The sequence below is a fragment of the Qipengyuania citrea genome (genome assembly GCF_009828015.1).
Lineage (GTDB): Bacteria > Pseudomonadota > Alphaproteobacteria > Sphingomonadales > Sphingomonadaceae > Qipengyuania > Qipengyuania citrea.
The window spans coordinates 111708-166596 of the sequence record NZ_WTYG01000002.1; the positions used below are offsets into that span (position 1 = coordinate 111708).

60 protein-coding genes (2 of these 60 only partly in view) are annotated in these 54889 nt (G+C 66.1%); 37 read left to right on the forward strand and 23 right to left on the reverse strand.

The features are described from left to right. The 6 genes from GRI55_RS05975 to GRI55_RS06000 form a co-directional block, all read left to right on the forward strand. A protein-coding gene (locus GRI55_RS05975) for a nitroreductase (RefSeq protein WP_160766553.1) crosses the window boundary here: on the forward strand, positions 1–432 show its 3' portion. The gene continues 240 nt to the left of window position 1, outside the view; 432 of the gene's 672 nt are visible here — the last part of the coding sequence; its start codon lies beyond the left edge, outside the window; it ends in the stop codon at positions 430–432. 159 nt (positions 433–591) lie between these two features. Further along, a complete protein-coding gene (cysS, locus tag GRI55_RS05980; protein ID WP_160766554.1) occupies positions 592–2037 on the forward strand; it encodes a cysteine--tRNA ligase in 1446 nt (481 codons plus the stop codon). Positions 2038–2039: 2 nt separating this feature from the next. Continuing rightward, a complete protein-coding gene (locus GRI55_RS05985; RefSeq protein ID WP_160766555.1) occupies positions 2040–2345 on the forward strand; it encodes a DUF559 domain-containing protein in 306 nt (101 codons plus the stop codon). A 37-nt stretch (positions 2346–2382) separates the two neighbouring features. Then, the gene (locus tag GRI55_RS05990; protein ID WP_160766556.1) at positions 2383–3321 is read left to right on the forward strand and encodes a D-2-hydroxyacid dehydrogenase; all 939 of its coding nucleotides are present in this window, start codon (positions 2383–2385) and stop codon (positions 3319–3321) included. Positions 3322–3396: 75 nt separating this feature from the next. Next, the gene (locus GRI55_RS05995) at positions 3397–4836 is read left to right on the forward strand and encodes an aldehyde dehydrogenase family protein (RefSeq protein WP_160766557.1); all 1440 of its coding nucleotides are present in this window, start codon (positions 3397–3399) and stop codon (positions 4834–4836) included. Positions 4837–4935: 99 nt separating this feature from the next. After that, positions 4936–5241, forward strand: a complete 306-nt coding sequence (locus tag GRI55_RS06000) for a hypothetical protein (RefSeq protein ID WP_160766558.1) — start codon at positions 4936–4938, stop codon at positions 5239–5241. Positions 5242–5756: 515 nt separating this feature from the next. Here the strand turns inward: GRI55_RS06000 and GRI55_RS06005 are convergent. Both GRI55_RS06005 and GRI55_RS06010 read right to left on the reverse strand, forming a co-directional pair. Next, positions 5757–6110: a hypothetical protein gene (locus tag GRI55_RS06005; RefSeq protein WP_202392391.1), complete on the reverse strand. Its 354-nt coding sequence runs from the start codon at positions 6108–6110 to the stop codon at positions 5757–5759. Then, a complete protein-coding gene (locus GRI55_RS06010) occupies positions 6100–6315 on the reverse strand; it encodes a hypothetical protein (RefSeq protein ID WP_160766559.1) in 216 nt (71 codons plus the stop codon). Before GRI55_RS06010 ends, GRI55_RS06005 begins: the two co-directional genes overlap by 11 nt. Before the next feature lie 171 nt (positions 6316–6486). Between GRI55_RS06010 and GRI55_RS06015 the strand changes: the two genes are divergently transcribed. Continuing rightward, entirely contained in the window at positions 6487–7128 is a 642-nt protein-coding gene (locus tag GRI55_RS06015) for a S24 family peptidase (RefSeq protein WP_160766560.1), read from the forward strand. 12 nt (positions 7129–7140) lie between these two features. Here the strand turns inward: GRI55_RS06015 and GRI55_RS06020 are convergent, their stop codons facing one another. Then, positions 7141–7512, reverse strand: coding sequence for a hypothetical protein (locus tag GRI55_RS06020; protein WP_050600293.1), 372 nt, complete (start codon positions 7510–7512; stop codon positions 7141–7143). Between the two features lie 121 nt (positions 7513–7633). Between GRI55_RS06020 and GRI55_RS06025 the strand changes: the two genes are divergently transcribed. After that, entirely contained in the window at positions 7634–8275 is a 642-nt protein-coding gene (locus GRI55_RS06025; protein ID WP_050600362.1) for an MBL fold metallo-hydrolase, read from the forward strand. An 89-nt stretch (positions 8276–8364) separates the two neighbouring features. Here GRI55_RS06025 and GRI55_RS06030 read toward each other — a convergent pair whose 3' ends face one another. After that, positions 8365–8763, reverse strand: coding sequence for an MAPEG family protein (locus GRI55_RS06030; RefSeq protein ID WP_197458076.1), 399 nt, complete (start codon positions 8761–8763; stop codon positions 8365–8367). 241 nt (positions 8764–9004) lie between these two features. Here GRI55_RS06030 and rpmF point away from each other — a divergent pair, with 241 nt between their 5' ends. The 5 genes from rpmF to GRI55_RS06055 all read left to right on the forward strand — a co-directional run bounded on the left by rpmF (position 9005) and on the right by GRI55_RS06055 (position 12026). Next, positions 9005–9184 (forward strand): 50S ribosomal protein L32, encoded by a 180-nt coding sequence (rpmF, locus tag GRI55_RS06035; protein ID WP_050600294.1) that lies wholly within the window; start codon positions 9005–9007, stop codon positions 9182–9184. A 27-nt stretch (positions 9185–9211) separates the two neighbouring features. After that, positions 9212–10249: a phosphate acyltransferase PlsX gene (gene plsX / locus GRI55_RS06040; protein WP_050600295.1), complete on the forward strand. Its 1038-nt coding sequence runs from the start codon at positions 9212–9214 to the stop codon at positions 10247–10249. After that, the gene (locus GRI55_RS06045) at positions 10246–11211 is read left to right on the forward strand and encodes a beta-ketoacyl-ACP synthase III (RefSeq protein ID WP_160766561.1); all 966 of its coding nucleotides are present in this window, start codon (positions 10246–10248) and stop codon (positions 11209–11211) included. The genes plsX and GRI55_RS06045 overlap by 4 nt, the downstream gene beginning before the upstream one ends. A gap of 126 nt (positions 11212–11337) precedes the next feature. Continuing rightward, positions 11338–11637, forward strand: a complete 300-nt coding sequence (locus GRI55_RS06050) for an integration host factor subunit alpha (RefSeq protein WP_197458094.1) — start codon at positions 11338–11340, stop codon at positions 11635–11637. 20 nt (positions 11638–11657) lie between these two features. After that, complete coding sequence (locus GRI55_RS06055; protein WP_160766562.1) at positions 11658–12026, forward strand: MerR family transcriptional regulator; 369 nt, start codon at positions 11658–11660, stop codon at positions 12024–12026. A gap of 7 nt (positions 12027–12033) precedes the next feature. Here the strand turns inward: GRI55_RS06055 and GRI55_RS06060 are convergent, their stop codons facing one another. The 5 genes from GRI55_RS06060 to GRI55_RS06080 all read right to left on the reverse strand — a co-directional run bounded on the left by GRI55_RS06060 (position 12034) and on the right by GRI55_RS06080 (position 19045). Next, positions 12034–13413, reverse strand: a complete 1380-nt coding sequence (locus GRI55_RS06060; RefSeq protein ID WP_237452437.1) for a M24 family metallopeptidase — start codon at positions 13411–13413, stop codon at positions 12034–12036. Positions 13414–13438: 25 nt separating this feature from the next. Further along, positions 13439–16870: an AAA family ATPase gene (locus tag GRI55_RS06065; RefSeq protein ID WP_160766563.1), complete on the reverse strand. Its 3432-nt coding sequence runs from the start codon at positions 16868–16870 to the stop codon at positions 13439–13441. Positions 16871–16898: 28 nt separating this feature from the next. Next, on the reverse strand, positions 16899–17639 hold the full coding sequence (locus GRI55_RS06070; protein ID WP_063512025.1) for a thioredoxin domain-containing protein: 741 nt from the start codon (positions 17637–17639) through the stop codon (positions 16899–16901). A 111-nt stretch (positions 17640–17750) separates the two neighbouring features. Then, entirely contained in the window at positions 17751–18458 is a 708-nt protein-coding gene (locus GRI55_RS06075) for a DsbA family protein (protein ID WP_160766564.1), read from the reverse strand. After that, positions 18455–19045 carry a DUF721 domain-containing protein gene (locus GRI55_RS06080; RefSeq protein ID WP_228135249.1) on the reverse strand — a complete coding sequence of 197 codons (591 nt, stop codon included), beginning with the start codon at positions 19043–19045 and terminating at the stop codon, positions 18455–18457. The genes GRI55_RS06075 and GRI55_RS06080 overlap by 4 nt, the downstream gene beginning before the upstream one ends. A gap of 14 nt (positions 19046–19059) precedes the next feature. On the opposite strand from GRI55_RS06080, the gene mutY reads away from it, so the two are divergent. Continuing rightward, complete coding sequence (gene mutY / locus GRI55_RS06085) at positions 19060–20082, forward strand: A/G-specific adenine glycosylase (RefSeq protein ID WP_160766565.1); 1023 nt, start codon at positions 19060–19062, stop codon at positions 20080–20082. Here the strand turns inward: mutY and GRI55_RS06090 are convergent. Next, entirely contained in the window at positions 20079–20300 is a 222-nt protein-coding gene (locus tag GRI55_RS06090) for a hypothetical protein (RefSeq protein ID WP_050600301.1), read from the reverse strand. The genes mutY and GRI55_RS06090 overlap by 4 nt on opposite strands. 109 nt (positions 20301–20409) lie before the next feature. On the opposite strand from GRI55_RS06090, the gene GRI55_RS06095 reads away from it, so the two are divergent. The 3 genes from GRI55_RS06095 to GRI55_RS06105 all read left to right on the forward strand — a co-directional run bounded on the left by GRI55_RS06095 (position 20410) and on the right by GRI55_RS06105 (position 23267). Beyond that, positions 20410–21726 carry a serine hydrolase domain-containing protein gene (locus GRI55_RS06095; protein WP_160766566.1) on the forward strand — a complete coding sequence of 439 codons (1317 nt, stop codon included), beginning with the start codon at positions 20410–20412 and terminating at the stop codon, positions 21724–21726. Between the two features lie 78 nt (positions 21727–21804). Continuing rightward, complete coding sequence (nudC, locus tag GRI55_RS06100; protein ID WP_230833813.1) at positions 21805–22587, forward strand: NAD(+) diphosphatase; 783 nt, start codon at positions 21805–21807, stop codon at positions 22585–22587. After that, positions 22584–23267, forward strand: a complete 684-nt coding sequence (locus GRI55_RS06105) for a DsbA family oxidoreductase (RefSeq protein WP_063506504.1) — start codon at positions 22584–22586, stop codon at positions 23265–23267. Before nudC ends, GRI55_RS06105 begins: the two co-directional genes overlap by 4 nt. Before the next feature lie 57 nt (positions 23268–23324). Here GRI55_RS06105 and GRI55_RS06110 read toward each other — a convergent pair whose 3' ends face one another. From GRI55_RS06110 to mgtE, 3 genes are all read right to left on the reverse strand, one after another. Further along, entirely contained in the window at positions 23325–23567 is a 243-nt protein-coding gene (locus GRI55_RS06110) for a hypothetical protein (RefSeq protein ID WP_050600305.1), read from the reverse strand. Between the two features lie 71 nt (positions 23568–23638). Next, positions 23639–24028, reverse strand: coding sequence for a DUF1489 family protein (locus GRI55_RS06115; RefSeq protein WP_063511729.1), 390 nt, complete (start codon positions 24026–24028; stop codon positions 23639–23641). Positions 24029–24363: 335 nt separating this feature from the next. Further along, positions 24364–25815: a magnesium transporter gene (gene mgtE / locus GRI55_RS06120; protein WP_160766567.1), complete on the reverse strand. Its 1452-nt coding sequence runs from the start codon at positions 25813–25815 to the stop codon at positions 24364–24366. A gap of 114 nt (positions 25816–25929) precedes the next feature. Here mgtE and GRI55_RS06125 point away from each other — a divergent pair, with 114 nt between their 5' ends. From GRI55_RS06125 to GRI55_RS06155, 7 genes are all read left to right on the forward strand, one after another. After that, complete coding sequence (locus tag GRI55_RS06125) at positions 25930–26391, forward strand: peptidylprolyl isomerase (RefSeq protein ID WP_050600307.1); 462 nt, start codon at positions 25930–25932, stop codon at positions 26389–26391. 89 nt (positions 26392–26480) lie between these two features. After that, positions 26481–27824, forward strand: coding sequence for a tRNA (N6-isopentenyl adenosine(37)-C2)-methylthiotransferase MiaB (gene miaB / locus GRI55_RS06130; RefSeq protein WP_160766568.1), 1344 nt, complete (start codon positions 26481–26483; stop codon positions 27822–27824). Between the two features lie 95 nt (positions 27825–27919). Then, positions 27920–28963, forward strand: coding sequence for a PhoH family protein (locus GRI55_RS06135; protein ID WP_202392392.1), 1044 nt, complete (start codon positions 27920–27922; stop codon positions 28961–28963). 58 nt (positions 28964–29021) lie between these two features. After that, the gene (locus GRI55_RS06140; RefSeq protein WP_307019527.1) at positions 29022–29321 is read left to right on the forward strand and encodes a GIY-YIG nuclease family protein; all 300 of its coding nucleotides are present in this window, start codon (positions 29022–29024) and stop codon (positions 29319–29321) included. A gap of 47 nt (positions 29322–29368) precedes the next feature. Further along, positions 29369–29857, forward strand: a complete 489-nt coding sequence (gene ybeY / locus GRI55_RS06145; RefSeq protein WP_050600311.1) for an rRNA maturation RNase YbeY — start codon at positions 29369–29371, stop codon at positions 29855–29857. A 21-nt stretch (positions 29858–29878) separates the two neighbouring features. Continuing rightward, the gene (locus tag GRI55_RS06150; RefSeq protein WP_050600312.1) at positions 29879–30796 is read left to right on the forward strand and encodes a hemolysin family protein; all 918 of its coding nucleotides are present in this window, start codon (positions 29879–29881) and stop codon (positions 30794–30796) included. 68 nt (positions 30797–30864) lie between these two features. Further along, positions 30865–31749, forward strand: coding sequence for a LysR substrate-binding domain-containing protein (locus GRI55_RS06155; RefSeq protein ID WP_082847573.1), 885 nt, complete (start codon positions 30865–30867; stop codon positions 31747–31749). A 15-nt stretch (positions 31750–31764) separates the two neighbouring features. On the opposite strand, the gene GRI55_RS06160 is transcribed toward GRI55_RS06155, so the two are convergent. The 7 genes from GRI55_RS06160 to GRI55_RS06190 form a co-directional block, all read right to left on the reverse strand. Next, positions 31765–32682 carry a lysophospholipid acyltransferase family protein gene (locus GRI55_RS06160; RefSeq protein ID WP_160766569.1) on the reverse strand — a complete coding sequence of 306 codons (918 nt, stop codon included), beginning with the start codon at positions 32680–32682 and terminating at the stop codon, positions 31765–31767. Continuing rightward, complete coding sequence (locus tag GRI55_RS06165; protein ID WP_050600369.1) at positions 32654–33076, reverse strand: Fur family transcriptional regulator; 423 nt, start codon at positions 33074–33076, stop codon at positions 32654–32656. The genes GRI55_RS06160 and GRI55_RS06165 overlap by 29 nt, the downstream gene beginning before the upstream one ends. A 71-nt stretch (positions 33077–33147) precedes the next feature. Next, positions 33148–33588, reverse strand: coding sequence for a Ros/MucR family transcriptional regulator (locus tag GRI55_RS06170; RefSeq protein ID WP_050600315.1), 441 nt, complete (start codon positions 33586–33588; stop codon positions 33148–33150). Positions 33589–33703: 115 nt separating this feature from the next. Beyond that, positions 33704–34156 carry a GNAT family N-acetyltransferase gene (locus GRI55_RS06175; RefSeq protein ID WP_050600316.1) on the reverse strand — a complete coding sequence of 151 codons (453 nt, stop codon included), beginning with the start codon at positions 34154–34156 and terminating at the stop codon, positions 33704–33706. Then, the gene (gene tsaB, locus GRI55_RS06180; protein ID WP_160766570.1) at positions 34156–34764 is read right to left on the reverse strand and encodes a tRNA (adenosine(37)-N6)-threonylcarbamoyltransferase complex dimerization subunit type 1 TsaB; all 609 of its coding nucleotides are present in this window, start codon (positions 34762–34764) and stop codon (positions 34156–34158) included. Before tsaB ends, GRI55_RS06175 begins: the two co-directional genes overlap by 1 nt. 36 nt (positions 34765–34800) lie before the next feature. Continuing rightward, positions 34801–35394 carry a malonic semialdehyde reductase gene (locus tag GRI55_RS06185; RefSeq protein ID WP_063506370.1) on the reverse strand — a complete coding sequence of 198 codons (594 nt, stop codon included), beginning with the start codon at positions 35392–35394 and terminating at the stop codon, positions 34801–34803. A gap of 26 nt (positions 35395–35420) precedes the next feature. Further along, positions 35421–36002, reverse strand: a complete 582-nt coding sequence (locus GRI55_RS06190; RefSeq protein WP_050600319.1) for a NifU family protein — start codon at positions 36000–36002, stop codon at positions 35421–35423. 99 nt (positions 36003–36101) lie between these two features. Here GRI55_RS06190 and GRI55_RS06195 point away from each other — a divergent pair, with 99 nt between their 5' ends. From GRI55_RS06195 to trxB, 10 genes are all read left to right on the forward strand, one after another. Further along, positions 36102–39041 (forward strand): M16 family metallopeptidase, encoded by a 2940-nt coding sequence (locus GRI55_RS06195; RefSeq protein ID WP_160766571.1) that lies wholly within the window; start codon positions 36102–36104, stop codon positions 39039–39041. Positions 39042–39164: 123 nt separating this feature from the next. Continuing rightward, a complete protein-coding gene (locus tag GRI55_RS06200) occupies positions 39165–40538 on the forward strand; it encodes a class II 3-deoxy-7-phosphoheptulonate synthase (RefSeq protein ID WP_050600370.1) in 1374 nt (457 codons plus the stop codon). A gap of 181 nt (positions 40539–40719) precedes the next feature. After that, positions 40720–41973 carry an ergothioneine biosynthesis protein EgtB gene (gene egtB / locus GRI55_RS06205; RefSeq protein WP_160766572.1) on the forward strand — a complete coding sequence of 418 codons (1254 nt, stop codon included), beginning with the start codon at positions 40720–40722 and terminating at the stop codon, positions 41971–41973. After that, positions 41973–42971: an L-histidine N(alpha)-methyltransferase gene (gene egtD, locus GRI55_RS06210; RefSeq protein ID WP_160766573.1), complete on the forward strand. Its 999-nt coding sequence runs from the start codon at positions 41973–41975 to the stop codon at positions 42969–42971. The genes egtB and egtD overlap by 1 nt, the downstream gene beginning before the upstream one ends. 12 nt (positions 42972–42983) lie before the next feature. Continuing rightward, a complete protein-coding gene (locus GRI55_RS06215) occupies positions 42984–43679 on the forward strand; it encodes a retropepsin-like aspartic protease family protein (RefSeq protein WP_233996488.1) in 696 nt (231 codons plus the stop codon). A 46-nt stretch (positions 43680–43725) separates the two neighbouring features. Further along, a complete protein-coding gene (gene otsB / locus GRI55_RS06220) occupies positions 43726–44469 on the forward strand; it encodes a trehalose-phosphatase (protein ID WP_050600324.1) in 744 nt (247 codons plus the stop codon). Beyond that, a complete protein-coding gene (locus GRI55_RS06225; protein WP_050600325.1) occupies positions 44466–46253 on the forward strand; it encodes a glycoside hydrolase family 15 protein in 1788 nt (595 codons plus the stop codon). Before otsB ends, GRI55_RS06225 begins: the two co-directional genes overlap by 4 nt. Then, positions 46235–47641, forward strand: a complete 1407-nt coding sequence (locus GRI55_RS06230; RefSeq protein ID WP_307019520.1) for an alpha,alpha-trehalose-phosphate synthase (UDP-forming) — start codon at positions 46235–46237, stop codon at positions 47639–47641. Before GRI55_RS06225 ends, GRI55_RS06230 begins: the two co-directional genes overlap by 19 nt. Positions 47642–47668: 27 nt before the next feature. Next, complete coding sequence (locus GRI55_RS06235) at positions 47669–48478, forward strand: tyrosine-protein phosphatase (RefSeq protein ID WP_237452438.1); 810 nt, start codon at positions 47669–47671, stop codon at positions 48476–48478. 63 nt (positions 48479–48541) lie between these two features. Next, positions 48542–49525: a thioredoxin-disulfide reductase gene (gene trxB / locus GRI55_RS06240; protein WP_160766575.1), complete on the forward strand. Its 984-nt coding sequence runs from the start codon at positions 48542–48544 to the stop codon at positions 49523–49525. Between the two features lie 43 nt (positions 49526–49568). Here the strand turns inward: trxB and GRI55_RS06245 are convergent, their stop codons facing one another. The 3 genes from GRI55_RS06245 to GRI55_RS06255 form a co-directional block, all read right to left on the reverse strand. After that, a complete protein-coding gene (locus GRI55_RS06245; RefSeq protein ID WP_063505083.1) occupies positions 49569–49997 on the reverse strand; it encodes an MAPEG family protein in 429 nt (142 codons plus the stop codon). 11 nt (positions 49998–50008) lie between these two features. Next, on the reverse strand, positions 50009–50458 hold the full coding sequence (locus GRI55_RS06250; RefSeq protein WP_050600328.1) for an MAPEG family protein: 450 nt from the start codon (positions 50456–50458) through the stop codon (positions 50009–50011). 84 nt (positions 50459–50542) lie between these two features. Further along, positions 50543–51484, reverse strand: a complete 942-nt coding sequence (locus tag GRI55_RS06255) for a threonine ammonia-lyase (RefSeq protein WP_237452439.1) — start codon at positions 51482–51484, stop codon at positions 50543–50545. An 82-nt stretch (positions 51485–51566) separates the two neighbouring features. On the opposite strand from GRI55_RS06255, the gene GRI55_RS06260 reads away from it, so the two are divergent. The 3 genes from GRI55_RS06260 to GRI55_RS06270 form a co-directional block, all read left to right on the forward strand. Further along, complete coding sequence (locus GRI55_RS06260; protein ID WP_160766577.1) at positions 51567–52778, forward strand: saccharopine dehydrogenase family protein; 1212 nt, start codon at positions 51567–51569, stop codon at positions 52776–52778. A 104-nt stretch (positions 52779–52882) separates the two neighbouring features. Next, positions 52883–54061, forward strand: a complete 1179-nt coding sequence (locus tag GRI55_RS06265) for a carboxynorspermidine decarboxylase (protein ID WP_160766578.1) — start codon at positions 52883–52885, stop codon at positions 54059–54061. A gap of 188 nt (positions 54062–54249) precedes the next feature. Next, positions 54250–54889 carry the 5' portion of a type III PLP-dependent enzyme gene (locus GRI55_RS06270; protein ID WP_160766579.1) on the forward strand. It continues 563 nt past the right edge of the window, so the window shows 640 of its 1203 coding nt (coding positions 1–640); the start codon lies at positions 54250–54252; its stop codon lies beyond the right edge, outside the window.

Below are 54889 nucleotides of genomic sequence, written 5' to 3' on the forward strand. Positions count from 1 at the left end.
CCGCCCGAACTCGACGGAGCCTACGAACAGCGCCGCCGCGGGGTGGGCGAGGACATGTACGGCGCGCTCGAAATCTCTCGCGAGGAGAAAGGCAAGCGGCTGATGTGGTTCGCCAACAATTTCCGCGCGTTCGGGGCGCCGGTGCTGATGCTGGTCCACACGCCCCGATACATGGGCCCGCCGCAGTGGAGCGATATCGGCATGTGGCTGCAGACCGTGGGCCTGCTCGCGCGCGAGGAAGGGCTCGACACCTGCTTCCAGGAAGCCTGGGCGGTCTATGCGCCGCAGATCCGCGAAATGGTCGACATTCCCGAGGATCACACCTTCTTCTGCGGCGTCGCGATCGGTTACCGCGACGAGGAAGCCGCGGTGAACAATTTCGCCGTGAAGCGCGCCGGGATCGAGGAAAGCGTGCGCTGGGAAGGGTGGTAGCTCCCTGCCCAGCAGTCATTGCGAGCCGCAAGGCGATGCAATCCATCACCCGACACTAGCGAAATACACCAGGTCGGAAGATGGATTGCCACGTCGCCTCCGGCTCCTCGCAATGACTGCTTGTTGACCGCCCCCCGCCTCCGCGCCATTGCGCTTCGCATGACCCAAACGCCGCTCAAGCTGTTCAATTCGCTGACCCGCGAGCTGGAGGAATTCACCCCCGTCCACGAGGGTGAAGCGCGCGTCTATTCCTGCGGGCCGACGGTCTACAACTACCCCCATATCGGCAATATGCGCGCCTATGTCTTCGCCGATGTGCTGGGACGCACGCTGAGCTGGAAGGGCTACGATCTCACCCACATCATCAACATCACCGATGTCGGGCACCTGACCGACGATGGCGATGCGGGCGAGGACAAGATGGAAAAGATGGCGGCGCAGAAGGCGCAGTCGATCTGGGACATCGCGAAGCACTACACCGAGGCCTATTGGGCCGATGTGAAGGCGCTCAACATTCGCGAGCCGGCGAAGTGGTCTGTGGCGACCGATTACATCGAGGAGATGGTCGACTTCGCCAAGGGCATTGCCGACCAGCATTGCTACGAGCTCGACAGCGGGCTCTATTTCGATGTCTCGACCGTGGCCGATTACGGCCGCCTCGCGCGTGCGGTGACCGAGGAAGGCGAGGGCCGGATCGACACCGTCGCGGGCAAGCGCAACGCCGCCGATTTCGCGATCTGGCGCAAGACCCCGGCGGGCGAGACGCGGCAGATGGAATGGGATTCCCCGTGGGGTAAAGGCGCGCCCGGCTGGCATCTCGAATGCTCGGTCATGGGCGAGAAGCTGCTCGGCTTCCCCTTCGACATCCATACCGGCGGGATCGACCACCGCGAGATCCACCATCCCAACGAGATCGCGCAGAACCAGGCCTTCTGCGGCTGCGGCGGATTGTCGGAAGCGACCAATTCGGGCGCGAAGATCTGGATGCACAACAACTTCCTCGTCGAGCGCAGCGGCAAGATGAGCAAGTCGTCGGGCGAATTTCTCCGGCTGCAATTGTTGATGGACCGGGGCTACCACCCGCTCGCCTACCGGATGATGTGCCTGCAGGCGCATTACCGCCGCGAGCTGGAGTTCTCGTGGGAGGGCCTCGGCGCCGCGCTGACGCGGTTGAAGCGGATCGTAATGGCGGTCGGACCACTGAAAGATGCCGCCTCGGGCGCCCCCGACCATCCCAAATTCGCCCCGATAGGCGAGAAATTCGCCGCCGCCATGGCCGACGATCTCAACACGCCGATTGCGCTGGTTGCGCTGGAGGAGGCGCTCGCGGTCAAGAAGGTCGATGCCGGAATCAAGCGCGCGGTCATCGCGGAAATGGACGCGGTGCTCGGGCTGGGCCTGTTCGATCTATCCCGCGCCGACTTGCGGCTGCGGCCGGAGGGCGCGACCATCACCGAAGAGGAAATCGAGGCCGAACTGATCCGCCGCAAGCAGGCGCGCATGACGAAAGATTTCGCCACTTCGGATGCGATCCGTGAAAGCCTTGGGGAAAAGGGTGTCGAGGTAATGGACGGCGACCCGCTGGGTTGGGATTGGAAGCTCTGACGATGGCCGACGCGCAGACCCTTCTCTGGCAACATCTCAAGGACGCGCCCAAGGGCCTTTCCTTCGTGCGCGATCACGATGCCGAAGGCTTCACCCTGCCGTTCTATTGCGCCGATGCGCATCTGGCGATCGAGGTCGATCATGATCCGTTCCGTCACAGGGAAGACGGCGCGCGCGAACGCTGGCAGGAACGCCACCGCGTCGACATCATGCAGGTTCCGCCCAGCCATGTGCAGCGCAATGCCAGCGAAGTGGCCGAAGCGATTCTCGACATCGCCGCGCGGCGCAAGGAACGGTTTGCGAAATAATCCCTGAACGGCAATGGAGGTCTCGAGGGAGAAATCGATGACCAAAGCCGTCCTGTCCGCCATGATCCGCCCGCTGGTCGAACCGCGCCTGCCCGAATGGGTCGAGCCGCTGTGGTTTGCCAGCAAGGAACAGGCGCTCGAATTCGCACCCCAGGCGGAAATCGGCTGGTTCGACCTCAACGAGAAGGAGCCGATGGTCGAGATCGCCACCGCTGCCACGCAGCTCAAGTGGATGAACTCGATCTATGCCGGGCTCGATTTCATGCCGCTCGACTTGCTCGCCGAACGCGGCGTGGTGGTCACCAATGGCGTCGGCATCAATGCGATCACCATCGCCGAATATGTCGTCATGCTGATGCTCGCGCATGCCAAGGGCTACCGCGAAGTGGTGCGCGCGCAGGACCGCCACGAATGGCTGCTCGACAGCCCGGGCAAGCGCGAGCTGGCGGGCGAGCGCGTGCTGTTGCTGGGCATGGGCGCGATCGGATCGCTCATCAAGACGCGGCTCGAAGCCTTCGACATGAAGGTCGTGCCCGTGCGCCGCTCGGGCGCCGATGGCGCGCTCAAGCCCGGCGAATGGCGCGGGCGGCTGGGCGAATTCGACTGGGTGGTGCTGGCGGTCCCCTCGACCCCCGAAACGCGCAATATGATCGGGGCGGTGGAACTGGCGGCGATGCGGCCCAACGGCGTCCTGGTGAACATCGCGCGCGGGGATGTTGTCGACCAGCCGGCACTGGTCGAAGCGCTTCGGGAGAACAAGATCGAGGGCGCGCTGCTCGACGTCACCGATCCCGAACCACTGCCCGAGGATCATCCGCTGTGGGGCCTCGAGAATGCGCAGGTCACCATGCACCTGTCTGGCCGCGCGCAGACCAAGATGTTCCAGCGCAGCGCGGATCGTTTCATCGAAAACCTCGCCCGCTGGCACCGCGGCGAAGCGGTGCAGCCGCAGCTCGATCTCGATCTGGGCTATTGACGGAACGCACCGCCCGCCCGGGCGGTTAAAGGGTCAGACCCACCCCCGGTCCCTCCCGCCCGCGGGAGGGTGGAGATGCCGATGCCCACGCTGAAGGATACCTACCCGCTCTATCTCAACAACAAGGCCGCGCAGCCGAACACCGATCTGGCGGTAACCGACAAGTTCACCGGCGAGGTGGCTTTTCGCACCGCGCTCGCCAGCCCCGAGATCATCGACGAGGCGATTGCGGGGGCGGTAAGGGCGGCCGAACCGATGGCGCGGCTTGCCAGCTATGAACGCCAGGCGGTGCTGCAGCATTGCGTCGGCCGCTTTACCGAGCGCTTCGACGAGCTTGCCTACGCGCTGTGCGTCGAAGCGGGCAAGCCGATCAAGGATAGCGAGGGCGAGGTCACGCGGCTGATCGATACCTTCCGCATCGCGGCGGAAGAATCGGTCCGCATGGTTGGCGAGGTCATGCCGCTCGACATTTCTGCGCGCGCCAGGGGCTACCAGTCGATCTGGAAACGCTATCCGATCGGGCCGTGCAGCTTCATCTCGCCGTTCAACTTCCCGCTCAATCTAGCCGCGCACAAGGTCGCGCCCGCGATCGCGGTGGGCTGTCCCTTCGTGATGAAGCCCGCCAGCAAGACCCCGCTGGGCGCGATCATCATGGGCGAGGTGCTGGCCGAAACCGACCTGCCCGAAGGCGCCTTCTCGATCCTGCCCGCCAGCCGTGACGGGGCGGACCTGTTCACCGTGGACGAACGGCTCAAGCTGCTGAGCTTTACGGGGTCACCGGCGGTCGGCTGGGATTTGAAGGCGCGCTGCGGCAAGAAGAAGGTGGTGCTCGAACTGGGCGGCAATGCGGCGGTGGTGGTCGACCACGATGCCGATCTCGATGATGCGCTCGAACGGATCATCTTCGGCGCCTTCTACCAGAGCGGGCAAAGCTGCATCGGCGTGCAGCGGATCATCGTGCATGAAGATGTCTACGACCGCTTCAGGGACATGCTGGTCGCCAAGACCAAGACGCTCGTCGCGGGCGATCCCAAGGACCGCGACACCTTCATCGGGCCGATGATCTCCGAGGGAGAGGCCAGCCGCCTCAAGGGCTGGATCGACGAGGCGGTCGCGGGCGGCGCGACCCTGCTCACCGGCGGCGGGTGCAAGGGCAATATGCTCGAAGCCACGCTGCTCGAAGACGTGCACAAGGATGCCAAGGCGCTTAACGAGGAAGCCTTCGGCCCGCTCGCAATCCTGCAGAAATTCAGCAGCTTCGACGAGGCGCTGGCCGAAGTGAACCGCTCCACCTTCGGGCTGCAGGCGGGCATATTCACCCGCGACCTGTTCAAGATGTTCGATGCCTGGGACCGGTTAGAGGTCGGCGGCGTGGTGATCAACGACGTCCCCAGCTACCGTGTCGACAACATGCCCTATGGCGGCGTGAAGGACTCAGGGTTGGGCCGCGAAGGCATCAAGTTCGCGATGGAGGACATGACCGAGATCCGGAACCTGGTGATCCGGCGCGGGTGATCAGGAGCGGGGAAGGGCAGGTTTCGGCTTTCGCCTGAAAGCGGTCGTTCGGCTGACGACCCGATTGCGGACATTGGGCAAGCGAGCTAGCCCGAGTAGATGTCGCTCAAACGCTATCTGACCGTCTGCTACGTTATTACCTTTGTCATGCTGCTGTTGGCAGGTGTCATTCTCTCAAGCAGCGACCCCGACGCGAGCTTTTTGGGCATGCTGATTATCGCCCCAATAATCGCGGCGGTGAACACTTTTATACAGATTTGGCCGTTTGCACGATTGGTCCCAGAGGATCAGCGGAATGTCTTTTGGTCCTACAAATGGACAAGCCTTATCTTCATTGCCTTACCTTCGTCGATTCTTTTGATAGCTATTTTGGCTTTCATTTGGGATGAGATTGTAGGGATTTAAGCCGTCCGCTAACCACCCCTAATCAGACCTTCGCGCATGGCGCGGCGATCGTTAGGAGCCGTCAGGCGGCTTCCGTGCTTTTTGGGCTGAAACCGGACTAGCCGGTAACGACCCCATTGCGGACTTTGGCAACAATTGCGACATGCGACTAAGCCACGCACTGATCGAAAATGGGTGAGATGGAACGTGATGCTTAAGTCATGGGAGCCAACACCCGGGAAGACCATACTCGCAATCGGTACGCCACCAGCCGACTGACAATGCAACTGCTATGATCGTAATTCCTGTCGATGGAATCGACGGCTCGCCATCGAAGTTCATTGCATACAGTAGCAGCGCACCGGCAGCGGCTAGCTTCACCGCGAAGTAAGCAGCAATATAGCGAAGCATCGAGGTTGGTTCCAAGTCGTGATCTTCCATACTTAGGCTATATCTTCGCGACGTCCGCTTTCCACCCAAATTCAGCCGTTCCGTGATACGCCTCGTGCGACAAAAGCTGACATTCGAGAGTTCAGTCAGCCCTCCTCCAACAGCAGCAATTCGCACCGGACCACCAGCCGTGGCTCGGGGGTGAGGCGGTGTTCGACTTCGACCACGCCCGCATCGGCGACCAGTTGGCCGGGGATGGCGAATTCGTGATCGGGCAGGGCGGCGACGAACTCTTCGCCGGCCTCCACAGCTTCCTCGCCTGCGAATAGGATCGTGAGGCTGTGCCGCGTGCCCGCAAAGGTGATGCTCGCCCACGCCTTCTCGGTATGCATCAGCACCTCACCATGGTGCGCGTGCAGCTCGACCAGTGCGGCGCGCAGGCGGTCGGCGGCGGTACGGCGTGCGCGCGGCGCGCGGGGCGGGGCTGTTTCATCCGACATGCGCGGTCTCCCGCGTGGTTGCGACATCGCGCGCCGCCTCGAACCCGGCCATGAAGCCGCGGATGCGCTGTTCGGTGCGGTCGCGCGGCTCGCGCCCCATGCGCAGGTCGAGCACGAAGCGCGGATCATGCGCGGCAAGGCGGCCGAACTTGGTGGCCGCCATCTCGTGCTGGCGGAGGAATTTCTCGACGGATCGGATCAGCATGGCGGGCTCCCCAAATGGCTGCCGGAAGTGGCGATTCGCTGGCTGTGTTCCGCATTTGTTCCAATCCAATTCCTACTTGTCTAGGAAAAATCCTATGCTATGGGAAATTTCTCGCATGCTCCGTCCTGCGCGACGCGGGTCGGATGACGGCGGGCTTGAGGACACGGTCTTATGAGTGAAGCGATGACGCCGGACCGCGCGAAGCTGGTCGAACTGGCCGAGGCCGGACGCACCAGCCTAGCCTCGCTTTCCGCCATGCTCGGCCGCAATCCCAGCTATCTGCAGCAATTCGTACGCAAGGGTTCGCCGCGCAAGCTGGAGGAGGCGGACCGGCGGCGGCTGGCCGAGTTCTTCGGCGTGTCCGAGGTCGCGCTGGGGGCCGATCCCGACCATGTGCGCGCTTCTGCCCCGGACGAGTTCATCACCGTGCCCCGCCTTCCGCTCGACGCCTCGGCGGGGCCGGGCGCGTTTTCGGCAGAGGAAATTTCCTTCGACAGCTTCCGCTTCAGCCGCCGCTGGCTGCGCGAAATGGGGCTGGAGGGCGCCGATCTCACCGCGATCCGCGTCGAGGGCGACAGCATGGAACCAACCCTGCGCAGCGGCGACGAGATCTTCGTCGACCGCAACAAGCGCTCAGGTGAGGGCATCCACGTCGTGCGCATCGGCGATGCGCTGCACGTCAAGCAGGTCCAGGCCAGCGCGCCGGGCCGCATTGCGCTGATCAGCGCCAACGACAGCTATGCCCCGATCGACCTCGCGCGCGAAGATGTCGAGGTAATCGGCCGGGTTGTCTGGAAAGGGGGGCGGGTGTGACCCGCCGCCCGATCACGACGGGCGCTTGACGTAATCGTCCGAGCGCAGCGTCAGCATGTAGTCGGCAACCAGTTCGATATCCTCTTCGACCAGGTCGACATCCATCTGCATCGGGTAATTGTGCGCATCCGACAGGAAGGTCACCAGCGTCGCGCGCGTCAGGCCCGGGCTGTTGGCGATGTCGGCAAAGCCGGGGGCCTGCGGGTCGAGCGACACCGTATCGCTCGTCACGGCATGGCATTCCCCGCACACGCCGGTAACGAAGTCGGGCGCGGGCGCTGCGGCGCTGGCCACGGCGCCGCCCGGCGGGGCGGGGCGATCGGGATAGGTCTGGCATGCTGCCAGCACCGCGCACCCCGCCGCGATGGTTGCGATATGCTTCATGAATCTGCTCCTCTACCGCGGTGTTAGCACTTTGCCGCAGATGCGGCTTGTTTTCGATCAAGAAGCCGACCATTTTTGCGGATATATGGAAACCGATACCCAAAAGCCCGCCACTCCGCCCATGAAAGCCGGTATCGTCCCGGTCACGCCGCTGCAGCAGAACTGCTCGCTGATCTGGTGCACCGCGACCAACAAGGGCGCGCTGGTCGATCCCGGCGGCGATCTCGACAAACTCAAGGCGGCGGTCGCCAAGTCGGGCGTGGAACTGGAGAAGATCCTCATCACGCATGGCCATATGGACCATTGCGGCGAGGCGGGCGTGCTGGCGAAGGAATTGGGCCTGCCGATCGAGGGCCCGCACGAGGCGGACCGTTTCTGGATCAGCCGGCTCGAGGAAGACGGCGCGAGATACGGCATGCAAGCCGAGGTGTTCGAACCCGATCGCTGGCTGGTCGATGGCGACACGGTCACCGTGGGCGAACTGACGCTCGAGGTGATCCATTGCCCCGGCCATACGCCGGGCCATGTCGTGTTCTTCAACCGGCCGAGCAAGTTTGCCATCGTCGGCGACGTCTTGTTCCAGGGCAGCATCGGGCGCACTGATTTCCCGATGGGCAACCACCAGGACCTGATCGACGCGATCACGCAGAAACTGTGGCCGCTCGGCAATGACGTGACCTTCATTCCCGGTCACGGGCCGACCAGCACCTTCGGCCAGGAACGCCAGACCAATGCCTTCGTGAGCGATTACGCGTTGAGTTGATATTTGTGGGGTGCGCTATCGACCTCCGTCGATAGCTTGCGCAAGGTCGGGACGGATGTCCCGACCGTACGCCGCAAAATTTCCTTCTCTTACATCACGCCAAGCGTGATCAGCACCGCAACCACCGCGAGGCCGAGCAGCGTCAGCATCGTCACCAGCGTGCCGATCATGCGCGGCTTGGTCGCGCCTTCGCCGTCCATGCCGAAGCCGTGCGCCACGCGGCCAAGCATGTAGATCGCCGCCACCCAGGCCAGCCAGGGATCGCCCTTGCCGGTCAGTTCGATGGCCGCAATCAGCACCAGGACGAACGGTGTGTTCTCGACGAAATTGAGCTGCGCGCGCATCCGCCGCGTCAGCGGACCGCCCGCATCGTCGCCGTGGATGGTCTTGGTCGCGCCGCGCATCTGCCCGACTCGGATCGCAAGCCACAGGTTGATGATCGCCGCTGCAGCCGCCGCGGTCAGTGTAACCGGCAGGATAATGCCCATGTTTCTCTCCCTTGCGTTCCCCGTGAACGCTACCCGCCTGCGTGCTAGGGCGAAGCCCGTCGCCGTGCAATCCCGCCGCGGCATGCGGAATCGGGTTGCATCGCCTGCAAATTTGGCTATTACGCGCGCCTTCACCGTCACGGTCGGGATTTTCGGGTTCACGCGCTCTTGCAGCGTGCCGGACCATCCCCTAGGGCGGCCACCGAAATTGATTGTAATTGTTTGAGGAACAGGTGCCGCCATGGCCGTCCCCAAGAGGAAAGTATCGCCCCACCGTCGCGGCAACCGCCGCTCGCATGATTCGCTCAAGGTCGAAGCTCATCACGAGTGCTCGAACTGCGGCGAACTCAAGCGGCCGCACAATCTGTGCCCGCACTGCGGATATTACAACGGCCGCGAAATCATCGCCGTCGGTCTGTAAGACCGTCAGCCAAGCCGGAGACAGCGCATGAGCCTGCCGCGTATCGCCGTCGATGCGATGGGCGGTGATGAAGGTGTGCGCGTCATGGTGGAAGGCGCCGCGCTTGCGCGTCGCCGCCACGACAAGTTCCAGTTCCTGCTGGTTGGCGACGAAACACGCATCAAGGCCGCGCTCGATACGCACCCCGGCATGGCAGGGGCGTCCGAGATCCTGCATTGCACCGACGTGGTCGGCGGCGACGAGCTGCCGAGCCGCGCCTTGCGGCGCGCCAAGACCACCAGCATGGGCCTTGCGGTCAATGCGGTGAAGCAGGGCGATGCCGGCGCCGCCGTGTCGGGCGGCAACACCGGCGCGCTGATGGCGATGAGCAAGCTCGCGCTGCGCACCATGCCCGGGCTTGACCGGCCGGCGCTGGCCGCGCTGCTGCCGACGCTGACCGACGACGATGTCGTCATGCTCGACCTCGGCGCCAATCGTGAATGCGACGCGCGCAACCTCATCCAGTTCGCCATCATGGGCGCGGCCTATTCGCGCATCGTGACCGGCCGCGAACGCCCGCGCACCCGGCTGCTCAACATCGGAACCGAGGAAACCAAGGGCACCGAAGATATCCAGGCCGCCGCCGAGGCGCTGCGCGCCGCCACCGGGCTGGCGATGGATTTCGAAGGCTATGTCGAAGCCGACAAGATCAACCGCGGCGAATGCGACGTGGTGGTCTGCGACGGGTTCTCGGGTAATATTGCACTGAAGGCGATCGAGGGCGCGGCGCGCTTCGTCACCGACCTGCTGCGCAATGCCTTCACCAGCTCGCTGCGCTCGAAGATCGGCTTCCTCGTCTCGCGTCCCGCGACCGACCTGCTGCGCCACCATCTCGACCCCAACAACCACAATGGCGCGGTCTTCCTCGGCCTCAACGGCGTGGTGGTGAAAAGCCACGGCAGCGCCAATGCCAAGGGCGTCGCCAATGCGGTGGAAGTCGCCGCGCGGCTGCTGGAGGACGACATCACCAACCGCATCAAACGCGATCTGGGCGAAATCGAAGCGGCGGGCGTTACCGCGAAATGATCCGTTCGGTGATCACCGGCACGGGTTCGGCATTGCCCGCCAAATGCGTCACCAATGCCGATCTCGCCGCCAGGGTGGACACCAGCGACGAATGGATCGTCGAGCGGACCGGCATCCGCCAGCGCTATATCGCGGACGATAGCGAGACGACCTCCACTCTCGCCACCGCGGCAGCGCGCAACGCGCTCGAAGCGGCGGGCGTCGATGCGCAGGAAATCGGCCTGATCGTCCTCGCTACCGCAACTCCCGACCATACCTTCCCCGCCACCGCCACGCAGGTGCAGGCGGCGCTGGGGTGCGGCGGCGGGGTGGCCTTCGACGTGCAGGCCGTGTGCTCGGGCTTTCTCTATGCGCTGGCCACTGCCGATTCGCTGCTGCGGACCGGGATGGCGACAAAGGCGCTGGTGATCGGTTCGGAAACCTTCAGCCGCATTCTCGACTGGGACGATCGCACCACCTGCGTATTGTTCGGCGATGGCGCGGGGGCGGTCGTGCTCGAGGCACAGGACGTCGCCGCGGACGGCCCCGGCATCCTCGCCAGCCGCCTGCATGCCGATGGGCAGCACAAGGACATGCTCTATGTCGACGGCGGGCCTTCGACCACGGGCACGGTCGGCAAATTGCGCATGAAGGGCCGCGAGGTGTTCCGCCACGCGGTCGTCAATCTCGCCAGCGTGCTCAAGGAAGTGCTCGAGGAATCGGGCACCAGCGCCGCCGATATCGACTGGGTGGTGCCGCACCAGGCCAATGCCCGCATCCTCGATGCCACCGCGCGCAAGCTCGACCTGCCGGCCGAAAAGGTCGTGGTGACAGTCGACCGGCACGCCAACACCTCGGCAGCCTCGGTCCCGCTCGCGCTCGATACCGCGATGCGCGATGGCCGGATCAAGCCCGGCGATCTGGTGATGTTCGAGGCGATGGGCGGCGGCTTCACCTGGGGCGCCTCGCTCGCGCGGATGTAAGGGCAGCCCCGTAGCCGCGGGAACCCGTTTGCCAGCGCGCTGCCAAACCTCTATATTGCTTGGTGAAGTTCGAGTTGGGGTCGCATTCCCGTTCAGGGTCGTTTCTGGGGGAAGGATAGAATGGATATGATGCGCTCCGTAGGCACGCTTACCCGGGCCGATCTGGCCGAGACGATCAACCGCAAGATGGGGCTGTCGCGCGCCGAGTCGCTCGACATGGTCGAAGCGATCCTCGGCAAGATGTGCGATGCGCTGGCCGACGGCGAGAACGTTAAGATTTCGGGCTTCGGCAGCTTCGTGCTGCGCGACAAGAAGGAACGTATCGGCCGCAACCCCAAGACTGGGGTCGAAGTGCCGATCACGCCCCGCCGGGTGATGACCTTTCGCGCCAGCCAGCTGCTCAAGGAGCGGATTGCAAACGGCTGAGGCCGGGACAAGGGTGCGCGATGGCTGAATTCGACGACGGCAAGGAAGAGGGCGCGCTGCGCACCATCGGCGAAGTTGCCCGCGCGACCGGGATCAAGGCGCATGTGCTGCGTTACTGGGAACAGCAGTTCCCCATGCTCAAGCCGCTCACCCGCAGCGGCGGCCGGCGGTACTACCGCCCCGAAGACGTGGCGCTGGTCGAACGCATCGACGCGCTGGTCAATCGCCAGGGCTACACGCTGAAAGGCGCCAAGGCGGCGCTCAAGGGCGCTCCCGATCCGCAGGCAGCCGCGCAGGCTGCCGATCCGCGCACCGCTCCGGTCGATGGCGACCTGGTCGCGCGCCTCAAGTCCATCCGCGCCGACCTGGCGGCTGCGCTGGCAGCCTGAACCCGGCTCAGTCGCTGGGGATCAGCGTCAGTTCGGTCTGGCGCCCGTCGAGGAAGCGCACCGTCTCGCCATCGAAGAACGCGTCTTCCTCCGAACGGAAATCGACCACCTGTCCGCCCCATTCGGGCACCGCGTTGTAGGACGTCAGTTCGATCGACCACGCGGTGTCGGGCTGGAGGATGTACTCGCCGCGCGGATCGCCGCCCTGATTGTCCCAGAACCCGATCGGCGTGCCCGCGCCGTGGCCGTGCAGCCCGATCGGGTGCGAATAGATCGAGGGATCGAGCCCCTCCGCAATCGCCCTGCGCCGCGCGCGGGCGAGGATTTCGTTGCCGCTCGATCCTGCCGCGAAGCTGCCGATCAGCGCCTCCTGCACGCGGTTGGTGGCTGCCAGCCCGGCGCGGAGGCCCGCGGGCGCCTCGCTCTCGCCCGGCTTGAGGACATAGGCGAGATGCTGCGTATCGGTGTTGAGCCGCAGGTAGGTGATGCCGAAATCGGTCCACAGCAGGTCGCCCGGGAGGATCACCGTATCGCCGCGGAGCATCCCCTCGGCGCCCTCGCGCTGGATGCCGACCGAGGGGTGGAACCACGGCGTCAGGCCGTGCGCGGCGAGCGTGTCGCGATACCACCACTGGACATCGGCGGCCGTGGTTTCCCCCGGCGTGATGACCGCGCGCGAGAAAGCCTGCGCGATCAGCGCATGCGCGATTCGCACGACCCCGGGGTAAAGCGCGATCTCGGCGGGTGTGCGCGTTTCGAGCCAGCGGGTCGCCAGTTGTTCGCCCGACACGATCCGCTCGCGGTACTCGGGCGCGAGCGCCTCCTTCATCATCCGGTACTGGCTCAGCGTCATCCCATCGCCGAAGGCTGACAGATCGGACGTGTTGATCGCGATGTTCGCCGGATCGCGCTGCGCGATGATGTCCGCCACCGCCTGCCACTGGTCGGGCTGCTGCTCGGGATCCCAAGCTGCCTCGAACAGGTCGCCAAGCCCATAACGGCTGACGGTCAGCCGCTCGATTTCCTGCCCTTCGCCGGGATCGTGGAAGATCAGGATCGTCCGCCGCCGCGCATGCATGCTTTGCGCATCCAGCATCGTCGCAATGACCGGCTCCTCGAAATATTCGCGCGCCATCAGCACCCACATGGCGATGCCCTGTTCGCGCATGATTGCGGGAACGACCGTCTCCAGCCGCTGTGCCAGCACCGCGTCGATCACCTCGGCGCGCGCGCGCATGGAAAGCAGCGGCGGCATGGCGGGGGCCGCCTGTTCGGTTTCGCTCATGCCGATCTGCGTCGGCGCGGCGGACGCGGCAGCGAGCGCGGCGGGGCAGTGGGCGGCGCAGCCCAGCAGCAGGGCGGCAAGTGGCAGGCGCAGCGACATCATCGAATTCTCCCCCGTGGCAGCGCGGCTATTCGGCCGCGAGCAGTTCTTCGGCCGCGCCCAGATCGACGCTGACCAGCCGGCTGACGCCCTTCTCGATCATGGTCACACCGAACAGCCGGTGCATCCGGCTCATCGTCACCGCATTGTGCGTCACGATCAGATAGCGGGTCTGCGTCTCGCGCGTCTCGCGCGTCATCGCGTCGAGCAGGTCGCAGAAGCGGTCGATATTGGCATCGTCCAGTGGCGCATCGACCTCGTCGAGCACGCAGATCGGCGCCGGATTGGTCAGGAACAGCGCGAAGATCAGTGCGGTCGCGGTCAGCGCCTGTTCGCCACCCGACAGCAGCGTGAGCGATTGCAGCTTCTTGCCCGGCGGCTGCGCGAAGATCTCGAGGCCCGCTTCGAGCGGATCGTCGCTGTCGATCAGCGCGAGATGCGCTTCACCGCCTTCGAACAGCCGCATGAACAAGCGCTTGAAGTGGTCGTTGACCTGTTCGAACGCGGCGCGCAGCCGTTCGCGCCCCTCGCGGTTGAGATTGCCGATCGACCCGCGCAGCCGGCTGACCGCCTCGCGCAGTTCCTCCTGCTCGGCGGCATTGCTGCCATGCTCGCTCTCGATCCGTTCGAGTTCTTCCGCGGCCACCAGATTGACCGGTCCGATCCGCTCGCGGCTGGCGGTGAGCCGGTCCATCTCCTCGCTCTCCGCCTCCGCTGCGGCAATCGCTTCCTCGTCGAATTCATAGCGCTGCGGCAGCAGCGGGGGCGGACACTGGAAACGCTCTCCCGACACCCGCGCCATCTCGATCCGGCGGCCGTCCTGGTTCTCGGCGCGTTCGGTCAGGCCGGCGCGGCTTTCGCGCGCCCTGGCCAGCGCTTCATTGGCTGCGGGAAAGTCCTTGTCGGCCTGCTGCGCCTGTGCACTGGCGGCGCTGACCGCCTGTTCGGCTTCCGAAAGCGCGCGCGTCAATCGCTCGCGGACCTGGTCGCCCTGTTCGATCTCGCGCATCAGCCCCTCGGGCTTGGCCGCGGTCACCGCGCGTTCCTGCTCTATTTCCTCGGCGCGGATTTCCATTTCGGACAGCCGCCGCGCGGCATCGCCGCTGCGCGCCTGCCAATTGGCCATGTCGCTGCGCTGCGCTGCGGCGCGCTCGCGTGCGACCGCCAGCGCCTGGTCGTGGCTGGCGAGTTCGGCGGCACGCGCCTGCAACGTCGCCCGCGCCGCCTCGTTCTTTGCGCGCGCGGCTTCGAGCGCGGCGCGCCCCGCTGCGGGATCGGGCAGCGCATCGCGCCGCGCCTGAGCGGCATCGAGTTCGGCGGCGGCCGCGGCGATCAGCTCGCCCTGTTCGTTTTCGCTGCGCGCGAGTTCCTCGAGCCGCGCGGCCAGCCGTTCGCGTGCCGCCTCGGCCTGGTCGAGCGTGCGCAGCGCCTGGCGTTCGGCATCCGCAGCGCCCGCCAGCTCGCGTTCGCGCGCGACGAGATCGCGCTGCAACTGCGCCAGTTCCTCGCCCGCGGTGTCGAGCGCGGCCTGTGCGCCGTCTGCAGCTTCGCGCAGCGCGGGCAGGTGTGCATCGAGCTCGGCAAAGCGGTTTTCCGCCTCCAGCCGCGCGGCTTCGGCCGAACCTTCGCCGCGCACCACCAGCCCGTCCCAGCGGCGCAATTGCCCGTCGGTGGTGACCAGCGCATGGCCCGGCGCGAGCGCGCGGCCGTCATCCTCGTCGGCAACCTGGACCAGCGCCAGCAGCGCGCGCAATTCCTGCGGCGCGCTCTCGACATGCGCGGACAGGCTGCCATCCACGGGCGCGGGTGGTTCGGCCCCGGTCCAGTAGCGCCCCTCGGCATCGCCATCGGGCGCGCCGAGCAAGGCCTTGCCATCGCGCCCCAGCGCCGCCGCCACCGCGCGTTCATAGCCCTTGGCCGCGCGCACGCCGTCGATCGCCTGCTGGCGCCCGCTGCGCTTGGCCGCGGCGCGTTCGCGTGCATCGCGGTCGCGCTTCAGCGCTTCCCATTCGCGCTGGACGCCCGACAGTTCGGCGCGGGCCTCGGCCAGCTGCGACGATGCCGTATCGCGCGCCGCCTGCAGTTCCGCCTTGCGCGCCTGCATCGTCTCGATCGTGCCGCGCAGGTCGCCGAGGCGCGTGCCTGCTTCTTCCGCTGCCGCACGTGCCGCGGCGACATCGGCATCGGGATCCTCGCCGGCCAGCGCGGCGCGTTGCTCGGCCATGCGCCGAGCCTCTGCCTCGACCCGGTCGAGCCGCGTGCGCGCCTGCGCGATCGCAGCTTCGGCGACGCGCCATTCGGCCTCCACCCCGGCATTGTCGGCAGTCGCGCGCGCCAGCGCGAGTTCGGCGGCGCGGCTGTCTCGCTCGGCCTGTTCGCGTCCGCGTTCCAGCGCCGGGCGGCGTTCCTCGTCGGCGGCCAGCGCCTGTTCGCTTTCGGAGAGCTCGCGTTCGAGCCGCGACAGCGCCTCGGCGGCGTCCCGCGTCAAGCGGTCGGCATCGCCGCGATCGGCCTCGAGCCGCGCCTTCTGGCGGTCGAGATCGGCCAGCCGCTGTTCGGCGGCCTCGAGCTGGCTGGTCAGCGCGGCCATGCGGTGGCCATGCGCGCTGGCATCGTCGCGGCGATCGGCCTGTTCCTCGCGCGCTTCGGCCAACGCTTCCGCGGCCCTGCGCTGCGCCTTCTGCGCCTCGTCGGCGGCCGTCTGCGCTTCGTTCACGCGCGCCTCGGCATCGGCGGCAGCGGCCTTGGCCTGTTCGGCTGCCGCGGCGGCATCGCGCCAGCGCGCGAAGACCAGCCGGGCCTCGGCGGTCTTTATCTCGTCGGACAGTTTCCGGTAGCGCTCGGCCTGCTTCGCCTGCCGGCGGAGCGAGGCGATCTGGCTGTCGAGCCCGGCCATGATGTCCTCGAGCCGTTCGAGATTGGTCTCGGTCTGGCGCAGCTTGCTTTCCGCATCGCGGCGACGGACATGCAGTCCGGCGATTCCCGCGGCTTCCTCGAGCATCTGGCGGCGTTCGGTCGGCTTGGCGGCGATCACCTGCGCGATCTTGCCCTGGCTGACCAGCGCGGGGCTGTGCGCCCCGGTGGCGGCATCGGCGAAGATCAGCGCCACGTCCTTGGCGCGCACATCGCGTCCGTTGAGGCGATAGGCGCTGCCCGCGCCGCGCTCGATCCGGCGGACGACTTCCATCTCGTCGCCGTCATCGTCCGCGCCGTGCAGCACCACTTCGGCGAAATCGCGCTGCGGGCGGCTCTGCGTACCCGCGAAGATGACATCTTCCATCCCGCCCGAGCGCATCGACTTGGGCGAGTTTTCGCCCATCACCCAGCGGATCGCCTCGAGCAGGTTGGACTTGCCGCAGCCATTGGGGCCGACGACCCCCGTCAGCCCCGGTTCGATATGCAAGGTGGCAGGTTCGACGAAGCTCTTGAAGCCGCTCAGCCGGAGCTTCGAGATCTTCATCCGCGCCTATGCCCCCCGCGTGCCGGACTTACCTGGCGCCGGCACGCTGGAGAATGGGTTCCAGTGCGCCCCAGGTGTTGGCATCGACCTTGTTGCCATTGAGTTCGAAGGTCGGGGTGCCGGTGATGTCGAATTCGCTGCTGTAGCGCTGCGTGTAATTGGCCATGTCCTCGAGCGCGCCGACATCGGCTAGGCACTGGCGGCCCTGGTCTTCGCTGATCCCGCGCGCGGCGAAGAAATCGAGATAGCCCATCTGTTCGGCGGCAACCACGAAGCGCTCTTCCATCGGGCGCTGCATCGCGGCCTCGAAGGCCGCCTGGTTGGCCTGGATCGGCTGCATGATGGTTTCGTAATTGGCCCAGACCTGGTCCGACAGCGGGATCACCGCCTCGACCGGGCCGCATTGCGTCATGCGCTGCAGCAGCAGGTCGAGCGGGCCGTGCACGGCGAACTGGCGCAATTCGAAGCTGACCACGCCGCTATCGACATATTCGAGCAGCGGTTCGCCGCCTTCCATCGAGAAGCGCGCGCAGGTGGGGCAGGTAAGCGAGCCGTATTCGACCAGCTTGAGCGGGGCGTCGGGATTGCCGACCAGCGTGCCGCCTTCTTCGGTCATCACCGCGGTGGTGCGCCATTCGCTGCCCGCGGGCGCGGGAATGGCGGCGATTGCGTCGCCTTGGATTTCGCCGCTCTGCTCGGCGCCCGATCCGCAGGCGGCAAGCGCCAGGGCGAGCGGGGCGGCAAGGGCGAAGCGCAGGGTCTTGGTCATCGGTTTCCTCGTGTCTGGATGGCGAAGGCTAGGCCGGAGGGCGGGGGCAGGGGAAGCCGCCGCGCGGCGTATCCACAGGGCTTTCCCCCGAAAAGGCGGTTCATTCGCCCGCTAGAGCGCGTCGGCGAGCTGGGGTTCGAGCGCGGACCAGTCATGCGTTCCCTCGAGCAGTTCGCCGTCGAGCACGAAGCTCGGCGTGCCGGTGATGCCGTAGCGTTCGGCATCGGCGGCCGAGCGGTCGGCCAGCGCGCTGGCCTTGGCTTCGTCGGTCAGGCATTGGTCGATCTCGGCACGTTCGTAGCCGCGCGTCTCCATGATGTCGTAGAAATCGAGATCGCTGGCGATTGCCTGGAAGCGCGCCGACAGGCTGCCGAACTGCCAGCGCGACCGCTGCGCCTGCGTGGTCTTGCGCGCCTTCTCGATCCATTCGTCATAGCGATACATGATCGCTTCGTGATTGCCGCCGAACTTCTTGGGATCGCCGCAATGCGTCAGCAGCGTTGCGGTAAGGTCGATCGGGTCGCGGATCAGGTGCCGGATTTCGTAGCTGAAGCGGCCGGTCGGAACCAGCGTCAGCTTGATCGCGCCATCGCCCTCGCGCGCGAAAGTGGCGCAGTGCGAGCAGGTGTAGCTCATGAATTCGACCAGCCTGGTTTTCGCTTCGGGATTGCCGAAGCGGTGCCCGCCATCGGTTTCGTCGAGCATTCCGGCCCAGTTGCCGCCGGGCAGCATCGGCCGGTCCTGCGCGCTGGCGGAAAGCGCCAGCGTTCCCGCGCCGGCCAGCGCCAGCGCAGCGATCATCGCGGTTTTCGTCTTCACCTGTTGTCGTTCCCATCCTCTTGCGATTCGAGGCTGCGCGCGAGCGATTCGAGCACGGTGCGCAGTTCCGGATCGCCGATATCGCGCAGACTGTCGCCCAATTCCATCGGAATGGGCTTGAGCGACGGCGGCGCCTTGGGCTTTTCCCTGTCGGGCGGCGGCTTAACCTCACCTTGCCGCAGCTTGATGCGGGCCACCGCGCGGTAGCCGAAGAAGCGGTTCACGCGGTCGATGATCTCGGGGATGACCTGCTGCACCAGCGGCGCATGTGCGGGTTTGACCACCAGGTGCATGATCCCTTCGGACTTCTCGCCGGGGGGAAAGCGGATCATCTCGGGGGTACAGGTCCGCGCATGCACGGTGCCGACGATTTCGGGCCACCGGCTGACGATCGAGCTCTGCACGAAACCGAAGCGGCGGAACGCGCTGCGGCCGATCTGCGGCATCAGGTCGCTGATCGGCTTGGCGCTGCCGCCGCGTGGGCGGCTGTACTGCTTCGCCGCGGGCTGCTTGCCGCCCGATCTCGCGCCGCGCGGGGGCTTTGCGCCGCCCTTGGTCTTGTCGCTTTCCATGATGGCGATGCTCATGCCATAGGCGCGCCGTGGCCGCCACCGTCTCCGAAACTTTGCTTGCCTGGTACGATCGCCATGCCCGCGACCTGCCGTGGCGCGCGCGGCCCGGCGCGGCGCCGCCCGATCCCTATCGCGTGTGGCTGTCCGAAGTGATGCTGCAGCAGACCACGGTGGCGGCGGTGAAGCCCTATTTCGCAGCGTTCACCGCGCGCTGGCCCGATGTCGAGGCGCTGGCCGCCGCGCCCGAGGATGACGTCATGGCGGCGTGGGCCGGGCTGGGCTATTACTCGCGGGCGCGCAATCTGGTGAAATGCGCGCGCGCCGTGGCGGAGCGCGGCGGGTTTCCCGCGACCGAGGCGGACTTGCGCGAATTGCCGGGGCTGGGCGCCTACACCGCTGCGGCGGTGGCGGCGATCGCCTTCGGTCAGCGCGCGGTGGTGGTCGATGCCAATGTCGAGCGGGTCGTCGCCCGGCTGTTCGCGATCGAGGACCCGCTGCCCGGCGCGCGCAAGGCGATCCGCAGCGCCGCGGACAGCATCACCCCCGATCGGCGCGCGGGCGATTTCGCGCAGGCGATGATGGATCTGGGTGCGACCGTCTGCACCGCGCGCGATCCCAGGTGCCTGCTGTGCCCGCTGGCGCAGGCGTGCGCGGCGCGCGCAGCGGGCGATCCTGCACGCCTCCCGGTCAAGGCGCCGCGCAAGCCCAAGCCGCTGCGCCAAGGCCGCGCATTCTGGATCGAGCGCGACGGGGCGGTGTGGCTGGTTCGCCGCGCGGGCACGGGGATGCTGGGCGGGATGCGCGCGCTGCCCGACGACGGCTGGAGCGCGCAGGGTGACGGCAGCGCGGATCCGCCGTTGGCGGGGGCGTGGGAATGTGCGGGCGTGGTGCGGCATGTCTTCACGCATGCCGCGCTCGAACTGTCGGTGCTGGTGCAGCGCGACGCGCCGCAGCCCGCGGGGCCGGGCGAATGGTGGCCGCTCGACCGGATCGAGGAGGCCGGGTTGCCGACGCTGTTCGCGAAGGCCGCGCGGCTGGTGCGCGCGTCCTAGATCAGCCCGCCGCCGATGCTCAGCCGGATTGCGGCGATCAGCAGCACGACGAGGCAGAAATTGCGTCCGCCATTGGTCGAGGACAGCTGGCCGACAACCACGCCGAGGACGATCAGCGGCAGCGCCAGCCAGTTCGCCCAGCCGAGCAGCGGGATGGTCGCGGGGATGACGATGACGAGCGAGAGCAGTCCGAGGAGGATCGAAAGGAGGTTCAGCATGTGTCCTATATGGATAGGACACTGCCCGAATGCAACCGTTTCAATTCGCAATTGACGCTCCGCCGCCGGTCCCGCAGAACCCCGTCAAAGAGCTTCCGGAGAGACGTCAATGGCCTATCGCGAATTCGACACCCCCAACCTGTCCCGCCGCGCGCTGCTGCGCGGGGGTGCCTGGCTGACCGCAGGGGCTGCGCTCGCCGGTGCGCCGCTGGGCCGGGTGGCGATGGCGCAGGCGCAGGCGGGTACCGCCAGCTGGCCCGCGGTCACCGCGCTGGCGGACAAATACGTGTCCGAACGCAAGGTCGCCAACATGGTCGCCACGCTCGGCTGGGGCCGGCAGGACCCGCTCACGATTGCCCGCGGCACGCTGGCGCTGGGCGGGGCGGCGCAAGCCGATGCCGACAGCCTGTACCGCATCTATTCGATGACCAAGCCGATCACCGGCATGGCCGCGATGATGCTGATCGACGAGGGCCGGCTCGGGCTCGACCAGCCGATCGCCGAATTGCTGCCCGCCTACGCCGACATGCAGGTGCAGAAGACCTATGACGGCTCGGTCACCGACGTGGTCCCCGCCGAACGGCCGATCACCGTCCGCCAGCTGCTCACGCACACTGCGGGGCTCGGCTATGGCATCGTCCAGAAGGGCCCGATTACCGAGGCCTATGCCGAGCAGGGCCTGATCCCGGGCCAGGTCAGCCGCATGCCGATCCCCGGGCTTGGCCGTGCCAAGGCGGTCGAGGGGCTCGATGTCTTCGCCGACCGGCTGGCCGAGCTGCCGCTGGTGCTGCAGCCGGGGACCAAGTGGAGCTATTCGGTCAGCCTCGACCTGCTCGGCCGCGTGATCGAGGTCGCCTCGGGCATGGCCTTCGACGAATTCCTGCGCACGCGGATCTTCGAACCCACGGGGATGACCAGCACCTGGTTCACCGTGCCCGACAGCGAAATCGGCCGCTTCACCACCAATTACGGCATCATGAACGGTACGCCGCTGCCGGTCGACCCGGCCAAGGCCTCGATCTATCTCGACCCGCCGCCGTTCCCCTTCGGCGGGGCGGGGCTGGTCTCCAGCCCGCGCGACTACGACCGCTTCCTCCAGATGCTGCTCGGCTACGGCGTGATCGAGGGCAGGCGCGTGATGGGCGAACTCGCCGTCCGCGTGGGCACGTCCAACCTGCTGCCCGAAACCGCCACCACCGAAGGCACCTGGGTCGAAGGCCAGGGCTTTGGCGCGGGCGGCCGCGTGAGCGACGGGTCCTATGGCTGGGGCGGCGCGGCAGGCACGATCGCCTTCGTCAATTACAAGGCGGGGCTGCGTGCCAATTTGATGACGCAGTTCATGCCGTCAGACAGCTACCCCATCCACGAAGGCTTCCCCGAAGCGGTGACCGCCGATCTGGCCGCGATGCAGGGGGCGAAGGCGTAAGCCGTGCTGTCGTTTACCGGGTCGCGGCTCGACCGCGCCGATCACGTCCGCGCCGACCCCGAACGGCTGGCGGGATACATGAACTGGAAGGCGCGGGTGCTCGCGCTCGACGGGCTGATCCCCGCGCTCGACGATAGCAACCGGCTGGTCTGGGGCACGCTGGCCGACGTGCCCGAAGATGCCGAGCTGTGCTTCCTCGGGCTGGACGAGGGCAAGGCCTGCTTCGCCGCGGTTCCGCCGCGCGGCGACGCCACCCCGCGCATGGCGAACCCGCAGCTGTGGTCGCTGATGGCGACGCTGCCGCCCGACGACCTGGCGCTGTATGGCGGTGCGCGCAGCCTGACCGACTGGCATGCGCGGCACCGGTTCTGTGCACAGTGCGGCGGCGATACCAAGCTTGCCAAGGGCGGCTGGCAGCGCAATTGCACCGCCTGCGAAGCGAGCCATTTCCCGCGCACCGACCCGGTCACGATCATGCTGGTGGAACACGAAGGCCGGCTGATGCTGGGCCGCGGGCTCGGCTGGCCCGAAGGGCGCTTCTCCGCGCTGGCGGGCTTTGTCGAACCGGGCGAAAGCATCGAGGAAGCCGTCGCGCGCGAAGTGCTGGAAGAAGCCGGCGTGCGGGTGCGCGACGTGACCTATGTCGCCAGCCAGCCGTGGCCGTTCCCCAGCCAGCTGATGATCGGCTGCCACAGCCATACCGATAGCGACGAACTGACGATCGACGAGACCGAGATGGCCGAAGTCGAATTCTTCACTCGCGCGCAGGTGCAGGCGGCGATGGCGGGCGATGGGCCCTTCGTCGCCCCGCCGCCGCACGCGATCGCGCATCACCTCATGCAATGGTGGATCGAGCAATGAGCGAAACAAGAACCCTGCGGATCGATATCTGGTCCGATGTCATGTGCCCGTGGTGCCTCGTCGGCTGGGGCAGCCTGCAGAAGGGCCTCGCGCAGCTCGAGGGCGAGATCGAGGCCGATATCCGCTGGCACGCTTTCGAACTCAATCCCGACATGGCCCCCGAAGGCGAGGAGCGCACCGCGCATATCGCGCGCAAGTACGGCACCACGACCGAACAGTCGAAAGCGGTGCAGGGGCGCATGCGCGAGGCCGCGGAAAATGCCGGTGTCTCGCTCGATTACGAGGGTGGCGACCCCGAACCCACGGGCATGATGTGGAACACTTTCGCGGCGCACAAGCTGCTGACCTGGGCGGGCGAGGAACATGGCCCGCAGCGCCAGACCGCGCTCAAGCTCGCGCTGTTCCGCGCGCACTTCAACCACCGCCGCGCGCTGGGCGATGACGCAGTGCTGCTCGACATCGCCGAGGAAGAGGGTTTCGACCGCACCGCTGCGCGCGCGGCTCTGGCCAGCGAGGAGCTGGCGCACAAGGTCCGCGCGGAAGAACGCGCGGCGTGGGACCTCAACATCACCGGCGTGCCCGCCATGGTGGTGGAGAACAAGTTCATGATCCCCGGCGCGCAGCCGGCCGAAGCCTATGCCGACGCGCTGCGCCGCGTGGCGGAGAAAACCGCGGCCTGAACGCAAACGCCCCGCCGGGAAGGGCGGGGCGCTGCATTATCGGTCATGGGCGAGGGGTTAACCGCGCGAGTCCTGCATGGCGGCCAGCGTCTTGTCGCCCTTTTGCGCATCCTGCGCGGGATTGTCCGAACCCGTTTCGGGTTCGCGATTGTCGGGATCGGTCGCGCTGTTCAGCTCGCCGCGTTTGCCGACCTGGCGGTTCACTTCGCCGCCGGAGGAACCCTGCTGCGACGGGGTCGCATTCTCGGTCATCTCGGCGATCAGTTCGTTGTCGGGGTGAAGCGATTGGCGTTCGGGCATAAGTTGTTTCTCCTTTGCCCTACCAACGGACTGCCCCGCCCGGATGTTCCATTCCGCGCCGCCGCGTGCGGTCAGATCAAGCCGAGCCGTTCGAGCTTGCCCGCCAGCTTGCCCGGCAGCGCATCGCCGATATCCTCGCCGGGGGCGAGGTCGCGCGGGGGTTCGCCTTTGAGATAGCGCCAGCCCTGGTGCGCACGCTTGGGGCGCGGATGGACGCGGACGAGTTCGGGCTTGAGGTCGATCGACCAGCGCCCGTCGCTGGTCTCGCTGAACCCGAGGATCTCGCTGCGTGCCACGATGCTGTGCTGGTGAATCCAGTAGAGCGACCCGCCGATGCATTCTTCCCACTTGGTCGGGCGATAGCGCGTGGTCAGATTGGGGCTGCGCCGCGCGGCGTACCAGTTCTCGATATCGCCATAGGTCTGCGCACCGAAAGCGATCTTGGTCAGGTTGAGCGGCATGGCGTGGATGTAGCGCTTCGCCCCCATATCTCAACCGCGATCCGGAGCCGGTCCTCAATCTCAATCGTCGCCCCGGATGTGATCCGGGGCTGGTGCTTCCTTTTCGCAAGGGCGCGCGGGGGGCAAGGCAGCCCCGACCCCGGAGCAAGTCCGGGGTGACGTGATGGGGACGGCGAAGTCACCACTTTCCTACATCGATCTATCCCGGGCAAGATGCACCAATGCGCGCATCTCTAACCCTCCAGCTCCCGCAATTCCGCGGTTTCGCAGCACAGCGACCACCCGCGGCGGTTTTCGCCCTGGACCGTGTAACAGGCGGTCCATGTGTAGGCTTGCTAGCCCACCGCGCCGCTGGCCACGGCCAGTCCGAGGAAGGCGAAGAAGCCCATCGAATCGGTGATCATCGTCACGAACACGCTGCTGGCCACTGCCGGGTCCTGGTCGAGCCGTTCGAAGGCAACCGGCACCATCACCCCGGCAAAACCCGCGGTGACGACGTTGATCACCATCGCCAGCGCGATCACCGCGCCCAGCGTGGGGGTGAAGATCACCCCCGTCGCCAGCCCCACCAACACCGCGATGGTCATGCCGTTGAGCACTGCCACGCGCATCTCGCGCAGCAGGATGCGGCGCGTGTTGCTGCGCGTCAGCTGGTTGGTGGCAATCGCGCGGACGGTCACCGCCATGGTCTGCGTGCCGGCATTGCCGCCAATGCTGGCGACGATCGGCATCAGCACCGCCAGCGCGACCAGCTTTTCGATCGCCGCGCCGAACAGCGCGATGATCACCGAGGCGACCAGCGCGGTGCCCAGATTGGCGACCAGCCAGCGCACGCGCGCCGAATAGGCTTCGCGGATCGGCTCGTTGATGTCGCCTTCGCCCGCGCCGCTCATCAGCAGCGCGTCCTCGCCCGCTTCCTCGGAGATGATGTGGACCACGTCGTCCACCGTCATCTGTCCGACCAGCCGGTCGTTCTCGTCGATTACCGCGGCGCTGATGAGGTTGTACTTCTGGAACATCAGCCCGACCTCTTCCTGGTCGAGCAGGACGGGGATCAGCGTCTGGTCGCGCTTCATCACGTCGGCCAGCGGGATCGTGCGCGGCGCGCGCAGCACCCAGCTCAGCGCGCAGGTGCCGACCGGGTGGTGCTTCTCGTCGACCACGAAGATCTCGTAGAAATCGTCGGGCAGGTCGCGCCCGTCGCGCAGGAAATCGATCAGATCGCCCACGGTCAGGTGCTCGGGCACGGCCACGAAATCGCGGCTCATCAGGCGGCCGGCGGTTTCCTCGGGATAGGAGAGCGCGGACTGGATCGCGATCCGGTCCTCCATCTCGACTTCGGCCAGGATCGCGCGCTGGTTGGCCTCGTCGAGATCCTCGATCAGCTGGACCGCATCGTCGGTCTCGAGCTGGTCGACGATCTGCGCCACCGCTTCGGGCGGCAGCGCTTCCATCATGTCTTCGCGGACGTAGTCGTTGAGTTCGGCGACCACTTCCGAGGTCATCAGGTCGGTGATCGCCGCGGCCAGCTGGTAGCGCTGTTCGCGCTCGAACAGTTCGAGCAGGTCGGCGATGTCGGCGGGGTGGAGCGGTTCGACCAGCTCGTACACCGCCTTGGTGTCGCCGTCCTCCAGTGCCTGCTCGACGGCTTCGACATACTCCTTCTTGAGCGTGTTTTCCTCGTCCATCCGCTCGTCGTCGATGCGGTCGTCGGGGCGCGCTTCGTCGGCCGACTCGCGCGCCAGCAGGAAACCGTCATCGTCGAGGGGGCGGTCGCTTTCGCTCATGGCAGCGGTCTAGGCAGACCCGGGGGGAATGCAAGCGGCCGGTGCCATTCGACTGGTGACTCTCGGCCCACAATCCCTATGTAGGCCGCCAATCACTCACAGGAGACACGATCCATGGCCGACAAGCTGACTTTGACCCTCGACACCGGCGACGGCGAAAACAAGGACGTAGTGATCAAGCTGCGCCCCGATCTCGCGCCCGGCCATGTCGAACGCATCACCACGCTGGCCGGCGAAGGCTTCTACGACGGGGTGGTCTTCCACCGCGTGATCCCCGGCTTCATGGCGCAGGGCGGCGATCCGACCGGCACCGGCATGAGCGGCAGCGACAAGCCCGATCTCAAGGCCGAATTCAACAGCGAACCGCACACCCGCGGGACCTGCTCGATGGCCCGCACGCAGGTGCCCGACAGCGCCAACAGCCAGTTCTTCATCTGCTTCGACGACGCCGAATTCCTCGATGGCCAGTACACCGTCTGGGGCCAGGTCGAGAGCGGCATGGAACACGTCGACGCGCTGCCCAAGGGCGAACCGCCCGCAAACCCGGGCAAGATCGTCAAGGCGACTGTCGGGTAAACTTCGCCGGGATCGAAAACGGGAAGGGCGGCCACGAGCCGCCCTTTTCGTTGAAAGGGCTGGTCCCATCGGGTAAAGGCGCGCCACTCATGAAACCGACCACCACCCCTCCCAAGACCTACCGGGTCAAGAGCTTCGGCTGCCAGATGAACGTCTATGACGGCGAACGCATGGCCGAGATGCTCGACGCGCAGGGCATTGCGCCCGCAGCCGAGGGCGAGGACGCCGATCTGGTGGTGCTCAACACCTGCCACATCCGCGAAAAGGCGGCGGAGAAGATCTATTCGGACATCGGCCGCCTGACCAAGGGCAAGACGCAGACCAAGCCGCCGATGATCGCGGTCGCGGGCTGCGTCGCGCAGGCCGAGGGCGAGGAGATCATGAAACGCTCGCCCGCGGTGAGCATGGTCGTCGGCCCGCAGGCCTACCACCGCCTGCCCGAAATGCTGGACCGCGCGGTGCAGGGCGAACGCGCGACCGATACCGACATGCCCGCGATCGCCAAGTTCGCCGCGCTGCCCGAACGCCGGCGGATCGGCCCGACCGCCTTCCTCACCGTGCAGGAAGGCTGCGACAAGTTCTGCACCTATTGCGTGGTGCCCTATACCCGAGGCGCCGAAATCTCGCGTCCTTACAGCGATCTGGTGACCGAAGCGCGCAAGCTGGTCGAAGCGGGCGCGAAGGAAATCACGCTGCTCGGCCAGAACGTGTCCGCGTGGAGCGGCGAGAACGGCAGGGGCCACGCGGTGGGCCTAGCGGGTCTGATCCGCGACATCGCCGCGATCGATGGCCTCGCGCGTATCCGCTACACGACCAGCCACCCGGCCGACATGGACGACGACCTGATCGCCGCGCATGGCGACACGCCCAAGCTCATGCCGTTCCTCCACCTGCCGGTGCAGGCGGGCAGCGACCGCGTGCTGAAAGCCATGAACCGCAGCCACAGCGTAGAGAGCTATCTCAAGCTGCTCGACCGCTTCCGCGCGGCGCGGCCCGATCTCGCGCTGTCGGGCGACTTCATCGTCGGCTTCCCCGGCGAGACCGATGCCGAGTTCGAGGAAACGCTGCAGCTGGTCGGCGAGGTTGCCTATGCGCAGGCCTTCAGCTTCAAATACTCGCCGCGCCCCGGCACGCCTGCCGCGACGATGGACGGGCAGGTGGCGAAAGAGGTCATGGACGAGCGTCTGCAGCGGCTCCAGGCCGCGCTCAACCGCGACCAGCTGGCGTTCAACCAGAACACCGTCGGCCGCACCTGCGAGGTGCTGGTCGAACGCAAGGGCAAGCTGCCCGGCCAGTGGCTCGGCAAGACGCCGTGGCTGCAGAGCGCGTGGTTCGAAGGCGACGTGCAGATCGGCGACCTCGTGCAGGTCGAACTGGTCGAGGCGGGGCCCAACTCGCTTGCCGGGATGCTGCGCGAAACCGTCGCCGCCTGATTACAGCGGGATGACTATCCACCGTCCCGCGCCGGGGACCAGCTTGCGCGTCATGCGTTGAAGCCTAAACTCCGACTCGCATTTGAAAGGAGCCTATGGCCCGCAAACCCATACAGAAGGACGCCCAGGCCTTCTCCCCGCCGCCTTCGCCGCAGCGCGAAGTGCGCCGCGCGCAAATCGATATCAGCTTCGAGAACCAGAGCTTGCTGGCCGCCCTGTTCGGCCAGTTCGATGCGAATCTGGTGCAGGTCGAGAACCGCCTCGGCGTGTTCATGTCGGCGCGCGGCAACCAGCTGCATATCGAAGGACCCGAAGATAGCGTGGCGCGCGCGCGCGATGTGCTCACCGCGATGTATGACAGGTTGGCGGTGGGGCAGGATCTCGACGCCGGGGCAATCGAAGCGCTGATCACCATGTCGGACGAACCCACTCTCGACGGGATCGTCGATGCCGATGCGGGCAATGGCAAGCGCGGTCCGCCGATCATGATCCGCACGCGGCGCAAGACCATCGTTCCTCGCAGCGCGATGCAGGCAACCTACATGCGCAGCCTGGTGCGCGACGACATCATCTTCGCGCTAGGTCCGGCGGGAACGGGCAAGACCTACCTCGCGGTGGCGCAGGCGGTGGCGCAGCTGATCACCGGCAGCGTGCAGCGCCTGATCCTTTCGCGTCCGGCGGTGGAAGCGGGCGAAAAGCTGGGCTTCCTACCCGGTGACATGAAGGAAAAGGTCGATCCCTACCTGCGCCCGCTGTACGACGCGCTCTACGATTGCATGCCGCCCGAACAGGTCGAGCGGCGGCTGGCCTCGGGCGAAATCGAGATCGCGCCGATCGCCTTCATGCGCGGCCGCACGCTGGCGGATGCCTTCGTCATCCTCGACGAAGCGCAGAACACCACGCGCGAGCAGATGAAGATGTTCCTCACCCGCTTCGGGCAGAACAGCCGGATGGTGATCTGCGGCGATCCGCGGCAGGTCGACATTCCCGGCGGCGATGGGATGAGCGGGCTGGCCGATGCGGTCGGCAAGCTGGAGGGCGTCGATGGTTTCGGCACCATCCGCTTCACCGCCGCCGACGTGGTCCGCCACCCGATCGTCGGGCGCATCGTCGAGGCCTACGAGGGGCCGAACGCATAATGACAAAAACCATTATGTCGTCACCCCCGCGCAGGCGGGGGTCCCGCTACCTTCGGGCGTGACTTTCGAGAAAGGCGGCTACGTTTACATCATGGCAGACCGCTACCGCGGTACCATCTATGTGGGCGTGACTGCCGATATTGCCGCGAGGGCAGTGCAGCACCGCGAAGGGAAGGGCGGGTCGTTTACCCACCGGTATGGGCTCACACGGCTCGTCTATCTCGAGCGCTACGATGACATTACCGATGCTATCGCGCGCGAGAAGGCGGTGAAGAAATGGAACCGCGCGTGGAAGATCAGGGCGATCGAGGAGCAGAATCCCGAGTGGCACGATCTGTTCGACACGCTGAACATGTAGCAGGAGCGCGATCCCCGCCTGCGCGGGGATGACGAAGGATTAGAACGGTGGATTTCGACATCGACATCGACGGCTGGCCCGCGGACGTGGAGTGGGATGCGCTGACCGTGCGCGCGCATGCAGCGCTGGGCACTGTCGAGCCCGCGCTGCACAATCCGCGGCTGACCGCTTCGGTGCTGTTCACCTCCGATGCGGACGTCCACGCGTTAAACAAGGAATGGCGCGGCAAGGACAAGCCGACCAATGTGCTGTCGTTCCCCATGCTCGAGCGTGAGGACCTGCTCGACCTTGCACCCGAGGGGCCGCCCGAAATGCTCGGTGATATTGCGCTGGCCGCCGGCACCTGCGCGCGCGAGGCAGCGGAGAAGGGGGTGCCGCTGGAAACGCATGCGACGCACCTGCTCATACACGGTTTGTTACACCTTGCCGGGCACGATCACGTCGATTCGGACGCGCAGGCCGAGGCAATGGAGGCGCTGGAAATCGCAGCGCTTGCAAAACTGGGTATCGGCGACCCATATGGGGACCGCAATTGACTGGAGTACACTGGTAGGGCCATGCCCGATTCTTCATCACCCGCGGGAGACGCGGAGAGTAGCAGCGGGCTGATCCTCGCTATCCGGAAATTCTTCGACCCCGATCACGGCGAACGCTCGCTGCGTGCGCAGCTCGAAGACGCGATCGACGAGCACGAGGACGAGAACGGCGAGGATACGCCCGAACACAGCGGCACGGGCGACCTGTCGCTGGTTGAACGCCAGATGCTGCGCAACCTGCTGCATTTTTCCGAGCACGACGCCGACGATGTCGCGGTGCCGCGCGGCCAGATCATCGCGATCGAGGCCACGGCGAGCTGGGACCAGCTCGTCGAGACCTTCGCCGAACACGGCCATTCGCGCATGCCGGTTTATCGCGAGCAGCTCGACGATGTGATCGGCATGATCCACATCAAGGATGTCTTCACCATCCTCGCGCGCGGCGAGACCCCGCCGGGCGACTGGACGGTGCTGCTGCGGCAGCCGCTCTACGTCCCGCAGACCCGCAACGCGCTCGACGTGCTGGCCGACATGCGCGCGCAGCGCATGCATCTGGCTATCGTGGTCGATGAATTCTCGGGCACCGACGGCCTCATCACGATCGAGGATCTGGTCGAGGAAATCGTCGGCGAAATCGAGGACGAGCATGACGATGCGCCCGAGCAGTGGATCGTCGATATCGGCGGCGGCATGTGGGATTGCGACGCGCGTGCCGAGCTCGAGGATGTCGCACGGCAGGTCTCGCCCGCGATCGTCGAAGTGGAAGAATCGGTCGATACGCTGGGCGGCGTGGCCTTCGTCCTGGCCGAGCAGGTGCCCGAAGTGGGCCGCGTGCTCGAACACCCCAGCGGCTGGCGGATCGAGGTAATCGACGGCGATGAAACGCATGTCACGCGCCTGCGGCTGCACGCGCCCGACCAGGCTGCCACGCCGGGGTGAGGTGAGTTGCAGATTTCTGCACATTCATGCTCGACAGGTGCGTTTGACGCTCATAGCATGCAACGGTCATGGCTACCCGGCGACTTCCCCCTCTTCGCGCCCTCGAGGCTTTCGTGCGCACTGTCCGACTGGGCTCCGCGCGTGCCGCGGCAGATGAACTGGGACTGAGCCCTTCGGCGCTGTCGCGCCGGATCGGCAATCTCGAGGACTTCGTCGGCAAGAAGCTGTTCACGCGGGCGCGGCAGTCGATGCAGCTGACCGATGACGGGCATGCCTTCTTCGAAGCGGTGAACCCGCAGCTCGAAGCGCTGGCGCGCGCAGTCGAAAGCCAGTCGGAAAACCTGTCGGTCCTGCGCCTGCATCTGGGCGTCCTGCCGCTGTTCGGCACGCAGCGCCTGTTTCCGCGGCTGGCCGAACTGCGCGAACGGCATCCGCTGCTGCATATCGACATCGATACCGGCGCGCATCTGGAGGACCGGGTGGGCGATGTGCTCGACGCGGCGATCATCCTGTCGCGGGGGCCCTCGCGCGGACTGCACGCGGTCCGGCTCGACTACAACAAGGTCCACGCGATTTGCAGCCAGGATCTGGCCGCCAAGATCGGGGATGAGCCCGATGCCGAAGTGCTCGGTCGCCAGACGTTCCTGATCCACAACGAGCTGCCCGAAAGCTTTACCGCGTGGCGCGCCGAGATCGGCCTGAACGATTTCGAGCCGGCGGCGATCGATCATTTCGATTCGGGCCAGATCATGCTCGAGGCGGCGGCGCAGGGGCTGGGCATCGCGATCATGCACGACGACCACATGCGCCGCGCTGCGGACAACCGCTTGGCGACGCTGTTCGGCGCGGATGTCGAAAGCCCGTACAGCTATTGGTTCGTGTGCAAGCCGACCGCGTTGGAAGAGCGCCCGGTGCGGCTGTTCCACGACTGGCTGGTCAAGGCCGGGCTCTAGCGCAGGCCCGCGCCTTCAGGTCTCGTCCAGCGCCGGCGCGGTGTAGCGGATCGCTGCGACCGTATGGCGGAAATCGCGCAAGGGTTCGTCCAGCGTCGCGCCCAGTTCCTGTTCGATTTCCAGGCGTGCCTGCGCCGCGATTGCCTTGCGCCCGCGATAGTCTTCGGGGCTGAACGGTTCGAGATAGGTGATGCGAAGCGGGAAGCTGCCCTTGCGGCCCATTACGCGCATGGCGTTGTTGACCCCGCCTTCCTCGCCGATCCAGCCAATGAATTCGGCCACGTCGCCGTAATCGAGCACCACGGGCTGGACGAGCACGCCGGCGGGCGGCGGTTCGAGCACCGACAGCATCGAGCTCTTGAAGGGCAGCAGCGACCGGCCGTCGGTGGTGGTGCCTTCGGGAAAGACGGTGACCGACCAATTGTCGGCCAGCGCCTCCTTCAGCGCGTTGATCTGCTGCGCCACGCCCATCCGGTTCTCACGCTTGACGAACACCGTGCGGTTGAGCCGGCACAGCCACCCGATCACGGGGACCTGCGACAGTTCGAACTTGGCCACGAAGGCGGTTCCGGTGGCACCGGCCAGCGCGAGTATGTCGACCCACGAGACATGGTTGGCAATGAAGAACACATCGCGCCGTAGCGGTGTCCCGTGGATTTTCACGCGCGCGCCGATGATCCAGGCGGTGTAGCGCAGGAACAGCATGGGGAAGGGCGACCCATAGGCGAACACGCGGTAGAGGTAGTGCAGCGGCACGCAGATCAGCAGCCCCAGCAGGATGCCCAGCGTCCGCAGGACGAAGCGCACCCATTCGCGCGGGGTCAACGGAGTGGTCTCGCCGCGCATCGCGGCAAGCCTGCGAGCGGATAGGGCGGCGAGGCGACGCTCGGCGTCGGCGCGATCGCTATCCTTCGCGGTCGAGACGGACGCCATAGAGTTCCAGCCGGTGGTCGACGAGGCGGTAGCCCAGCTTGGCCGCGATCTGCTTCTGCAGTGCCTCGATCTCGGGGTCGACGAATTCGACGACCTTGCCGGTTTCGACATCGATCAGGTGGTCGTGATGGGCTTCGGGTGCGGCTTCGTACCGTGCGCGGCCATCGCCGAAATCGTGGCGGTCGAGAATGCCCGCTTCTTCGAACAGCCGCACGGTCCGGTAGACCGTGGCGATCGAGATGCCCGAATCGATCTTGTTGGCGCGTTCGTGCAGCAGTTCGACATCCGGGTGGTCGTCGCTCTCGGACAGCACGCGCGCGATCACGCGGCGCTGTTCGGTGATCCGCAGGCCCTTGTCGGCGCACAATTGTTCGAGATCGATCTTCTGATGCACAGTCATTTCCAAATAAAACGCCCCGTACCCTTATCGGGCCGGGGCGTCTTGCTCAAGGCGAACCGGAAGCCTCAGGCTTCCTTCTTCTTGCGGCCGCGCTTCTGGCCTGGCTTGCGGCCCAGTCCAATCTTGACCGCAAGATCGCGGCGCGTGGCGGCATAGTCGGGAGCGACCATCGGATAGTCGGCGGAAAGGTTCCAGCGTGCACGATACTCTTCGGGCGAAAGACTGTGCTCGGTCGACAGGTGCCGTTTGAGCATTTTCATCTTCTTGCCGCACTCGAGACAGGCGAGATGGTCTTTCTTTACCGACGAACGGATAGAAACCGCGGGTTCGGGCATTTCCTCGGCCGCGCTATCGCCCGTATCGAGACCCGACAGCGCCGAATAGACATTCGAAATAAGCGTGGGCACGTCCTCGACGGAAACACTGTTGTTGCTCACGTGAGCGGCCACGATGTCCGACGTCAACGTGATGAGGGTTTCAGCCATGTCGGTATGGAATTCTTCCATCAGGGTACCTTCTATATTGTGGAAATCACTAGGTTGCGACCCCGTGTGGGTACCATTGTATAAAATGGACAAGAAATTGCAACAATTGTTGGCAATTCTGACTTTTGGCGCGTTTTTACAACTTTCGCGCGAAGGTAATGGCGTCCAGTTTCGCGCCATCAAGCGTCCGGTAATAGGCCGGTCGGCGGCCGATCGGCTCGAAACCGCAGGCCCGATACAGGCTTTCCGCCGGGTTGTTCGCGCGCATTTCGAGGAAGACCCGGTCTGCGCCGCCGTCACGCGCGCGCCTGGCGAAGGTCTCGATCAGGAACCGGCCGAGCCCTCTCCCGCGCATTTCCGGGCGGACGCCGATCAGCAGCAGTTCCTCTTCGCCCGGCGCCCGGCGAGCGAGGATGAAACCCGCCGCCGGATCGCTGCCGTTCGCGAGCTTCACGCTGGCGTCGGCGAGAATGGCGTAAGTGTGCGGCATGGCCAGCGAGTTGGCGACCTGCTGGCGGGTCCAGGCTTCGCGCCAGTGCGGGTCGAACGCCGCTTCCATCACGGCCATCAACTGGTCGAGCTGCTCCATTACCCCGGCAGCTTCGCATCGGGCGGGCGGCCGTAGAGCGGCGCCAGATTGTCGGTCAGCAACGCATCCGGCAGCGCGAGCGCATGGCGGGCGTCGGGCAGCTCGACCGCGCTGGGCTCGATCTGCGCCAGTTCGCCCAGCGCTGCTGCCTTCGACCCGGCGATCAGCGGATGCACCGCCCGCGCCGCCGCAGCCTCGGGTGCGAGCGAGGCGACCGCGCCTGCGGGGATGGCGCCGGCATCGAAATCCTGGACGAACCATTCGCCGTGCCCGCCGGTCATGCATACGGTAACCGGACCGCCCGCTTCGCCCCGCGCGATGGCCGCGACCAGTGCCAGCGTGGGATAGCCCCGCACTTGCGCGTGCCAGGCGATGCCCAGCGCCCGCGCGACTGCGAGACCGATCCGGACCCCGGTGAAACTGCCCGGGCCCAGCGACACGCGGATTTCCCCGGCGCAGCCCTTGCCCGGCAGTTCGGCGATCATCGGGACGAGTCGTTCGGCATGGCCGCGCCCCAGCACCTCGTGCCGGGCATCGAGCAGCGTGCCGTTATCGAACAGCGCGGTCGAACAGGCTTCGGTCGCGGTTTCTATCGCCAGAATGCGCATCAGCGCCCACTGCCCCAGCGCAAACCGGTCCGCAAGTCAGTCGATACGGTTGAACTTGTCGAAATCGGGCCGCGGGCTGCGATCGAAAATGCTTTTCGGATCGCCGTGCCCGATCGCGCAGATGAAATTGCTGCGATGGCGCGGCTGGTCGGCGAAGAACGCCTTGTCGACCGCCTCGCTGTCGAAGCCCGACATCGGTCCGCAGTCGAGCCCGAGCGCCCGTGCGGCGATCATCAGATAGGCGCCCTGCAGCGAGGAATTGCGGAACGCGCCTTCCTTGCGGCCGTCTTCATCGCCGTCGAACCAGCTCTTGGCGTCGGTATGCGGGAACAGCCAGGGCAGTTCCTCGTGGAAATCGATATCGTAGCCGATGATCGCAACCACCGGGGCCGAGGTGATCTTGTCCTTATTGCCGTCTGACGCGCAATCGGCCAGCTTGGCCTTGGCCTCGGGCGACTTGGCCCAGACGATGCGCGCGGGCTGCATATTGGCCGAGGTCGGCGCCATCTTGAGCAATTCGTAGATCGCGTGGATCTCGTCATCGCTCACCGGCTGGTCGAGCCAGTCGTTGTAGCTGCGGGCTTCGCGGAAGATGAGGTCGAGCGCGTCGGCGGAAAGGGTGTCGGCCAAGAGGTTTGTCCTTCGCTTCGTGGAATTCAGGCGGCGCGGACTTCAACGACCTCGGGGACGTAATGTTTCAGCAAACCTTCGATGCCGTGCTTGAGCGTGGCGGTCGAGGAGGGGCAGCCCGAACAGGCACCCTGCATCTGCAAGTGGACCACACCGTCGCGGTAGCCGCGGTACTGGATATCGCCGCCATCGCCCGCCACTGCGGGCCGGACACGCGTTTCGAGCAGTTCGTTGATCTGCGCGATGATGTCGCCGTCTTCCTCGCGTTCGTCGACAAGCATGCCTTCGTCTTCGGGCGGAACCGCAATGCCGCCGGCGGTGCCGGGCACGAACAGCGGTGCCTGCGCCACGAAATGGTCGAGCAGGATCGCGAGAACCTGTGGCTTGAGATCGCTCCAGCTGACGCCGGGCGCGGCGGTCACGGTGACGAAATCGCCGCCGAAGAACACGTTCACGACTTCGCCCGTATCGAAGATCGCCTGCGCCAGCGGGCTGGCCTCGGCGGCTTCGGGGGTGGCGAATTCGCGCGTGCCCTGCTGCATGACCGGCTGGCCGGGCAGGAACTTGAGGCTCGCGGGGTTGGGCGTGGTTTCGGTCTCGATGAACATGCCAGCGATGTAGGGAGGCGGGCGGTCCGGGGCAAGGAAGGAACGCTTGTCCGCGACATTCACCTAGCCTTCACGCATCGCCTGCCTATATGCTGAACCATGACCGATTTTACGCGCGCCTTGCGGCGTCTCGCGCTCATCCTTCCCGCCGTGTTGCTCGCTCCGCAGCCCTTGTTGGCGCAGGAGCCGGCCCCGCCGACCCCGCAGCATCTGACACCGGCCGGCGGGACGCCGTGGATCTATGAAGGCAGCGACGTCCCCCGGGACGAGGAATGGATTTTCGGCGAACTGCCCAACGGGTTGCGCTATGCAGTGCGCAGCAATGCCGTTCCGCCCGACCAGGTCTCGGTCCGCGTGCGGATCGATGCAGGTTCGCTGCACGAAGACGCAAGCGAGCTCGGCTATGCGCATCTGCTCGAACACCTGCTGTTCCGTGAAAGCAAATATCTCGGCCCCGCAGAGGCGATTCCGACCTGGCAGCGGCTGGGCGCCACCTTCGGCAGCGATACCAATGCCGAAACCAGCCCGACGCACACCGTCTTCAAGCTCGACCTGCCCAATGTCGACGCGGGGAAGCTGGCCGAAAGCATGAAGCTGTTGTCGGGCATGGTCCGCAGCCCGGTGCTGAGCGATGCCAATGTCCAGGCCGAAGTCCCGATCGTGCTGGCCGAGAAACGCGAGCGCGGCGGGCCCGCCGAACGCGCGGGCAACGCCAGCCGCGAAGTGCTGTTCGCTGGCCAGCGGCTGGCCACCCGCAGCCCCATCGGCACCGAGGCCACGCTGGGCGCGGCCACCGGCGCAAGCGTGTCGGCCTTCTATCGCCGCTGGTACCGGCCCGAAAACACCGTGGTGGTGGCCGCAGGCGATATCGACCCGCAGCAGCTGGCTGCCGAGATCGAAGCGTGGTTCGGCGACTGGGAAGGCGAGGGTGCCCTGGTGCCCGCACCCGATTTCGGCGATCCGGTCGCCCCCGCGGGCGCCGACCCGGCCAATCCGGTGGGCGAAATCGGCGTGGTGGTCGAACCCGACCTGCCGCGCAGCTTCACTTATGCAGTGATGCGGCCCTGGCGCCCGGTGCAGGACACCGTTGCCTACAATGAAGGCCTGCTGCGCGACGCGCTGGCGCAGGCGCTGATCAACCGGCGGCTCGAATCGCGCGCCCGGGCCGGTGGCAGCTATCTCTATGCCCAGGTGTCGCAGGACGATGTCAGCCGCTCCGCCGACATGACCTTCGTCAATTTCGCGCCGCTCACCGGCGACTGGAAATCCGCGCTCGACGATATACGCGGGGTCATTGCCGACGCGCTGGCGACCCCGCCGTCGCAGGAAGAGATCGACCGCGAGCTGGCCGAGTTCGAGATCGTCTTCACCAGCCAGGTCGAACAGCGCCGGGTGCTGCCGGGACCGCGGCTGGCCGACGACATCGTCAACGCGGTCGATATCCGCGAGGCGGTCGCCGCGCCAGAAACCGTGCTGATGGTGTTCAACTCGATGCGCGAGACGATCACCCCCGAACGCGTGCTCGAGCATACCCGCGCGCTGTTTGCGGGCGATGTGATCCGCGCCGCCTACGTCACGCCCGAAGCCGGCGAGGCGAGCGAAGCGGCGATCCGCGCCGCGCTGGGCGAAACCATTGCCGCCGATGCCGAGGCCCGTATCGCCGCGCAGGCAATCGCGTTCGACGACCTGCCCGCAGTGGGCGAACCGGGCGAAGTGGTGGCGCAGGCGCCGATCGGCGTGCTCGACATCGAGCAGGTCGAATTCGCCAATGGCGTCAAGGCGATCCTGTGGGCGAACGATGCCGAACCCGGCCGCGTTGCAGTGAAGGTGCGGTTCGGCACAGGCTATCGCGCCTTCGCGCCCGACGAGGCGGTCTATGCCAACCTCGGCTATGCCGCGCTGATCGGCTCGGGCATCGGCGATCTGGGGCAGGAAGAGCTCGACGTGCTCGCCACGGGGCGCAAGTTCGGCTTCGACTTCCAGACCGGCGACGGCGCCTTCAGTTTCTACGCGCAGACCCGCGAACAGGATCTGGAAGAACAGCTTTATCTTTTCGCTGCGAAGCTGGCGATGCCCGGCTGGGATCCCAACCCGGTGATCCGCGCGAAAGCGGCGGGCAAGCTCGCTTACGAAAGCTATGGCGCCAATCCGAACGGCGTGCTGCAGCGCGACCTCGAATATCTCCTTCGCGATCAGGACCCGCGTTTCCAGACCCCCACGCCCGCGATGTTCGATGCCGCGACACCTGCGGGATTCCGCGAAGTGTGGGAACCGCTGCTTGGGCAGGGGCCGGTCGAAGTGCTGCTGTTCGGCGAATTCGACAAGGCCGCCACGATCGAGGCGCTGCGCAAGACGTTCGGCGCGCTCGACCAGCGCGAGACCGCGCCCGCAGAGGTTCTCGAACGCGCGATCGACTTCCCCGACGCGGGCGAGACGGTCATCCGCCGCCATCGCGGCGATGCCAATCAGGCCGCCGCGGTCATCGCCTGGCCCAGCGGGGCCGGGGTCGACGGGCTGCGCGAATCGCGCCGTCTCGAAGTGCTGGTGTCGCTGTTCAACAACCGGCTGATGGAAGCGATGCGCGAACATGCCGGCGCCAGCTATTCGCCCGTCGTACGGTCCGACTGGCCCAGCGATGTCGACAGCGGTGGGCGCATCGCCGCGCTCGCGCAGCTGCGACCCGAGGACGTGCCGGTGTTCTTCGCCGAGGCCGAACGCATCGCACAGGAACTGGCCAGCACGCCGGTAGGCGAGGATGAATACAACCGCGTGGTCGAACCGCTGCGGCAGTATGTCAGCCGCGCATCGACCGGGAACCTGTTCTGGCTCTACCAGCTCGAAGGCGCGACCGTGGACCCGCGCAGCATTGCCGACCTGCGCTTCCTGCTGGCCGATTACACGCAGACCGATCCGGGGGTGTTGCAGGCGCTGGCGCAGAAATACTTCGGTTCGCGCGCGGGCTGGCGCCTCGCAGTGCTGCCCGAGGGACAGGAACTGGCCACCGCGAGCGGACCAGCCAGTGCCGGCGAAGGGCGCTGATTCCGCTTACTGCAATCGCCCTTTTACGCTGGCCAAGCAAATGCTGCTTGCGACATGATGGGCGCTCGTCTGCTACAGACGAGCAATCAGGCGCCATTCCCGGCGCCGCAACCGGAAGATACCATGGCGACCAATTGGGCACCCGATAGCTGGCAGGGATACGAGGCAAGGCATTTGCCCGACTATCTCGACAAGGCTGCGCTCGAGGCTGCGACCACCACCCTCGAAACGCATCCGCCGCTCGTGTTTGCGGGCGAAGCGCGCGCGCTCAAGGCCGATCTCGCCGAAGTCGCCGAGGGCCGCGCCTTCCTGCTGCAGGGCGGCGATTGCGCCGAAAGCTTCGCCGAATTTCACCCCAACAACATCCGCGACACCTTCCGGGTGCTGCTGCAGATGGCGGTGGTGATGACCTTTGCCAGCAAGAAGCCGGTGGTGAAGGTTGGGCGCATGGCGGGGCAGTTTGCCAAGCCGCGCAGCTCGAACACCGAAACGCAGGGCGATGTCACGCTGCCGAGCTATTTCGGCGACAACATCAACGGCATCGAATTCGACGCCGCGACGCGCACCAACGACCCGCAGCGCATGGTCCGCGCCTATTCGCAGGCGGCTGCCACGCTCAACCTGCTGCGCGCCTTCGCCACCGGCGGCTATGCCAATCTGCGGCAGGTGCACCAGTGGACGCTCGAATTCATGGGCCGCAGCCCGTGGGCGGACAAGTTTTCCGACATTGCCGACCGGATCGGCGAAGCGCTCGATTTCATGGAGGCCTGCGGGGTCGATCCGCAAGTGCTCCCGCAATTGCAGCGCACCAGCTTCTACACCAGCCACGAAGCGCTGCTCCTACCTTACGAGCAGGCGCTGACCCGCCGCGACAGCCTGACCGGCGACTGGTACGATTGCTCGGCGCATATGGTGTGGATCGGCGACCGCACCCGCTTCGAAAACAGCGCGCATATCGAATTCGCGCGCGGCATCGGCAATCCGCTCGGGATGAAGTGCGGGCCGAGCCTGGAAACCGATGCGCTGCTCAAGCTGCTCGACACGCTCAATCCGGCACGCGAACCCGGCCGTATCACGCTGATCAGCCGGTTCGGCCATGACAAGGTCGAGGACGGCCTGCCGCGGCTGGTGCGCGCGGTGAAGGCGGAAGGCCATCCCGTCGTGTGGAGCTGCGACCCGATGCACGGCAATGTCGTCAAGTCGGACAGCGGCTACAAGACGCGGCCCTTCGACCGGATCCTGTCCGAAGTGAAGGGCTTCTTCGCCGTGCACCGCGCCGAAGGGACGCATCCGGGCGGTATCCATATCGAGATGACCGGGCAGGACGTGACCGAATGCGTCGGCGGCGCGGTGGCTATCACCGACGAGGCGCTGAAGGACCGGTATCACACGCATTGCGATCCGCGCCTGAACGCCGCGCAGTCGCTCGAACTGGCCTTCCTGATCGCGGAAATGCTCAACGAGGAACACGGGATTCGGCAGGCCGACGCCGCCTGAAACCGCCGCTTCGCGCCGCCGGCGGGGAACCGCCCCGGCCGCGCGGCATTGTTCGGGAATGCGCGACAGGCGATTGTACGGACACGGTTTTATACCCACGGCCTTTAAACCGAAATGGATTTCGGCCATGATGGATCATGGTCGCCAGCGTCCGGTGACTGCTACCTAGGGGGGACCGGCGATGTCCCAGTTGCAGCCCAGTTCGCGCCCATCCACCGGGGAAAGCCTCGACGCACGCTACGATACCGTCCGCTCGCTCAGCGAAGCGCTCGCCGCGCCGCTGTCCGATGCCGATGCGACGATCCAGTCGATGGAAGACGCCAGCCCTGCCAAGTGGCACCTGGCGCATACCACATGGTTCTGGGAAACCTTCCTCCTGCGCGACCGGCTGGAAGGGTACACGCTGTTCGACGAACGCTGGCCGTTCGTGTTCAATTCCTATTACGAAGCCGAAGGCGAACGCATCCACCGTTTTTCGCGCGGGATGCTGTCGCGGCCGACGCTGGAGGAAATCCTTGCCTGGCGCGCGCATGTCGATGCCGCGATGGAGCCGCTGTTCGCGCGCGAGGACCTGGCGCCGCTGATCGAGCTGGGCCTCAGCCACGAACAGCAACACCAGGAACTGCTGCTCACCGATATCAAGCACGGCCTGTTCCAGAACCCGCTGGGCGCCGCGATGTGGGACGCACCCGCAGCCGCTGCCCAAGCGCAGCCGCAGGAGTGGCACGAACATCCCGGCGGGATCGCGCGCATCGGCCACCAGGCGGACGGGTTTTCCTTCGACAACGAAGGTCCCGCGCACCGCGTTCTGCTCGAACCCTTCGCGCTGTCGTCGCGGCTGGTGACCAACGGCGAATGGGATGCCTTCATCGCCGATGGCGGCTACGACACCGCCAGCCTGTGGCTGTCCGACGGCTGGGCGTGGGTGCGCGAACACGCCGTCGGGGCGCCGCTCTACTGGCGCGAAGGCGAGCATTTCACCCATTCCGGCTGGCAGCCGCGCGACCCTGATGCACCGGTCACGCATATCTCCTATTTCGAGGCCGATGCCTTCGCCAGCTGGGCGGGGCAGCGGCTGCCCACCGAATTCGAATGGGAAGCGATCGCGCGCGGGCAGGAAGGGCAGGCGCAGGCGCACGATCCGTGCGGCGGGAACCAACTCGACGACGCCGCCCCGCCGCTGCCCCGCGGCAGCGAAGGCCTGTTCGGCGATTGCTGGCAGTTCACCCGCTCGGCCTATCTGCCCTATCCGCGCTTCAAGCCGGCTGCAGGCGCCGTGGGCGAATACAACGGTAAGTTCATGAGCGGGCAGTTCGTGCTCAAGGGCGCCAGCTGCGCCACGGCGCGCGGCCATTCGCGTTCCAGCTACCGCAATTTCTTCTACCCGCATCAGCGCTGGCAGTTCACCGGACTGCGGCTGGCAAAGGACATCTGATGGCTACCGACAAGGGGATCGCGCTCGTCGACCGCGACGAGGACGGCGTCGACCGGGCGTTTCGCGAGGATGTGCTGGCCGGGCTCCACCATGATCCCAAGGCGATCCCCGCGCGCTGGTTCTACGACGCGGAAGGCTCGCGACTGTTCGAGAAGATTACGCAGGTGGAGGAATATTATCCCACCCGCTCCGAAACCGAAATCCTCGGCGCGCGCGGGGCAGAGTTTGCCGAGCTGATCGGGCCCGGACGCGCGGTGGTCGAATTCGGTTCGGGCAGCTCGGTCAAGACGCCGTTGCTGCTCGAGGCGATCGATCCCGCCGCTTACGTCCCGCTCGACATTTCGGGCGATTTCCTGCGCGAAAGCGCGGCCGCGCTGGGGGCCAAGTTCCCCGGCCTGCCGGTCCACCCGGTCGAGGCCGACTTCATGCGCCGCGTGACCCTGCCCGGCGAAGTGGATAAGCTGGGCAAGCTCGGCTTCTTCCCTGGGTCGACGATCGGCAACATGGTCCCGCGCACGGCAGTCGACCTGCTGCGGTCGATGCGCGCGACGTTGGGCGCGGATGAAGGCGCCAGCCCGCTGCTGCTGATCGGCATGGACCTGATCAAGGACCGCGCCGTCCTCGAAGCCGCCTATGACGATGCCGCCGGCGTCACCGCGGCGTTCAACCTGAACCTCGTCACCCGGATCAACCGCGAACTCGGCGGCACCATGCCCGCCGATGCCTTTGCCCACGAAGCGCGCTGGAACGACGATCTGGCGCGCATCGAGATGCATCTCGTTGCCACGCGGGCCGTCGCTTTCGAGGTCTCGGGCCAGCGCTTCGCGATGGAGGAAGGCGAGACCATCCACACCGAGAACAGCCATAAATTCACCCCGCGTACCGCCAGCCTGCTGTTGCTCGCCGGCGGCTGGACCCCGCTCGAACGCTGGACCGATGAGCAGGACCGCTTCTCGGTGATCCTCGCCCGGGCGACCGACCAGCGCGAGGCGCCCTGACACGCCGAGTTCATGGACGCGACACCGGCGCGTTCCTATATGTGCCGTATGGAACTCGAACCCGTCTTCAGCGCCGCCGCTGACACGCTGCGCGCAATCCCGCGTTCGGAACTGCTTATCGCCGCCGTCGCGGCCATGGTGCTCGGCTGGATCGGCGCGATCATCGCCAAGCGCTCGGCGCTTGGCCGGGTGCTGCGGCTGGCCAGCTCGGTGGCGCTGGGCGCGATCCTGCTCACGGTGGTGCTGCAACTGTCGCGGTTCGACCCGCGCTTCGATGTCGCGGTGCCGCAGATCGGCCTGCCCGAACAGGTGGTGGAGGGCGGCGAAACGCAGATCCCGCTGTCCGCCGACGGGCATTTCTGGGTTCGCGCCGAGGTCAACGGCGTGCCGGGCAATTTCATGATCGATACGGGCGCGACGCTGACCGCAATTTCTGCGCCGCTTGCCGAGCGCGCCGGGCTCGAGCCGCGCCGCGGCGGCATTCCGATCATGCTGGGCACTGCCAACGGCACGGTGCAGGCGCATGTCGCGACGATCGACAGCCTGACCTTCGGCAATGTCAGCGCCAGCGGGACCGATGCGGCGATCGCGGAAAGCTTCGGCGATTTCAACGTCATCGGGATGAATGTGCTGGCCCGGCTCGGTTCGTGGCGGGTGGAGGACAACACGCTTATCCTCGTGCCCCGGGCCGAGGATACGATTTCGTGAATTCCCCCGTTGGACCATGCGCGCCGAAACGCTAGGGCAGCGCGCGATGGACGGCTCGACAACGCTTCCGCCCCCGCCGCCGCTGGCGCAGCTGCTTGACCGCGGCCCCGCTGCACTGTTCCTCGATTTCGATGGCACGCTGGTGGAGATCGCGCCGCGCCCGGGCGACATCCACGTGCCCGAGGGGCTGCTGGACCGGCTGCACGCGCTGCGCGACCGCCTGGAAGGCCGGCTGGCGCTGGTCAGCGGGCGCGCGCTCGACGATCTGACCGGGCACCTGGGCGAACCGGCGATCTGCCGGGCCGGGTCGCATGGCGCCTCGCGCTTCCTCGCCGATGGCACGCGTCTCGGTGACGAGCCACGCGGCTTGTCCGAAGCCTCGGTGGACGAATTGCGCGCCTTCGCCGAAGCGCATGGCCTGTTCTACGAGACCAAGACGCATGGCGGCGCGCTGCATTTCCGCGGCGCACCCGAAAAGCGCGAGGCGACCCTGGCCTTCGCAGAGGAATTCGCCGCCTCGCGCGAATTGTGCGTCACCAGCGGCAAGGGCGTGGCCGAACTGGTGCGCCCCGGTGCGACCAAGGCGGCGGCTGTGTCGGCCTTCATGGAAGTCGCGCCTTTCGCGGGCGCCGTCCCGGTATTCATCGGCGACGATGTGACCGACGAAGACGGGTTTGCAGGCGCGGGCGAACATGGCGGTTTCGGGATCGCCGTGGGCGAACGTCCGAGCCGGCAGGCACGATACGGACTCGACAGCGTTGCTGCAGTGCACCATTGGTTGGAGATATGATGCAGTCGGACCTTGAGCTCTCCCCGATCGGCAACTGCCAGGTCAGCACGCTGGTCGATAGCGAGGGGGCCTTCGTCTGGGGCTGTGTCCCGCGCGTCGACGGCGATCCGGTCTTCTGTTCGTTGCTCAACGACAATGCGCGCGATCGCGGCATCTGGCGGTTCGAGCTGGAAGGGCAGGCGCGCAGCAGCCAGCGGTACGAACGCAACACCGCGATCCTGGTCACCCGGCTCGAGGCCGATGATGGCAGCGCGGTCGAGATCCACGATTTCGCGCCGCGCTTCGAACGTTCGGGCCGGATGTACCGCCCGGTTGCCTATGCGCGCATTGTGCGCCCCGTGGCTGGCGCGCCGCGGCTGCGCATCGTCCTCGCGCCGATGAACGGCTACGGCGCCTCGCTTGCCGAAACGACCAACGGCACCAATCACATCCGCTACATGATCGGCCCGCAGGCGCTGCGCCTGTCGACCGATGCGCCGGTGGGTTACGTCCTCGAGGGGCGCAGCTACCGGGTCGAAAGCGACCAGCACTTCTTCCTCGGCCCCGACGAACCCTTCGATGGCAATATCCGCAGCGAAGTGCGGCGGATGGAGGCGATGACCGCGCGCTACTGGCAGCACTGGGTGCGCGGGCTGCATATCCCGCTCGAATGGCAGGAAGAGGTGATCCGCGCCGCGATCGCGCTCAAGCTGTGCCAGCACGAGGAAACCGGCGCCATCGTCGCCGCGCTGACCACCTCGATCCCCGAGGCTGCCAACAGCCAGCGCAACTGGGACTATCGCTACTGCTGGATCCGCGACAGCTATTATACCGTCCAGGCGCTCAACCGGCTCGGCGCGCTCGACGTGCTCGAGAAATATCTCGCCTATCTGCGCAACATCGTCGACCAGGCGCGCGGTGGGCAGATCCAGCCGCTCTATTCGGTGATGGGCGCGGACGAGCTTCACGAATTCGAGGCCGAGCATCTTGCCGGTTATCGCGGCATGGGCCCGGTGCGCGTGGGCAATGCCGCCTACAAGCAGGTGCAGCACGATTGCTACGGCCAGATCGTCATGCCGACCGCGCAGGCGTTTTTCGACACGCGACTGCTGCGAATGGCGGACGAACGCGATTTCGAACATCTGGAAGAAGTCGGCGAAGCGGCCTGGGCCAAGCACGACCAGCCCGATGCCGGGCTGTGGGAGTTCCGCACGCGGCAGGAAGTGCACACCTATTCGGCGGTGATGTGCTGGGCCGCCTGCGACCGGCTGGCCAATGTCGCCGCGACGCTGGGCAAGGGCGACCGCGTGGTCCACTGGAAACAGCGCGCCGACGCGATCCGCGCCAAGATCGACGAGAATGCGTGGAGCGAGGAGGGCGGGCATTACGGCGCCAGCTTCGAAAGCGACTATCTCGACGCCAGCCTGTTGCAACTGGTCGAATTGCGCTATCTTACGCCCGACGACGAACGCTTCCTCAAGACCTTCGCCGCGGTCGAGCGCGATCTGCGGCGCGGCGATCACATGCTGCGCTACGCTGCAGAGGACGACTTCGGTGCACCCGAAACCGCGTTCAACGTCTGCACCTTCTGGCTGATCGAGGCGCTTGCGCTGGTCGACCGCCGCGAGGAGGCGCGCGAGATGTTCGAGGCCATGCTCAGCCACACCACCGCATCGGGCATGCTGAGCGAGGATCTCGACTACGAGACCGATGAATTGTGGGGCAATTTCCCGCAAACCTATTCACTGGTCGGTATCATCAACTGTGCCGGCCTGCTGAGCAAACCGTGGAGCGAAGTACGCTGACCGATCAACCCCGACTCGTCGTCATCTCCAACCGCGTTGCAGTGCCCAAGGCGCGCGGCGCAGCGGGCGCGCAGGGCGGCCTTGCCGGCGCGCTGCATGCGGCGCTCAGCGATCGCAAGGGGTTGTGGTTCGGCTGGTCGGGGCAGGAAAGCGAAAGCGGGCGCACCGGGCATATCGACACGCAGACCACTGACGGCGTGACCACCGCGACGATCGATCTGTCGCAGCGCGATATCGACGAATACTACAACGGCTATGCCAACTCGACGCTGTGGCCGCTGTTCCATTACCGGCTCGACCTCGCGCAATATGAACGCGAAACGGGCAAGGGCTACGAACGCGTCAACGAACGCTTTGCCGACCAGGTCGCGCCGCTGATCGAGCCCGACGATGCGGTCTGGGTGCACGATTACCACCTCATCCCGCTGGGCGAGCGGCTGCGCTCGCGCGGGCTCAAGAACCGCATCGGTTTCTTCCTGCACATTCCCTGGCCACCGACGCGGCTGTTCGTGTCGCTGCCCTATCACGAGCGGCTCGTGCGCACGCTGCTCTATTACGACGTGGTCGGCTTCCAGACGCAGGAATGGCTCGAAAGCTTCCTGCATTACTGCGAGCACGAGCTGGGCGCCGAAGTCGACGGCGCGAAGGGCACCGTCAGTTTCGAGGGGCGCACCACGATCGCGCGCGCTTATCCGATCGGGATCGACTGGGACCATTTTTCGCAGTTGGGCAGTGCCGGCGAAGCGCGGCAGGCGCAGCAACGGCTGCTCAGCTCGTCGCGCCGACGCACCGCCATGATCGGGGTCGACCGGCTCGACTATTCGAAGGGTATTCCCGAGCGCATCGACGGGATCGGGCGCTTCTTCGACAAGCATCCCGAGCGGGTGCAGGATCTTGTCTTCATCCAGATCGCGCCGCCCAGCCGCGAGGATGTCGACAGCTACCAGGCGATCCGCGCCGAGCTCGAACAGAAATGCGGCCGCATCAACGGCGCGCGCAGCGAGGTCGACATGGTCCCGATCCGCTATGTCAATCGCGGCTACAGCCACGAAGAACTGTTCGGCTTTTTCCGCGCCGCCAAGATCGGGCTGGTCACTCCCTTGCGCGACGGGATGAACCTGGTCGCCAAGGAATATATCGCGGCGCAGGACCCCGAGGATCCCGGCGTGCTGATCCTCTCGCGCTTCGCCGGCGCGGCGGCGCAGATGCCCGATGCGGTGCTGGTCAATCCGCACAGCCCCGACGATATCGCGCATGCGATCCAGACCGCGCTCGACATGACGCTGGAGGAGCGCAAGGCGCGCTACCAGAAGCTGATCGCCACCGTGCGCGACGACAATGTGCAGGACTGGACCGCCAATTTCCTGCGCGATCTGAGCGAGGCCTGAGCGCGGCGCCGATCGCTGCGATTGCGCATGTCCTGCCGCGCTGCCACCGTCGCGCGCATGATTCGCGAACCTTTTCTGAAAACCCGGGGCATCCACAATTTCCGCGATTACGGCGGCTGGCGCTCGCGCGGGGGTGGGCAGGTGCGCACCGGGCTGCTGTTCCGCTCGGGCCACCATGTCGAGGCGACCGACGACGATCTCGCCGCGATCGCCCCGCTGGGCATCCACACGGTCATCGACCTGCGCGGCGAAAGCGAGCGCGCGGCCAATCCCTGCCGCCGGGTCGAGGGGTTCGACGGGCAGGTGGTGTTCTACGAAGGCGAGACCACCTCCAGCCCGCCGCACATGGATATCGGCCCCGACACCAGCGCCGCCGATTTCGCGCGCGAACGCATGCTCGCGGTGTACACGCGCATGCCCGACAACCCGGCGATGATCGACATGTTCGGCCGCTATCTCAACATCCTCGCGCAGCGCGAGGGTGCCAGCCTCGTCCATTGCTATGCCGGCAAGGACCGCACCGGCGTGGCGGCGACCATGCTGCTGCACATCCTCGGCGTGGCCGAGGAAGACCAGCGCCGCGAATTCCTGCGCACCAACGACAGCCCGACCTTCGATGTCCTCGCGCGCCAGTCGCTCCCCGGGATCGAGGCGCGGCTGGGCCGCAAGCTCGACGAAGGCGCAGCCAAGGACCTGCTCGGCGTGCGCGCGGAATATCTCGACCGCTATCTCGAGATCGCGACCGAGCGGCACGGCAGCTTCGACACCTATCTCGAAGCTGCGATAGGTGTGGATGACGCGCTGCGCGAGGCGCTGATCGCCCGCTTCGTGGCGTGACTCTGCGGCTGCGGCTTCCCATATAGCCGCGAACACCCCTTCAGACTGACGGAAATTGACGACATGGCTACCCATCGCACCAAGATGCTCATCATCGGCTCGGGCCCCGCGGGCTATTCGGCCGCCATCTATGCGGCGCGCGCGATGATGGAACCGATCGTGGTGCAGGGGCTGCAGCCGGGCGGCCAGCTGACCATCACCACCGATGTCGAGAATTATCCCGGCTTCGCCGATGTCGTCCAGGGCCCGTGGCTGATGGAGCAAATGCAGAAGCAGGCCGAACATGTCGGCACGCGGATGATGTGGGACACGATCGTCGATGTCGATGTATCGAACGGCTCGCCCTTTACCGCGACTGGCGACAGCGGCGACGAATATGTCGCCGACGTGCTGGTGATTGCCACCGGCGCGCAGGCCAAGTGGCTGGGCGTCCCGGGCGAACAGGAACTGGGCGGCAAGGGCGTCAGCGCCTGCGCCACCTGCGACGGCTTCTTTTACCGCGGCAAGAAGGTCGCGGTGATCGGCGGCGGCAACACCGCGGTCGAGGAAGCGCTCTACCTCACCAACCATTCGGACGATGTCACGCTGATCCACCGCCGCGACGAATTGCGCGCGGAGAAAATCCTGCAGGAGCGCCTGCTCAACCATCCCAAGATCAGCGTGATCTGGAACAAGGCGGTCGAAAGCTTCGAAGCCGGGCCGGCCGGCGCGCTGGGGCATCTCAAGTTGCGCGACACGGTTACCGGTGAAGACAGCACGCTCGAAGTCGATGGCGCCTTCGTCGCGATCGGTCATGCGCCCGCGACCGAACTGTTCAAGGGCAAGCTGCCGATGGACGAGGGCGGTTACCTGCTAACCGAGGCGGGATCGCCCAAGACCGAAGTGCCCGGCGTCTTCGCCGCGGGCGACGTCACCGACCACGTCTATCGCCAGGCGGTCACTGCCGCTGGGATGGGCTGCATGGCCGCGCTTGACGCCGAACGCTTCATCGCGGGCTTGGAGATCGACGCCGACGGCCACGCGCACGAAGCCGAAGCGGCCGAATAACGGTTGGCGGCCCCGCCGCGGCGGGGCCGCCTGATGCCGTATCTCAGGCGGCGAACACCGCGCTTGCAGCGTTGAACACCAGCGCGATCAGCGCCACGCTCGACAATGCGTAGAGCACGAATCGCACCATCACGACATTGGCGGTCGCCTGCACCAGCGAGTGGATAATTCGCAGGCCGACGTAGATCCACGCGATCAGCGCGTTCATCCCGTCGCCCAGGCCGATCATCGCCAGCACCAGCGCAACCGCGTAGAACACCGTCGGCGCTTCGTGCAGATGGTTGTAATTGTGCGCTTTCCACTGGACGTTTGCGGGCAGCGTTTCATCCAGCGCCTTGGTCCGCCGCGCGTCGTTGGGCTCGATCCCCGCCTCGGACATCGCCGGGATGCGGGTGGCGTACATCCACAGCCACATGATCATGGTCCACGCCAGCAACACGACGACGGGCTGGAGGATTTGCGATTGAATCATGGAAGTCTCCGTCAGACCGCAACGAGTGCGGGATCGTGGAACAGCGTCAGCGCAAGCGCGCGATAGGCGAGATAGATCAGTGCCACGGTCGAGGCGATGAACAGCAGGAAGCGGATCTTCACCACATTGACGGTGGCCTGCCAGATCGAATGGACGATCCGAAGCGCGACGTAGATCCAAGCGAAGACCACATCCACCGCGCCAGCGCCCATCAGCGCGATGATGACGGTGGCAGCGTAGAACAGCGTCGGCTGTTCCATCAGATGCGCGTAATTGTGCGCCTTCCAGTTGATCCGGTCGGGCAATACGCCTTCCAGATCCTGTCCGCGTCCGCCGGGTTTGGCTTCGCCGAGCCCCCCGGCCTTGCCCAGCGCGGGCAGCCGGGTGAAGGCCATCCAGAACAGGACCACGATCGACCATGCGACAAGCACCGCGGCGGGTGCAAGCATCTGGGCTAGCATCAGTTATTCTCCCCTCAGACCCGTTTGCGCGCGAGAGTGGTGGTCCGCATCCGGATTGTCAAATGCAACCTATCGCGCTGCGGCTCAGCCGCGCAGCGTTTCGGCAAAGCTCGCCGCATCGGTGTTGCCGCCGGTCACCATGATGACGGTGCCGTCGTCAACCGGCACTTTACCCGCCAGCGCTGCAGCCAGCGCCGCCGCGCCGCCGGGTTCGACCACCAGGTTGAGCTGCGCGAAAGCGAAGCGCTGCGCCGCGCGGACTTCGTCATCGGTTACGGCAACTCCCGGCTCGGCGCGGCTCTGCAGCACCGACAGCACGATCGGTGCGCTCGCATCGGGTTGCAGCGCGTCGCAGATCGTCGTGGGCGGGTTGGCACCGACGCGAACCACTTTGCCGGCTTCGAGCGCCTGTCCGACCATGTCCCAGCCATGCGGTTCGACCACGTGCACCGAGCTATCGGGGCAGGCCAGCGCCAGTCCCGCGGACAGCCCGCCGCCCCCGCAGCAAGCCATCAGCCGCGATGGCGCGCGGCCAAGCTGCGCGGCGATCTCGACGCCCGCGCTGCCTTGTCCTTCAATCACCCACGCGTCGGCGAAGGCATGCACCAGCGTCGCGCCGGTCTCGGCCACGATGGACGCCGCCACTTCGTCGCGGTCCTCGCCCGGCCGCTCGTAGAGCACGATGTCCGCGCCCAGCGCGCGGGTCGCGTCGAGCTTCACCTTGGGAGCATTGCGCGGCATCACGATGGTCGCCGCGATGCCCAGCCGCCGCGCCGCCCAGGCGACGCCCTGCGCATGATTGCCCGAAGACACCGCGACCACGCCGCGCGCCTTCTCCGCCGCGTCGAGGTTCGACAGCCGCCACCAGCCGCCGCGGATCTTGAATGCGCCGATCGGTTGCAGGCTTTCCGCCTTCACATGGCAGCGCACCCCGCCGATCTCGACCGGCAGCAGCGGGGTCGGCGGAAGCAGTTCGGCAATGGATGCGGCCGCGGCGAGAACGCCTTTGCGGGTGGGCTTGCGCATATCGTCTCGGATCATTTGGCCCCCGTAGCGCATTTCGCTAGAGGGCGCGCAAGATTCGAAATTCCACGAAAGAGGTTTACCCATGTCCACAGTCCTGGTGATCGGTGCGGGCGGCGTCAGCTCGGTCTGCGTCCACAAGATGGCGATGAACGCCGATATCTTCGGCGACATCCACCTCGCCAGCCGCACGAAAAGCAAGTGCGACAACATCGCCGCCAGCGTGAAGGAGCGTACCGGGCAGGATGTGGCGACGTACGAGATCGACGCCGAGGAAGTCCCGGCGATGGTCAATCTGATCCGGAAGGTCGGCCCGAGCCTCGTGGTCAATCTGGCGCTGCCGTATCAGGACCTACCGATCATGGATGCATGCCTCGAAGCAGGCGTCGATTACCTCGACACCGCCAATTACGAACCGAAGGACGAGGCCAAGTTCGAATACAAGTGGCAGTGGGCCTATCACGACCGCTTCAAGGATGCCGGGCTGATGGCGCTGCTGGGTTCGGGCTTCGATCCGGGCGTCACCAGCGTCTTCACCATGTGGCTCAAGAAACACAAGCTGAAGTCGATCCGCCAGCTCGATATCCTCGATTGCAATGGCGGCGATCACGGGCAGGCCTTCGCCACCAATTTCAATCCGGAAATCAACATCCGCGAAGTGACCGCGCCTGCGCGCCACTGGGAAAACGGCGAATTCGTCGAGACCCCGGCAATGGGCAAGAAGGTCGAATTCGACTTCGAGGCGGTCGGCCCGAAGAACATTTACATGATGTATCACGAGGAGCTCGAAAGCCTCGCCAAGTTCAACCCCGAGATGGAGCGGGCGCGCTTCTGGATGACCTTCGGCGATGAATACATCAAGCACCTGACCGTGCTGCAGAATGTCGGCATGACACGGATCGACCCGGTCAAGTATCAGGGCAAGGAAATCATCCCGCTGCAGTTCCTCGCCGCCGTGCTGCCCAAGCCCGAATCGCTGGGCGAAACCACCAAGGGCAACACCAATATCGGCGTCATCGCGACCGGCGAGGCGCTCGACGGCTCGGGTGAGAAGACCTTCTACATCAACAATATCTGCAGCCACGAAGCGGCTTACGAGGAAACCGGCAACCAGGCGGTTTCCTATACCACCGGCGTCCCCGCAATGATCGGCAGCGCGATGATGGTAACCGGAAAATGGACCGGCGACGGCGTGTTCAACATGGAAGAAATGGATCCCGATCCCTTCATGGACATGCTGAACGACCACGGCCTGCCCTGGCAGGTCAAGGAACTGGACGGCCCGGTCGGGTTCTAGCGGGCAAGCCCGGCGTGCGGACGCGACCTTGATCGCCGCGAGCGAGGGGGCGACGTCCGCCGCGGCAAGCCAGATGAATACCGCTTCAAAAGGGAATTGACGCCATGGAAACCAAAGCCGGCGATCCGGGCGCTTTTGCCCAGTTCGACCTCGACCGCGTGGACAGTCCCGCCTTCGTGGTCGACGCGGCGAAATTGCGCGCCAACTGCCAGGTGCTGGCCGAAGTGCGCGATGCGGCCGAGATCAAGATGCTCAGCGCGCTCAAGGCCTTCTCGATGTGGGCGACCGCGCCGATTATCGGCGAATATCTCGACGGCGTGTGCACGAGCGGTCTGTGGGAAGCGCGGCTGGCGAGCGAGTTCTACGACGGCGAGATCGCGACCTATTCGGCGGCCTACAAGCCGGAAGAACTGGAAGAGGTGTGCCGCCTGTCGGACCACGTGATCTTCAATTCGCCCGGCCAGCTCGAACGCGCGACGCTGATCCTCGAGAATGCGCGCGCCGCGGGGCAGGATTTCGATGTCGGGCTGCGGATCAACCCGCTGCATCCCACGGGCGAGGTGCCGCGTTACGATCCCTCCAGCCCGGGCAGCCGGCTGGGCTTCCCGCTCGACCAACTTACCCCAGAAATCATGGCGCAGGTCGACGGGATCCATTTCCACAATCTGTGCGAACAGGATTTCGAACCGCTGCTGGCCACCTGGGACAAGGTGTTCGATGCGATCGAGCCGTGGTTCGGCCAGCTCAAATGGATCAACATGGGCGGCGGGCACCACATCACCCGCGCCGATTACCAGCGCGACGAGCTGGTCGAGTTCCTACGCGACGCGCGCGAGGATACCGGCGCCGAAATCTATCTCGAACCGGGCGAGGCGGTCGCGCTCGATGCGGGCATTCTGGTGGGCACGATCCTCGATACCGGCTTCAACGGCCTGCCGGTCGCGGTGGCCGATGTTTCGGCCACTTGCCACATGCCCGACGTGATCGAGGCGCCCTATCGCCCTGCCATGCTTGGCGAGAGCAGCGACGAGGCAACGCCCGCGGTGCGGATCGGCGGCCCGTCATGCCTCGCAGGCGATGTGATCGGCGATTACCGGATTCCCGGCGGGGCGGAGGTCGGCAAGCGTTTCGCCTTCCTCGACCAAGCGCATTATTCGATGGTCAAGACCAACACCTTCAACGGCGTCCAGCTGCCCAGCATCTACCTCTGGGACAGCGACAGCGACCAGCTCGAGCTGGTCAAGGAGTTCGGTTACGACACCTTCCGCGACCGGCTGAGCTAAGGTTGCGGCCGGGGCGCGGAACACAGCGCCGTCTCAGCCTTTGATAGGGTAAGACGACGAGGCTGAACGCTGCGATTCCGCTTGCTTTATCGCGCATCTCGCTTATGTGCGCCGCTCCGCTGCCCCAAGGGGATCCGATCCGCAAGGCAGCCTTGTCTGAAACCTAGCCGTTTTGGGGGTCCCTTGAGTTGCACACATTTCCTGACGCCCGGTCCGTAGTTCGCGCTCTCCAGCCGGACGAACCGATCATCCTTAATCGCCCGCACGCCGCCGCGCGCGCCGCCCGATTCTTCGTCGAGAAGTTTCCGGGCAAGTCGCTCTATGCGGTAAAGGCGAATCCCTCGCCCGACCTGCTGCAGGTGTTGTGGGACAATGGCGTGACGCATTACGACGTCGCCTCGATCGCCGAAGTGCGGCTGGTGCGCGCTACGCTGCCCGGCGCGACGCTGTGCTTCATGCACCCGGTCAAGGCGCACAGCGCGATCCGCGAAGCCTACCGCCAGCACGGCGTGCGCACGTTCAGCCTTGATTCGGTCGAGGAACTGGAGAAGATCGTCGAAGCCTGCCGCGACGATGAAGGCGAGCCGGCGCAGGACCTGCGCCTGTGCGTCCGGCTGCGCGTGTCGAGCGAATATTCCGAACTCAGCCTCGCGTCGAAATTCGGCTGCGACCTGACCGAGGCGCCCGCGCTGCTGCAACAGGCGCGCCAGCATGCCGACTGGCTGGGAGTGTGTTTCCACGTGGGCAGCCAGGCCATGACGCCCTTTGCCTATGTCCAGGCGCTCGAACGCGTGCGTATCGCCATCGGCGAGGCCTCGGTGGTGATCG

What these genes read in the sequence shown, in the direction of transcription:
- GRI55_RS06090 (WP_050600301.1), bottom strand. Translation starts at nt 20,300, where the DNA reads ATGCTGAACCTCCTTTCGATCCTCCTCGGACTGCTCTCGCTCGTCATC.
- GRI55_RS06070 (WP_063512025.1), bottom strand. Translation starts at nt 17,639, where the DNA reads ATGACCAAGACCCTGCGCTTCGCCCTTGCCGCCCCGCTCGCCCTGGCG.
- GRI55_RS06080 (WP_228135249.1), bottom strand. Translation starts at nt 19,045, where the DNA reads ATGAGCATCGCCATCATGGAAAGCGACAAGACCAAGGGCGGCGCAAAG.
- GRI55_RS06095 (WP_160766566.1), top strand. Translation starts at nt 20,410, where the DNA reads ATGGCCTATCGCGAATTCGACACCCCCAACCTGTCCCGCCGCGCGCTG.
- GRI55_RS06045 (WP_160766561.1), top strand. Translation starts at nt 10,246, where the DNA reads ATGATCCGTTCGGTGATCACCGGCACGGGTTCGGCATTGCCCGCCAAA.
- GRI55_RS06055 (WP_160766562.1), top strand. Translation starts at nt 11,658, where the DNA reads ATGGCTGAATTCGACGACGGCAAGGAAGAGGGCGCGCTGCGCACCATC.
- GRI55_RS06010 (WP_160766559.1), bottom strand. Translation starts at nt 6,315, where the DNA reads ATGCTGATCCGATCCGTCGAGAAATTCCTCCGCCAGCACGAGATGGCG.
- otsB (WP_050600324.1), top strand. Translation starts at nt 43,726, where the DNA reads ATGGACGGCTCGACAACGCTTCCGCCCCCGCCGCCGCTGGCGCAGCTG.
- GRI55_RS06235 (WP_237452438.1), top strand. Translation starts at nt 47,669, where the DNA reads ATGTCCTGCCGCGCTGCCACCGTCGCGCGCATGATTCGCGAACCTTTT.
- GRI55_RS06115 (WP_063511729.1), bottom strand. Translation starts at nt 24,028, where the DNA reads ATGCCGCTCAACCTGACCAAGATCGCTTTCGGTGCGCAGACCTATGGC.
- GRI55_RS06190 (WP_050600319.1), bottom strand. Translation starts at nt 36,002, where the DNA reads ATGTTCATCGAGACCGAAACCACGCCCAACCCCGCGAGCCTCAAGTTC.
- cysS (WP_160766554.1), top strand. Translation starts at nt 592, where the DNA reads ATGACCCAAACGCCGCTCAAGCTGTTCAATTCGCTGACCCGCGAGCTG.
- GRI55_RS06000 (WP_160766558.1), top strand. Translation starts at nt 4,936, where the DNA reads ATGTCGCTCAAACGCTATCTGACCGTCTGCTACGTTATTACCTTTGTC.
- GRI55_RS06135 (WP_202392392.1), top strand. Translation starts at nt 27,920, where the DNA reads ATGGCCCGCAAACCCATACAGAAGGACGCCCAGGCCTTCTCCCCGCCG.
- GRI55_RS05990 (WP_160766556.1), top strand. Translation starts at nt 2,383, where the DNA reads ATGACCAAAGCCGTCCTGTCCGCCATGATCCGCCCGCTGGTCGAACCG.
- GRI55_RS05995 (WP_160766557.1), top strand. Translation starts at nt 3,397, where the DNA reads ATGCCGATGCCCACGCTGAAGGATACCTACCCGCTCTATCTCAACAAC.
- GRI55_RS06110 (WP_050600305.1), bottom strand. Translation starts at nt 23,567, where the DNA reads ATGCCCGAACGCCAATCGCTTCACCCCGACAACGAACTGATCGCCGAG.
- GRI55_RS06030 (WP_197458076.1), bottom strand. Translation starts at nt 8,763, where the DNA reads ATGGGCATTATCCTGCCGGTTACACTGACCGCGGCGGCTGCAGCGGCG.
- GRI55_RS06160 (WP_160766569.1), bottom strand. Translation starts at nt 32,682, where the DNA reads ATGGCGTCCGTCTCGACCGCGAAGGATAGCGATCGCGCCGACGCCGAG.
- GRI55_RS06195 (WP_160766571.1), top strand. Translation starts at nt 36,102, where the DNA reads ATGACCGATTTTACGCGCGCCTTGCGGCGTCTCGCGCTCATCCTTCCC.
- GRI55_RS06200 (WP_050600370.1), top strand. Translation starts at nt 39,165, where the DNA reads ATGGCGACCAATTGGGCACCCGATAGCTGGCAGGGATACGAGGCAAGG.
- egtB (WP_160766572.1), top strand. Translation starts at nt 40,720, where the DNA reads ATGTCCCAGTTGCAGCCCAGTTCGCGCCCATCCACCGGGGAAAGCCTC.
- GRI55_RS06225 (WP_050600325.1), top strand. Translation starts at nt 44,466, where the DNA reads ATGATGCAGTCGGACCTTGAGCTCTCCCCGATCGGCAACTGCCAGGTC.
- rpmF (WP_050600294.1), top strand. Translation starts at nt 9,005, where the DNA reads ATGGCCGTCCCCAAGAGGAAAGTATCGCCCCACCGTCGCGGCAACCGC.
- GRI55_RS06020 (WP_050600293.1), bottom strand. Translation starts at nt 7,512, where the DNA reads ATGAAGCATATCGCAACCATCGCGGCGGGGTGCGCGGTGCTGGCAGCA.
- tsaB (WP_160766570.1), bottom strand. Translation starts at nt 34,764, where the DNA reads ATGCGCATTCTGGCGATAGAAACCGCGACCGAAGCCTGTTCGACCGCG.
- GRI55_RS06125 (WP_050600307.1), top strand. Translation starts at nt 25,930, where the DNA reads ATGGCCGACAAGCTGACTTTGACCCTCGACACCGGCGACGGCGAAAAC.
- GRI55_RS06105 (WP_063506504.1), top strand. Translation starts at nt 22,584, where the DNA reads ATGAGCGAAACAAGAACCCTGCGGATCGATATCTGGTCCGATGTCATG.
- plsX (WP_050600295.1), top strand. Translation starts at nt 9,212, where the DNA reads ATGAGCCTGCCGCGTATCGCCGTCGATGCGATGGGCGGTGATGAAGGT.
- GRI55_RS06265 (WP_160766578.1), top strand. Translation starts at nt 52,883, where the DNA reads ATGGAAACCAAAGCCGGCGATCCGGGCGCTTTTGCCCAGTTCGACCTC.
- trxB (WP_160766575.1), top strand. Translation starts at nt 48,542, where the DNA reads ATGGCTACCCATCGCACCAAGATGCTCATCATCGGCTCGGGCCCCGCG.
- GRI55_RS06170 (WP_050600315.1), bottom strand. Translation starts at nt 33,588, where the DNA reads ATGGAAGAATTCCATACCGACATGGCTGAAACCCTCATCACGTTGACG.
- GRI55_RS06005 (WP_202392391.1), bottom strand. Translation starts at nt 6,110, where the DNA reads ATGTCGGATGAAACAGCCCCGCCCCGCGCGCCGCGCGCACGCCGTACC.
- nudC (WP_230833813.1), top strand. Translation starts at nt 21,805, where the DNA reads ATGAACTGGAAGGCGCGGGTGCTCGCGCTCGACGGGCTGATCCCCGCG.
- GRI55_RS06060 (WP_237452437.1), bottom strand. Translation starts at nt 13,413, where the DNA reads ATGATGTCGCTGCGCCTGCCACTTGCCGCCCTGCTGCTGGGCTGCGCC.
- miaB (WP_160766568.1), top strand. Translation starts at nt 26,481, where the DNA reads ATGAAACCGACCACCACCCCTCCCAAGACCTACCGGGTCAAGAGCTTC.
- GRI55_RS06050 (WP_197458094.1), top strand. Translation starts at nt 11,338, where the DNA reads ATGATGCGCTCCGTAGGCACGCTTACCCGGGCCGATCTGGCCGAGACG.
- GRI55_RS06015 (WP_160766560.1), top strand. Translation starts at nt 6,487, where the DNA reads ATGAGTGAAGCGATGACGCCGGACCGCGCGAAGCTGGTCGAACTGGCC.
- GRI55_RS06150 (WP_050600312.1), top strand. Translation starts at nt 29,879, where the DNA reads ATGCCCGATTCTTCATCACCCGCGGGAGACGCGGAGAGTAGCAGCGGG.
- GRI55_RS06245 (WP_063505083.1), bottom strand. Translation starts at nt 49,997, where the DNA reads ATGATTCAATCGCAAATCCTCCAGCCCGTCGTCGTGTTGCTGGCGTGG.
- GRI55_RS05985 (WP_160766555.1), top strand. Translation starts at nt 2,040, where the DNA reads ATGGCCGACGCGCAGACCCTTCTCTGGCAACATCTCAAGGACGCGCCC.
- GRI55_RS06250 (WP_050600328.1), bottom strand. Translation starts at nt 50,458, where the DNA reads ATGCTAGCCCAGATGCTTGCACCCGCCGCGGTGCTTGTCGCATGGTCG.
- GRI55_RS06215 (WP_233996488.1), top strand. Translation starts at nt 42,984, where the DNA reads ATGGACGCGACACCGGCGCGTTCCTATATGTGCCGTATGGAACTCGAA.
- GRI55_RS06025 (WP_050600362.1), top strand. Translation starts at nt 7,634, where the DNA reads ATGAAAGCCGGTATCGTCCCGGTCACGCCGCTGCAGCAGAACTGCTCG.
- GRI55_RS06260 (WP_160766577.1), top strand. Translation starts at nt 51,567, where the DNA reads ATGTCCACAGTCCTGGTGATCGGTGCGGGCGGCGTCAGCTCGGTCTGC.
- egtD (WP_160766573.1), top strand. Translation starts at nt 41,973, where the DNA reads ATGGCTACCGACAAGGGGATCGCGCTCGTCGACCGCGACGAGGACGGC.
- GRI55_RS06175 (WP_050600316.1), bottom strand. Translation starts at nt 34,156, where the DNA reads ATGGAGCAGCTCGACCAGTTGATGGCCGTGATGGAAGCGGCGTTCGAC.
- GRI55_RS06255 (WP_237452439.1), bottom strand. Translation starts at nt 51,484, where the DNA reads ATGCGCAAGCCCACCCGCAAAGGCGTTCTCGCCGCGGCCGCATCCATT.
- GRI55_RS06155 (WP_082847573.1), top strand. Translation starts at nt 30,865, where the DNA reads ATGGCTACCCGGCGACTTCCCCCTCTTCGCGCCCTCGAGGCTTTCGTG.
- GRI55_RS06065 (WP_160766563.1), bottom strand. Translation starts at nt 16,870, where the DNA reads ATGAAGATCTCGAAGCTCCGGCTGAGCGGCTTCAAGAGCTTCGTCGAA.
- mgtE (WP_160766567.1), bottom strand. Translation starts at nt 25,815, where the DNA reads ATGAGCGAAAGCGACCGCCCCCTCGACGATGACGGTTTCCTGCTGGCG.